Source organism: Pseudomonas sp. Pso3, from assembly GCF_055393275.1.
On the sequence record NZ_AP043687.1, the window covers coordinates 4870352 to 4916183 of the forward strand.

Here is a 45832-nt window from a genome sequence, read left to right on the forward strand (position 1 = left end):
TGTGGTCCAGGTGCAGCTCGGTGGGCAGCCTGGCGTGCAGCACCAGGCCCAGGCCGAACATGCCGGAAAAGACCACGCCCATCAGGGTGTCCTGCTTTACCCGGCTGTGGCGCTTGAGATAGCCGGTGGCCAGGGCGCAACCCAGCCCCGCGACGAAGGCGCCCGCCACCAGCGGCGCGCCCAGCGCCGAGGCCAGCACCAGGCCGGGAAAGACCGCGTGGGCGATGGCATCGCCCAGCAGCGCCCAGCCCTTGAGCACCAGGAAACAGGACAGCAGCGCCGTGGGCACCGCCACCAGCACGGCCATCAGCAATGCCTGGCGCAGGAAATCGACTTCCAGGGTCAGCAGCAGCCAGTCCATCAGCCCGCCTCTGCCGTCTGCCGCGCGCGGCGCCGGTTGGCCAGCAGGCCGTGCCGCGGCGCCAGGACGAAGGCCAGCAGAAAGATCAGGGTCTGCAAGACCACCACGCAGCCCCCGGTGGCGCCGTCGAGGAAATAGCTGAGATAGGTGCCCAACAGCCCGCTGCCAACGCCGATGGCCACGCTGATCAGCACCACCCGCGAGAAGCGATCGCTGAGCAGATAGGCCGTCGCCCCCGGCGTTACCACCAGGGCGATGACCAGGAAGGCGCCCACCGTCTGCATCGCCGCCACGGTGCTCAGCGCCAGCAGGGTAAAGAACAGCAGCCGGTACAGGGTGGGATTGAGACCGCAGGCGCGCGCCTGGCCCTCATCGAAAAACACCAGCAGCAGGTCGCGCCACTTGAGCAGCAGCACCAGCAGGGAAATGGCGGCGATAGTCAGCAACTGGCGACTTGCCTCGGGGGTGATGGCCAGGATGTTGCCGAAGACGATGGTCTGGATGTCCACCGCCACCGGCGCCAGCGAGACCAGGAACAGCCCGCCGCCAAAGAAGGCGCTGAAGATCAGGCCGATGATGACGTCTTCCTTGAGCCGGGTGTAGTGCCGCAGCCCGAGCATGGCGCCAGCCGCCGCGCCGCCGGCGAGAAAGGCGCCCAGGGCCAGCGGCAGCCCCAGCAGATAGGCGCCGGCCACGCCGGGCACCACGGCATGGGACAGGGCATCGCCGATCAGCGACCAGCCCTTGAGCATCAGGTAGGCGGAAAGAAAGGCGCACAGCCCACCCACCAGCGCCGCCGCGCCCAGGGCATTTCTCATGTAGCCGTAGGCCAGGGGTTCCAGCAGCCCTTCCATCAGGCACGCTCCCGCCACCGCGGCTCCGCTTGCAGCCCGTCGAACAGCCGCAGGGCGCCGCCAAAGGTGCGTTCCAGGTTCTCCCGGGTGAAGACCTCGGCCGTCGGCCCCTGGGCCAGCACGGTGCGATCGAGCAACACGGTGCGGTCGCAGAAGCGTTCGATGCTGGCCAGGTCGTGGGTCGACACCAGCATGGAGCGACCTTCGGCGCGCAGCGCCTGGAGCAATTCGATGATGGCCCGTTCGGAGGTGGCGTCCACCCCGGTGAAGGGTTCGTCCAGGAGGATCACCCGGCTGTCCTGGGCCAGGGCGCGGGCGAGAAAGACGCGCTTCTTCTGGCCACCGGAGAGTTCGCCGATCTGCCGCTTGCGCAACGCGGTCAGCCCCACCCGGGCCAGGGCGGCGTCCACTGCCTGGTGATCGGCGGCGCGGGCCAGGCGCAGGAAATTCATCCGCCCATAGCGGCCCATGAGCACCACGTCCTCCACCCGCACCGGAAAGTCCCAGTCCACGTCTTCGCTCTGGGGGACGTAGGCGACGAGGTTGCGCTTGAGCGCCCGGGCCACCGGCAGGTCATCGACCCTTACCTGGCCGGAACGGACCGGCACGAAGCCCATGATCGCCTTGAACAGCGTCGACTTGCCGCTGCCATTGACGCCCACCAGGGCGGTGATGGAGCCGCCGGGTACCACCAGACTGGCGTCGCGCAGGGCGGTATGGCCATTGCGATAGGTCACGCTGACCCCCTCGAGCGCGATCATGGCGCCAGCCCCTTCACCAGGGTTTCGGTGGTGACCCGCAGCAGATCGAGATAGGTGGGCACCGGTCCGTCGGCGGCGCTCAGGGAGTCGACATAGAGCACCCCGCCGTAGCGAGCGCCGCTCTCCCGTGCCACCTGCTCGGCCGGTGCGGCGGAAACCGTGCTTTCGCTGAACACCGCCGGAATCCGCTCGGCGCGCACCGTCTCGATCACCCGGCGGACCTGCTGCGGCGTGCCCTGGGCGTCGGCGTTGATCGGCCAGAGATAGAGCTCCCTGAGCCCCAGGTCGCGCGCCAGGTAGCTGAAGGCGCCCTCGCTGGACACCAGCCAGCGCCGCTGTTCGGGAATCGCCTGCAGCTGCTGGCGCAGGGGTTCGAGGGTGGCGGTGATGCGCGCCTTGTAGGCTTCGGCGTTGCGACGATAGGTCTCGGCCTGGGCCGGGTCGTGCTGCACCAGGGCATCGCGGATGTTGTCGACGTAGATCAGCGCTGCCTGGGGTGACATCCAGGCATGGGGATTGGGCTTGCCGGCATAGGGACCCTGGGCGATGGCGATGGGCGCGACGCCCTGGGAAACCACCGCACTGGGCACGTCCTTCATGCGGCTGAAGAAGCGCTCGAACCAGAGCTCCAGATTGAGGCCGTTCCACAGCACCAGCTGCGCATCGCGCGTCTTCAGCAGATCGCCCGGAGTGGGCTGGTAGTTGTGGATCTCGGCACCGGGCTTGGTGATGGATTCCACCCGCGCGGCGTCGCCCGCCACATTACGCGCCATGTCGGCGATCACCGTGAAGGTGGTGACCACCTTGAACGGCTCCGCCGCCTGAGCGACGTTGCCCAGCAGCAATCCCAGCAGACCCGCCAGGGTCCAGCGTCTCGTCTTCTCCAGCATCCGGCCCGCCTCTCGGTGGTTATAGCCTTGGCTAAATTAGATAGCACAACCTATCAGAGGTGCAGGAAGACTTTGTAACCTGGGATGAGAGGGATAAGGGACAGGGACGAACAGGGCAAGGCGCCTCGCTCAGGACAGGGCGGAGGCGCTGATGAGGGCTGCAGAGGCCGGCGAGACCGGCCTGATTGGCAGGGATCAGTGCGCGGCGTGGGCCGTCATGCCGCGCGAGCGCTCGGGCTGGGTCTCCAACGGACGCCGTTCGGCGTGACCGTCGAGCAGCTTGTCCAGCAGACCGCGCAGGGCGCGTTTCTTGAGTTCTTTCAGCATCGCGAATCCTCCCGGGATCGTTATAGCCTTGGCTATATTAAATAGCAGACCCTATCGAGAGGTGTTAGTGCTTTTTATCAATCGGATAAATAGAGGCGCCCTAAACCTCTCGGGCTAGAGCGACCGGACGAGCCGGGAGCGATGCCTAGTCACCCTCCTCCACCCGCGTCCTCAGACGGCGACGGGCTTCCTGCGGCGCCAGGCCGGTCCAGCGCCGGAAAGCCCGGCGGAAATTGCGCAGATCGCCAAAGCCGGTCTGAAAGGCCACCTCGGCCAGCGCCAGGTCGGCCCGGCCGAGCAGCGTCAGGGCGCGATCACGACGCGCTTCGTCGACCAGCGCCTGATAGTGGGTACCCGCCGCTTCGAGCCGGCGCCGCAGGGTCCGTTCGCTGAGATTGAGCGGCGCGGCCAGTTGCGCCAGGGTCGGCGGCGCATCCAGCCGCTTGCGGATCTCGCGCTGCAGGCCCTCGACCAGATCCGTTCGCAGCGGATCGTAGCCAGCCGCCGTGCCCAGCAATTCGGTCACCTCGGCGGCCACGGCGTCGTCGCGGGTGGCGAGCGGCAGGTCCAGCCAGTCGGGATCGAATTCGATGGCGGTCGCTGACGCGGCGAAACGCACCGGGCACTCGAACAAGGCCGCATAGCGCTCGCCATGCGGTGGAGCGGGATAGTCCAGGCTCAGCGCCCGCGGCGGCAACCGTGTCCCGGCGAGATGCCGGGCGACGCCTAGCACGCTGGCCAGCCCCTCTTCCATGTAGAAGGCGGTCACCGCCGGCTCGTGGAAGCGTGGCGTCAGCACCAGCCGCACCGCCGCCGCCCCCTGCTCCAGGCCATAGTCGAGCATGGCACCGGCCTGCCGCTGATAGTGCAACCCCAGCTCCAGGGCCGCGCCCAGGGTGGCGCAGGCCTGCATGCCGAGGCCGACCAGGCCGAGCGAGACGCTGGTCTGCCGGGCGCCGACCGCCAGGCCCAGGCCGTCGTCGCCCAGTTGCGCCAGGCAACGCCTGACCAGCAGATAGCCCTGCCGGTGCGACAGGCGAAAGCCCGGCCGCTGCACGTCGGCCGCCGTGAAGCCGAGGCCGCGGCAGAGTCGCTCCACGTCGACGTGGCGTTCGGCCGCCACCCGCAGCAGCAGCCGCGACACCTGGGGCGGCGCCGAGGCACGGGAAAAGCGCGGATCGACGGGGTCCGGCATGACGACGCTCCTCGGGCGAGAACCTGGCTGGACGTTAACCCAGTGGCGACCGGGCGAAAATCCCTCGGCAACGGCTGTCCGTTTCGGCCCCCTTCCCTGGCCGCCGCCACCCTGCCGTGGCCCATCGACCCGCCGCTAAGGTTGCCTCGACACCCACGCGTGGAGACCTGCATGAACGACGACCTCTCCTACCAGGACTGCGGCGAGCGCATCTGCATCGTCGGCGGCGGCCCCGGCGGCCTGTGCATGGCCCGCGCCCTCAAGCGCCGCGGCCTGGACTACGAGCAATTCGAGCGCCACAGCGACTTTGGCGGCGTCTGGGACCTGGATAACCCCGGCACGCCCATGTACGAATCCGCCCACTTCATCTCGTCGCGAGACCTCTCGGGCTTTCTCGACTATCCGATGCCCCGCGCCTTTCCCGACTATCCCGGCAATCGCCAGATCCTCGACTACCTGCGCGCCTTCGCCCGCACCTTCGGCCTCTACGCCCAGGCCCGCTTTAACACCGCCGTCGAACGGGTCGACAAGGATACGGATGGCCGCTGGATCGTCACCCTCGACAGCGGTGAACGCCGCCGTTATCGGGCGCTGATCTGCGCCACCGGCTGCAACTGGGACCCCAACCTGCCGGAGATCCCGGGGCACTTCAGCGGCGAGATCCGCCACGCGGTCAGCTACCGGCGTGCGGCGGAATTCCAGGGCAAGCGGGTGCTCATCGTCGGCGCCGGCAATTCCGGGGCCGACATCGCCTGCGACGCCGCCGCCAACGCCGAGCGCGCCTTCATCAGCCTGAGGCGCGGCTATCACTTCATCCCCAAGCACCTCTTCGGCGTGCCGGCGGACGTCTTCGGCGAACGCGGTCCGCGCCTGCCGCTGTGGCTGGAACGGCCGCTGTTCCAGGGTCTGCTGCGCCTGCTGCAAGGCGACCTGACCCGCTTCGGCCTGCCGAAGCCGGACCATCGCCTGTTCGAAAGCCATCCGCTGCTCAACAGCCAGCTGCTGCACCATCTGCAGCACGGCAACATCCAGGCACGGCCGGACGTCTCGCACTTCGAGGGCGACCAGGTGGTGTTTCGCGATGGCAGCCGGGAAGGTCTCGACCTGGTCCTCTATGCCACCGGCTATCGCTGGAGTTGCCGCTACGCCGCTGACTACTTCAGCTGGCAGCACGGCCGGCCGCAGCTCTACCTGTCCATCTTCAGTCGCGAGCACCGCAACCTGTTCGGCATCGGCTATCTGGAGACCAACTCCAGCGCCTACAAGCTGTTCGATCAGGAAGCCCACCTGATCGCCTGCCACCTGGCCGACCAGCTCCAGCGCCCGGACCAGGCCCGCGAATTCCAGGCGCTGATCCAGCAGGACGACCCGGATCTCTCCGGCGGCATCCGCTTCGTCGACTCGCCCCGCCACGCCGTCTACCTGGAGGTGCACGCCCTGCAGAACTACCTGCGCCAGCTGCGTCGCCGGCTGGGCTGGAGCGACCTGACCCCGGGTTATTTCGATCCCCTGCGCCAGGCGCCCGAGCCGCTTCCGGCCAGCCTGCCCACCCCGTCCTGAGCGAGCCTGCCGATGAGCGACGTCATCCTGATCACCGGTGCCGCCGGCGGCATCGGTCAATGCCTGGCGCGGCAACTCAGCCGCCGACCGGTCCAGCTGGTCCTGGTGGATCGCGACGCCAGAGGCCTGGCCGCCCTGCGCGCCGAGCTGGGCGAAACCACCCTGACCTACGCCGCCGATCTCTGCAACGAAGACCAGCTCGCCGCCCTGATCGACTTCGTCCAGCAGCGCTGCGGTCGCCTCGATGCCCTGGTCAACAACGCCGCCATCGTCCGCGTCGGCCCCCTCACCGAACGCTCTCCGGCCAGCATTCGCCAGGAGCTCGACATCAACCTGCTGGCGCCCCTGCTGCTCGCGCGGCTGGCCATTCCCCTGCTCCGGCGCTCGACCAATGCCCGGCTGGTCACCACCGTCTCCCTGGCAGGCATCTTTCCCACCCCGGAGAGCCCCATCTATTGCGCCAGCAAGTTCGGCCTGCGCGGCGCCATGCTCGCCCTGGCGCAGGATCTCGCGCCCCAGGGCATCCGCGTCTGCTGCGTCCTGCCGTCGGCCACCGACACCCCGATGCTGCGCCATGAGGCCATCGCCGGCGGCAATGCCCTGCAATTCATGGATCCGCCCCAGTCACCCGAGACGGTGGCGCGGCTGCTGGTGCGGGTGCTGGATCGACCGCGCCTGGAAAGCGCGCCGCGCGCCGGCGAACTCTGGCTGAGCCGGCTGGCAATGCTGGTGCCCAACCTGCTGCCGCGCCTATTGCCGTTCTTTCAGCGTCGTGGCGAACGCGGCCTGCGCCGCTATCTCAGCGACCTGGAGCAGCGCGGCCTGGCCGAACACCACGAAGGCACCTGGCGCCTGCGCCCGGACGACCGACCCGACTAGCCTTCTTTCGGAAACAAAAAAGGGGCCCGCAGGCCCCAAGGGAAATCGAAGTGATCTCAGCCTTCGATTTCGATCAACACCTCGCCCGGATTGACCCGGTCGCCCTTGGCCACCCGCACCGCGGTGACGGTGCCGGCGATGGGCGCCTGGATCTCGGTTTCCATCTTCATGGCTTCGGTGACCAGCACGCCCTGCCCGGCCCTGACCTGGTCACCCTCCTTGACCAGCACCTCGACGATGTTGCCCGGCATGGTGGTGCTGACGTCGCCCGGACGCTCCGCCTGGCGCCGCCGCTGACCGCCCTCGGCGACGAAGTCACCACTGGCCTCGAACACCACCTCTTCCGGCACCCCGTCGATGGACAGGTAGAAGTGCCGCTTGCCCTCGCTCTTGAGGCCGATGCCGGTGATGTCCACCTGGTAGGTCTCGCCGTGCACGTCGACGCTGAAGGCAGTCGGCACGCCCTGGCCGCCCACCGCGGCCACGCCATCGGCCGACGGCATGGGCAGCAGGGCTTCCGGCACCAGGGTCCCGGCGGCGCGTTCCTCGAGGAACTTGCGGCCAATGTCGGGGAACATGGCAAAGGTCATCACGTCTTCTTCGCTCTTGGCCAGGTCACCGATCTCGGCGCGCAGCCGGGTCAGCTCGGGACTGAGCAGATCGGCCGGCCGCACCTCGATGACCTCCTCCTGGCCGATGGCCTGCTTGCGCAGCTGCTCGCAGATGGCGCCCGGCGCCTTGCCATAGCGGCCCTGCAGATAAAGCTTCACCTCGTTGGTGATGGTCTTGTAGCGCTCGCCGGCCAGCACGTTGAAGAACGCCTGGGTGCCGACGATCTGCGAGGTCGGGGTCACCAGGGGCGGATAGCCCAGGTCCTTGCGTACCCGCGGGATCTCTTCCAGCACCTCGTTCATGCGATTGAGGGCGCCCTGCTCGCGCAACTGGTTGGCCAGGTTGGAGATCATGCCGCCCGGCACCTGGTTGACCTGTACCCGGGTGTCGACCCCGGTGAATTCGCTCTCGAACTGGTGGTACTTCTTGCGCACCGCATGGAAATACAGGCCGATCTCCTGCAGCAGCTCCAGGTCCAGGCCGGTGTCGTAGGGCGTGTCGCGCAGGGCCGCGACCATGGATTCGGTCCCCGGGTGGCTGGTGCCCCAGGCCATGCTGGAGATCGCCGTGTCGATGCGATCGGCGCCATTCTCCACCGCCTTGAGCTGGCACATGGCGGCCACCCCGGCGGTGTCGTGGGAGTGCACCACCACGTCCAGGGTCAGGGCCTCCTTCAGCGCCTTGACCAGCTCGCCGGTGGCATAGGGCGTCAGCAGGCCGGCCATGTCCTTGATGGCGATGGAGTCCACGCCCAGGTCGGCCATGCGCCGCGCCTGGTCGACGAAGGCCGCGACGGTGTGCACCGGGCTGGTGGTGTAGCAGAGGGTGCCCTGAGCATGCTTGCCGCTGGCCTTGACCGCGCGGATGGCGGTTTCCAGGTTACGCACATCGTTCATGGCATCGAAGATGCGGAAGACGTCGGTGCCATTGGCGGCGGCGCGCTCGACGAAGGCCTCCACCACGTCATCGCTGTAGTGCCGGTAGCCGAGCAGATTCTGGCCGCGCAGGAGCATCTGCAGCCGGGTATTGGGCAGCGCCTTGCGCAGCTGGCGCAGACGCTCCCAGGGGTCTTCCTTGAGGAAGCGCACGCAGGCGTCGAAGGTGGCGCCGCCCCAGACTTCCAGCGACCAGTAGCCGACCTGGTCGAGCTTGGCGCAGATCGGCAGCATGTCTTCGGTGCGCATGCGGGTCGCCAGCAGCGATTGGTGGGCGTCGCGCAGGATGGTGTCGGTGATCTGGATGCTTTTCATTGTTCTGTCGTCCTTACAGACCGGCGTGGGCGGCGATGGCGGCGGCGATGGCGATGGCCAGGTGCGTCGGGTTGCGCTTGATCGAGTACTGGGTCAGCTCCGGATGGCTTTCCACGAAGCTGGTGTTGAAGCGCCCGCTGCGGAATTCGGGATCGCGCAGGATGGCCCCGTAATAGGGCGCGGTGGTCTTCACCCCCTGCACGCGCATGTCGTCCAGGGCGCGCAGGCCACGATCCATGGCCTCTTCCCAGGTCAGCGCCCAGACGATCAGCTTGAGGCACATGGAGTCGTAGTACGGCGGGATCACGTAGCCGGTGTAGATGGCGGTGTCGGTGCGCACCCCCGGTCCGCCCGGCGCGTAGTAGCGGGTGATCTTGCCGAAGCTCGGCAGGAAGTTGTTCTTCGGGTCCTCGGCATTGATGCGGAACTGCAGGGCGAAGCCGCGGTGCTGGACGTCTTCCTGGGCAAAGGACAGCGGCAGGCCCGAGGCGATGCGGATCTGCTCGCGAACGATGTCGATGCCGGTGATTTCCTCGGTGATGGTGTGCTCCACCTGCACCCGGGTATTCATCTCCATGAAATACACCTCGCCCTCGGCGAGCAGGAATTCCACGGTGCCGGCGTTCTCGTAACCCACCGCCTTGGCCGCGCGCACCGCCAGATCGCCGATGTAGGCGCGCTGCTCGGGGGTCAACTGGGGGCTGGGCGCGATCTCGATCAGCTTCTGGTTGCGCCGCTGGATGGAGCAGTCGCGCTCGAACAGATGCACGGTGTTGCCGTGGCTGTCGGCGAGGATCTGCGCCTCGATGTGCTTGGGATTGACGATGCACTTCTCGAGAAACACCTCGGCCGAGCCGAAGGCCTTGGTCGCCTCGGAGATCACCCGCGGATAGGCCTGCTCCAGTTCCTCGCGGGAGTTGCAGCGGCGGATACCGCGACCGCCGCCGCCGGAGGTGGCCTTGAGCATCACCGGATACCCGAGGCGATCGCCTTCGCGCAGGGCCTCGGCGACGTCCGCCACGTTGCCCTCGGTGCCCGGGGTGCAGGGCACGCCGGCGGCGATCATGCTGCGCCGGGCCTCGGTCTTGTCACCCATGCGGCGGATGACCTCGGCGGACGGCCCGATGAAGCGGATCCCGCGCTGGGCGCAGATTTCCGCCAGCTCGGCGTTTTCGGAAAGGAAGCCATAGCCGGGATGCAGGGCGTCGCAACCGGTCTCCACGGCCAGGTTAACCAGTTTGCGCGGGTTGAGATAACCCTCCAGCGGATCGCTGCCGATGCCATGGGCTTCGTCGGCACGTTTCACGTGGAGCGCTTGGCGATCCGCATCGGAGTAAACCGCCACCGAGCGAATGCCCATCTCGGCACAGGCACGCACGATGCGCACGGCGATCTCGCCCCGATTGGCGATAAGTATCTTCTTGATCACACCTGGCTCCTTATCTGCTGCAGCCTGCAGCCGCTTGTTATTGCCGGTGACCTGAAGCTACGCCAGGGTCTCTCTTATGGAAAATAAATAATTGTTGGATACTCCATAAGTCATCCCTTATGGATCTCTGAGATGCCCATGCGCAAGCCCCTGATGCGGCTTACCTTTCGCCAATTGCAGGTATTCGAGGCCGTGTGCGAGGCCCGCTCCTACAGCCGCGCGGCCGACATCATGGCGCTGACCCAGCCGGCGGTGAGCCTGCAGGTCCGTCAGCTCGAAGAGGTGGTGGGCGCCCCGCTGTTCAACTACGTCAATCGCACCCTCTACCTCACCGAAGCCGGCGAGGCCCTGCGCCAGACCGGGCGCGATCTCTTCGCCCGGCTGGGCAGCCTGGACATGCAGCTGTCAGATCTGCGCGGCGCCCTGCACGGCCAGCTGCGACTGGGGGTGGAGAGCAGCGCCCAGTACCTGGCGCCGCACCTGTTCAGCCAGTTCCGCAGCAGCCATCCCCAGGTCGATCTGGCGCTGACCGTGGGCAACCATGCCCGGGTGCTGCGTCGGCTGACGGAGAATCGCGAGGACGTGGCGCTGATGTCCGGGGTGCCCAGTGGCTCGGACCTGGATTTCCTGCCCTTGCTGGACAACGCCATCGTCGCCGTGGCGCGCCCGGGCCATGCCCTGGCCGGTCGCCATGGCCTGAGCCTGCGCGATCTGACCGCCTATCCGTTGCTGGTGCGCGAGGTCGGCTCCGGCACGCGCCAGGCTTGCGAGGACTATCTCAAGCAGAAGCGCGCGCACTTCGCCGAACAGCTGGAGATCGGCGCCTTCGAGGCGCAGCGCGAGGCGGTCCGCGCCGGACTCGGCCTGGCGCTGCTGCCGCGCCAGGCCATTCGCAGTGATCTCGCCGCCGGCAGCCTGGTCGAGCTGGACGTCGCCGACTTGCCGCTGCGCCGCTCCTGGTGCGTGGTGCAGGTACGCGGCAAGCCGCTGTCGCCGGTGGCTCAGGCCTTCGTCGACTACCTGCGCAGCCAGCGCAGCCTGATCAATGCGTTAGGTATTGCCCTGGAGCCTGCTGTCGGCGCTGGGCCTGGCGCTCGTCAAGCAGCTGATTGAGAAACAGCAATTCATCGAGTTCCACGGCGAGTCGCTGTTCTTCGGCACGGGCTTCGATGGCGCGGCGGAATTTCATTCGCCGTTGATCCTGTAGCTTTCTGCGGGTCTTGCTGTCGAGACGAACGCTGGATTCCTGGATGAGAGCGGTCATGCCAATTCCTCCGGGCTGGGATCGGAATGGGCAGCTTCACCCTAACAGGTGACGATTTGGCGACAAAAAGACGACTATTGGGTGTCGTTGTGCTTGGTCGATTTCGATGACAACCGCAGGCTGCGCAAGCTGCGCTTCACGCCCTTGAGGTGCTCGACCAGGGCCGGACCGCGGGACATGGCCACGCCCATGGCCAGCACATCGATCACCACCAGGTGGGCGATCCGCGAGGTCAGGGGCACATAGATATCGGTGTCTTCGTGCACGTCGATGGCGATGTTGACCGTCGACAGATCGGCCAGCGGCGTCTGCCCCGGGCAGATGGTGATCAGGGCCGCGCCGTTGTCGCGCACCAGGTTGGCGGTGATCAGCAGGTCCTTGGAGCGGCCCGACTGGGAGATGCAGATGGCCGCATCGGAGGCCGTCAGGGTCGCTGCCGACATCGCCTGCATGTGCGGATCGGAATAGGCGGTGGCGCTGAGCTGCAGGCGAAAGAACTTGTGCTGGGCGTCGTTGGCCACCGAACCCGAGGCACCGAAGCCGTAGAACATCACCCGCTGGGCCTTGGCGATCGCCTCGATCGCCGTTTCCAGCGCACGCATGTCCAGGCGCTCGCGCACGTCCATGAGGGTATGAAGGGTGGTGTCGAAGATCTTCAGACTGAAGTCTTCCACCGCATCGTTCTCGTGGATGGCGAACTGGCCGAAACTGGCCCCCGCCGCCAGGCTCTGGGCCAGGCGCAGCTTGAGATCCTGGAAGCCGTCGCAGCCGATGGCGCGGCAGAAACGCACGATGGTGGGCTCGCTGACGCCGACGTTGTGGGCGAGGTCGGCCATGGAGCTGTGCATGACGGCAGCCGGATCCACCATGACCTGCTCGGCGACCTTGAGCTCCGACTTGCGCAGCAGGTGGCGGGATTGAGCAATGTGTTGCATGAGGTTCACAGGCGTATCTCGTCTAGCGGGCGGATGTAGTGCGTCGTACTTATACTACATAACGGTCGCCAAGGCTCTTGGTCATTACGATTCAGCACGGTCTTTTTCGCGCCCGTATCGGCACTTGGTAGTCATCCGCACGACCGACTACCTGAGCCCGAGCAGCTTTTGAACCGCTCTGCGCAAGGCCTTGCACAGATTCCCGAGCGGTGGCGCACAGTTGCCCTAGCCCGCCCTTGTAGTGCTTTTGCAACCCACTGATCAGAAAGGAATTTTCGGTTCTGGCATAGCCCTTGTTAGCTCCTGGTATCCGGGCCATGAAGGCCCATCACCAGGCAAGGAGAGCACCATGCCAACCCCCGCGTACCTGTCCCTCGAAGGCACCAAGCAAGGCCTGATCACCGCCGGCACCTTTACCGAAGACTCGGTCGGCAACATCTTCCAGGAAGGTCACGAAGACCAGATCCTGGTCCAGGCCTTCAACCATCAGGTGATCATTCCCCGCGATCCCCAGTCGGGTCAGCCCACCGGCCAGCGCGTGCACAAGCCGCTGATGATCACCAAGGTGTTCGACAAGGCCTCGCCGCTGATCTTCAACGCCCTCACCTCCGGCGAACGCCTCGGCAAGTGCCGCCTGGAGTGGTACCGCACCTCGGCCACCGGCACCCAGGAGCACTACTTCACCATCGAACTGGAGGACGCCATCATCGTCGACGTCCAGTCCCGCATGCCCAACTGCCAGGACCCGAGCATGGCGCACTTCACCCACCTGGAAGACGTCTACTTCACCTACCGCAAGATCGTCTGGACCCACGAGGTCTCCGGCACCTCCGGTTCCGACGACTGGCGCTCGCCGATCGCCGCCTGAGGCGCCGACTGCAAGCATTACTCTGCCCCCGCCAGCCCTGCTGGCCGGGGGTCCGCTGCCCTGCGCCACCCGCCTCGCCTCCCATCCGTCCGGTTTGGCGCTCCTTCTGCCGCATCGGTAGAATGCGGCGATGAACGACGACATTTCCCTGCTGCTCAATTCCCTCAACGATGCCCAGCGTCAGGCCGTGGCCGCGCCCCTGGGTCGCCAACTGGTCCTGGCCGGTGCCGGCTCGGGCAAGACCCGGGTGCTGGTGCACCGCATCGCCTGGCTGATCCAGGTCGAGCGCGCCTCGCCGCACTCCATCCTCTCGGTGACCTTCACCAATAAGGCCGCCGCCGAGATGCGCCACCGCATCGAGCAATTGCTCGGCATGAGTCCGCAGGGCATGTGGGTCGGCACCTTCCACGGCCTGGCCCACCGCCTGTTGCGGGCGCACTGGCAGGAAGCGGGGCTGTCGCAGAATTTCCAGATCCTCGACAGCGACGACCAGCAGCGCATCGTCAAGCGGGTGATCCGCGAGCTGGGCCTCGACGAGCAGCGCTGGCCGGCACGCCAGGCGCAGTGGTTCATCAACGGCCAGAAGGACGAAGGCCTGCGACCGCAGCACATCCAGGCCGCCGGCGATCTCTTCCTCAGCACCATGCGCAGCATCTACGAAGCCTACGAGGCGGCCTGCGCGCGCGCCGGGGTGATCGACTTCTCCGAGCTGCTGCTGCGCGCCCTGGATCTGTGGCGCAACAATCCCAGCCTGCTGGAACACTACCAGCGGCGCTTCCAGCATCTGCTGGTGGACGAATTCCAGGACACCAACGCCGTCCAGTACGCCTGGCTCAAGCACCTCGCGCAGAATGGCGCCAGCCTCATGGTGGTGGGCGACGATGACCAGTCCATCTATGGCTGGCGCGGCGCCAAGATCGAGAACATCCAGCAGTTCAACGAGGACTTCTCGGCCGAGATCATCCGCCTGGAGCAGAACTACCGCTCCACCGACACCATCCTCAAGGCCGCCAACGGCCTGATCGCCCACAACTTCGGCCGCCTCGGCAAGGAGCTGTGGACCGATACCGGTGAAGGCGAGGCCATCACCCTCTATGCCGGCTTCAACGAGCACGACGAGGCGCGCTACATCGTCGAGACCATCGAGAGCGAGTTCAAGAAGGGCACCCGGCGCAGCGAGATGGCCATCCTCTACCGCTCCAACGCCCAGTCGCGGGTGCTGGAAGAGGCGCTGCTGCGCGAGAAGATCCCCTATCGCATCTATGGCGGTCTGAGATTCTTCGAGCGCGCCGAGATCAAGAACGCCATGGCCTACCTGCGGCTGATCCAGCATCGCCACGACGATGCCGCCCTGGAGCGGGTGATCAACGTGCCGCCGCGGGGCATCGGCGAAAAGACAGTGGAGGCGCTGCGCAGCGCCGCCCGCGCGCAGAACACCTCGCTGTGGCAGGCGCTGCACGACCTGGTCGGCGCCCGCGCGGTGTCGGGTCGCGCCGCCTCGGCGCTCAATGCCTTCGTCGAGCTGGTCGACACCCTGGCGCTCAAGGCCGAGGACCTGTCCCTGCACAGCCTGGTGCAGCAGATCATCGAGCAGACCGGCCTGGTCACCTTCCACAAGGAAGAAAAGGGCGAGAAGGGTCAGGCGCGGGTGGAAAACCTGGAAGAACTGGTCAGCGCCGCGCGCTCCTTCGATTTTAGCGGTGACGAGGAGATGACGCCCCTGGCGGCCTTCCTCGACCACGCCGCCCTGGAATCCGGTGACACCCAGGCCGACAGCCACGAAGACAGTGTCCAGCTGATGACCCTGCACAGCGCCAAGGGCCTGGAATTCCCCCTGGTGTTCCTGGCCGGCATGGAAGAAGGCCTGTTCCCGCACAAGATGAGCCTGGAAGAACCCGGCCGCCTGGAAGAGGAACGCCGCCTGGCCTACGTGGGCATCACCCGCGCCATGCGCCGCCTGGTGATGAGCTATGCGGAGACCCGCCGGCTCTATGGCAGCGAGACCTACAACAAGGTCTCGCGCTTCGTCCGCGAGGTACCGGACGGCCTGATCCAGGAAGTGCGGCTGTCCAATGCGGTCAAGCAGCCCTTCGCCGGCAGCCGGACCAGTCCCTTCGCCCAGGCCCCGGTACCGGAGACCACCTTCAGTCTCGGCCAGCCGGTGCGCCATGCCCTGTTCGGCGACGGCGTCATCCTCAACTACGAGGGCTCCGGCGCCCATGCCCGGGTGCAGGTCAACTTCAAGTCCGAAGGCAGCAAGTGGCTGATGGTGAGCTACGCCAAGCTCGAACCGCTCTAGCCATGACCACCTCCTGGCTGTTCTGGGCGCTCCTGGCGGCGGCGTTCGCCGCCCTCACCGCCATCTTCGGCAAGCTGGGCGTGGAACACGTCAACGCGGACTTCGCCACCCTGCTGCGCACCCTGGTGGTCGTGGTGGTCCTGGCGGCCATCGTCCTGGCCACCGGGCAGGCGCAACCCCTGGCCAGCATCGCCGGTCGCAGCTATCTGTTCCTGTTGCTTTCGGGCGTGGCCACCGGCCTGTCATGGCTGTGCTACTACCGGGCGCTCAAGCTGGGCCCCGCCTCGCTGGTGGCGCCGGTGGACAAGTTGAGCGTGGTGCTGGTGGCGATCTTTGGCGTGGCGCTGCTGGGTGAGCGCCTGGACCTGCGCCAGTGGTGCGGCATCGCCGCCATCGGCGGGGGCGTGCTGCTGCTGGCCTGGAGGCCCTGAAAGGGCGCAGGAAAAGAGCCTGACCGCCGGTGGGAGATTGCCGGACGGCAGAAAGCGGCCAAGCCCATTTCCTGCATTGCGCATTCCCTTGCCATCGATCCGCTTATTCAAACGGCCGACTTAGAGCGATTCTGCCGCGTCGATCCCCGGCCGGCAATGGCTGGATTCCGCAAAAGCGGCCTAAGGGTGTCCGCCCTTGTCCTGTTCCAGGGTCTCGATGAAGGCGATCTGCAGCCGCGAATGGACGCGGATGAACCAGCGCCACAGCACCGCGATCACCACCACCGCGACCAGGCCGATCAGCAGCAGCAGCTCGCCACGCGGCAGGATGCTGCTGCTCAAGGCGGCCAGCAGCACCAGGATGCCGGCCAGCGACAGCAGCGGGATCAGCTCGCTGACCAGTCGCCGTACCGGCTGCGTATAACGGCCAGCCTGGTTCTGCCGCACGCTGAGTTCGGCCATCAGCATGGCCAGGGCCTTGAGCTTGCGATAGGCGGCGATCAGGCAGGGCAGTGACAGCAGCAGGGCCCCGCCCCAGATGCAGGCCTTCTGCAGATCGGGATCGGTGATCCAGGTGCTGAGCCAGCCGGCCAGGCCACCAGCGAAATAGGCGCCGCCAAGGAAGATGGCGATGACCAGCGACAGGTTGATGCCGACCTGCAGCAGGATGCGCCTCATCATGCCGGCCAGGACCGCCTTCTCGCCCTGGGGCTGGATGCTGCGCAGCCATTCGCCATAGATGCCCAGCACCCGCTGCATGGGCTGTGGCAACCAGCGGCCGATCCACAGCGCCAGCGGATCGGCGGCCTTGATCAGATAGGGTGTCAGCAGCGTGGTGATCGCCGACACGGCCACCGCCACCGGATAGAGGAAATGACTGGTGACGCCCAGGGTGATCCCGAGGGTGGCGATGATGAAGGAGAACTCGCCGATCTGCGCCAGGCCCATGCCGACCCGCAGCGAGGTCCGGCCATCGTTGCCGGCGATCAGGGTCCCCAGGCTGCAGGCGAGGATCTTGCCCAGCACCACGGCGACGCTGATCACGGTGATCGGCCAGGCGTATTCCACCAGCACCTTGGGATCGAGCAGCAGGCCGATGGCGACGAAGAAGATGGCGCTGAACATGTCGCGCAGCGGTTCCACCAGCTTCTCGATCTTAAGCAGCTGCCGCGACTCGGCCATGATGGCGCCGATCAGGAAGGCACCCAGCACCACGCTGTATTCCAGCTTGGCCACCAGCAGGCAGAAGCCGAAGCACAGCCCCAGCACCGTGATCAGCAGCATCTCGTTGCTGTCGAACTTGGCCACGTAGGCCAGCAGGCGTGGCACCAGCAGGATGCCGATCACCAGCGCCACGATCATGAACAGACTCAGCTTGCCCAGGGTCGAGGCCACCGCGCCCGGTTCCACCGAACCGCTCACCGCCAGGCCCGACAGCAGGGCGATGATGCCGATGCCGAGGATGTCCTCGACGATCAGCACGCCAAAGATCTGCTGGGCGAAGCGCTCGTGCTTCATCTTCAGCTCGTTGAGCGCCTTGACGATGATGGTGGTCGAGGAGATGGCCAGGATGGCGCCGAGGAACAGCGAATCCATATGCGACCAGCCGAACATCTGGCCCACCTGGTAACCCAGCCAGAGCATCAGGCTGATCTCGAGGAAGGCGGCGATGAAGGCCGTGGCACCCACCCGGAACAGCTTGCGCAGCGAGAATTCCAGGCCGAGGCTGAACATCAGGAAGATCACCCCCACCTCGGCGAGGGTCTTGATGCTTTCTTCGTCGTGGATCAGACCGAAGGGCGGGGTATGGGGTCCGATGATGAAGCCGGCGAGGATGTAGCCCAGGACCACGGGCTGCTTGAGGCGGTGGAAGAGGATGGTCACCACGCCGGCCACCAGCATGATGACGGCCATGTCCTGGATAAAAGCTAGAGCATGCATCGGCCGGGCCCTCCTATGACGGGCCGGGCACTCTCCCGACACCTGCGCTGACTGGAGTCCAAGACTAGCATCTGCAAACTCTTGTGACGGATTTTGCAAAAATCTGTAATAGATTGATGTGCTTGGAAATTTTCAACGGTCGCAAGCACTTGGCGGCCTGCTTCCAGGTAACGCCGACAGGGCAAAATACCGAAACAATTCACGCTGGCTGTACTTGACCGGGCAGCGCAAGATGTATCCAACACCAGACTCTTCACAGAGAGAACACCACATGCAACGCCTGATGAGCTTCTTCATGATCCTGTGCCTGGGCCTCACGCTCAGCCTGGATGCCAATGCCAAACGCATGGGCGCCGGCAAGTCCGCTGGCGCCGCGCCCATTCACCAGACCCGCCAGGCCGCGCCAACCCAGCAGCCGGGCATGGCTGCGCCTGCCGCCGGTGCTGGCGCCGCCGCCGCTGCCCGTCCGAGTGGCGCCTCGCGCTGGCTCGGCCCGCTGGCCGGTATCGCCGCCGGTGGTCTGCTCGCCTCCATGTTCATGGGTGACGGCTTCGAAGGCTTCCAGTTCTTCGACTTCCTGATCCTGGCGCTCATCGCCTTCGTGATCTTCCGCCTGATCGCCCGTCGCAAGCAGCAGGCCGGTCCGCAGCCCGCCGTCGCCGGTCATGCGCCGATGCAGCGCGAGATGCCCAACCAGCCCAACAATGGCGGTCTGTTCGGCGGCGCCGCCGCTGGCGCCGCGCCGGTGATCAACGCACCGAGCTGGTTCAATGCCGAGCGCTTCGTGGCCGCCGGTCGCGAGCACTTCATGAACCTGCAGCAGCACTGGGACGCCAACGAGATGGACAAGATCTCCGAGTTCGTCACCCCGCAGATGCTGCAGTGGCTGCGTGACGAGCGCGCCGCGCTGGGCGAGGGCTTCCAGTCCACCTACATCGAGAACCTGAACGCCACCCTCGACGGTGTCGAGGATCTGCAGGGCAAGACCATCGCCACCATCACCTTCAACGGTGTATCCAAGGAATCGCGCTTCGACCAGGGCCAGCCGTTCAGCGAAAGCTGGCGCATGGAGCGCATGGCCGGCGAGAACCAGCCCTGGCTGCTGGCCGGTATCCGCCAGAACGCCTGATAAGGGCGCGTCACCGAAAAGCCCGGCTCTAAGCCGGGCTTTTTCATGGGCGCCGCCTGCCGAACATCTCTCGAAACCGCTATCAAGTCCGTACGGAAGCTGCCGTTATCCCGGACTGAACTGCTAACCTTGCGCGCCTCTTTTCCCTTTATCCGGTGCGCATTTCGAGAGAGGCCTGCTATGGAAGACGTCATCGAACGCCTGCGTGAAGAAAACGAACCCGTTCCCGTACCCCTGGAGCTGCCCGACGAAGACCTGCTGGTCGAGATCGAGGAAGAGCTGCTCATCAGCCTGCCGCCGGAATTCCGCGAATTCCTGCTGACCGTCAGCGACGTGGTCTATGGCCGCATCGAGCCGGTGACCGTCACCGATCCCCAGTCCCATACCTACCTGCCGGAAGTGGCCGCCACCGCCTGGGACGAAGGCCTGCCGCGCGAGTACATTCCCCTCTGCGCCAGCGACGACGGCTACTACTGCGTCAGCCAGGAAGGCGAGGTACTGTTGTGGGAAGATGGCGACCTGACCGACGAATCCTGGGATTCGGTCTGGGTCTGGGCGCGCGACGTCTGGCTGGAAAGCTGACCGGCCCGCTACTGAACGACCCCGCTGCGCATGGGTCTGGATAAGGCCATCACTTACGGAGGATGCGTCATGAGCACTCCCGTCGTCCTGATCACCGGTGCCGCGGGCGGCCTCGGCCGGGCCCTGGCGCAACGCTTCGCCCAGAGTCGCTGGCGCGTCGCCGCCGCCGACCGCGATGCCGAGGGCCTGCATGGCCTCAACGGCATCGTCGGCCTGGATTCCAGCGTGACCGCCGATATCTCCAGCGCCGAGGGCTGCCGCTCCCTGGTCAGCAAGGTCATGGCCCGTACCGGGCGTCTGGATGCCCTGATCAACGCGGCGGGCATCTGGCGCGAAGGCGAGGTCGAGACCTTTACCGAGGACGACTACGACCTGGTGATGGCGGTCAATCTCAAGGCCACCTTCTTCATGTGCTCGGCGGCCATCCCCTTCCTCAAGGAAAATCGCGGCGTCATCATCAACGTCGCCAGCGGCGCCGGACGCCAGCCCATCGCCGGCGCGGCGGCCTATGGCGCGGCCAAGGCCGCGGTGCGCTTCTTCAGCCAGAATCTGGCGGTGGAACTGGCGCGCGATGGGGTGCGGGTCAATGCCGTCTCGCCAGGGGACATCGACACCCCCATGCTGGACTTCCAGGCCGCCCACTATGGCAGCGGCGATCCGGCCGGCTATCGCCGCAACCTGCTCAATCGCTATCCCCAGGGCGAAACCGCGCGCTTCATCCAGCCGGAAGAGGTGGCCGAATTCGTCTACTTCCTCTGCCAGCCCCAGGCGGCGGCCATTTCCGGCGCCGATCTGCCCATCGACTTCGGGCTGTCCGCCGGCCGTTGACGGCTGTGACAGACGGCGCCGGTGCGCCGTCTACAGGATTTCCCCCTCGAGGATTCGCCCATGGAAGCCGGCAACCACCAGTTGAGCATGACCATCCTGATGACCCCGGACCTGGCCAACTTTTCCGGCAATGTCCACGGCGGCGCCCTGCTCAAGCACCTCGACGAAGTGGCCTACGCCTGCGCCAGCCGCTATGCCGGACGCTATGTGGTGACCCTCTCGGTGGATCAGGTGATCTTTCGCGAACCGGTGCATGTCGGCGAACTGGTGACCTTTCTCGCCTCGGTGAACTACACCGGGACCACCTCCATGGAAATCGGCGTCAAGGTCATCACCGAGAACATCCAGCAGCGTTCGGTGCGCCACACCAACAGTTGCTTCTTCACCATGGTGGCGGTGGACGAGAACGGCAAATCCTGCCCCGTGCCCCAGCTGGAACCCGTGACCGCCGACGAGAAGCGACGCTGTGTGCAGGCCCAGCAGCGCCGGCAGATCCGTCGGGAACTTCAAGAGCGCTATCAGGCACTCAAGGAAACCTTTTGAGTTTTGCCGGCTAGGTCGCCGTCGTTCGACGGCAGCGGCTCCAGGATCTGGCAATCCAAATCCTTGGAGCCAGCATGTCCCATGACACCCCTCTGATATCCACCCTGGCGATCGGCCTGGTCCTGGCCTTTGCCTTCGGCATCCTCGCCACCCGTCTGCGCCTGCCGCCCATCGCCGGCTATCTGCTCGCCGGAGTCGCGGCCGGCCCCTTCACGCCCGGCTTCGTCGCCGATCCCGAACTGTCCAAGGAGCTGACCGAAATCGGCGTCATCCTGCTGATGTTCGGCGTGGGTCTGCACTTTTCCATCAAGGATCTGCTGGCGGTCAAACGCATTGCCATCCCCGGCGCCATCGTGCAGATCGCTGCCGCCACCCTGATGGGCATGGGGGTGAGCCACTTCCTGGGCTGGGGGCTGGGTAGCGGCCTGGTGTTCGGGTTGTCGCTGTCGGTGGCCAGTACCGTGGTGCTGCTGCGGGCCCTGGAAGAACGCCAGATGGTGGAAAGCCGACGTGGTCGCATCGCCGTGGGCTGGCTGATCGTGGAAGACCTGCTGATGGTGCTGGCCCTGGTGGTACTGCCGGCGCTGGCCGGGCCGCTGGGTGGCGACAGCGGCGAAGAGGCGGGCCAGAGCCTGGGACTGGAGCTGGGCCTCACCGCGCTCAAGGTCGGCGCCTTCATCGCGCTGATGCTGCTGGTGGGCCGACGAGTCATCCCCTGGCTGCTGGCCCGGGTGGTCCGTACCGGTTCGCGCGAACTCTTCACCCTGGCGACCTTGGCCATCGCCATCGGCATCGCCTATGGCTCGGCGTCGCTGTTCGGGGTGTCCTTCGCCCTGGGCGCCTTCTTTGCCGGCGTGGTACTCAACGAGTCGGAACTCAGCCACGACGCGGCGGAGAATTCGCTACCCCTGCGCGAAGCCTTCGCCGTGCTGTTCTTCTTTTCCGTGGGTTGCCTGTTCGATCCGGAGATCCTGCTGGAACAACCCCTGGCGGTGCTGGCCACGGTGGCGGTGATCGTCTTTGGCAAGTCCATCGCCGCGACCCTGATCGTCCTGGCCTATCGTCGCCCCTTGAGCGTGGCCCTGACCATCGCCGCCAGCCTGGCGCAGATCGGCGAATTCTCCTTTATCCTCGCCAGCCTCGGCCTGTCACTGAAACTGCTCGACCAGGCCGCTCACGACCTCATCCTGGCCGCCGCCATCATTTCCATCATCCTCAATCCGCTGCTGTTTCACGGCATCGACCTGCTACAGCCCTGGATGGAGCGTCGCGAAGGCCGCCGACTGATCAATGCCAAGGGCAAGCATGCGCCAGAACTGGACGACGAACCCGAGCCAGTGGCGCAACGGGGTCACCTGGTGCTGGTGGGCTATGGACGGGTGGGCCGCTATCTCTGCGATCGTCTGGATCGCGAGGATCCGCCGCTGATCGTAATCTCGGACGAACCAGAACATGTCACGGCGCTACGCCAGCAGGGATTCAAGGCGATCCTCGGCAACGCGACCCAAGACAAGGTGCTGGCACGGGCCAAGCTCGAGGAGGCGCGGGCCCTGCTGCTGGCGATTCCCAACGGCTTCGAGGCCGCCGAGATCGCGCGCCGGGCCCGCGAGCTGGCGCCGGAACTGCCTATCCTCGCCCGCGCCCATCACGAAGACGAGATCCGCCATCTGGAGCGTCATGGCGTGGACGAGGTGATCATGGGCGAACGCGAGATCGCCCATGGCATGTTCCGCTATCTGGGCCTGGAGCGGCCCGGGGAGTCCGAGGCGGAGCCCAGGGGCTCCGCCGCCTAGCGACCTAGCGGCGCTGGATCTTGAAGTTGAAGGTCTTGGTGGCCTTGCGCGGGACGATCTGGCCGCCGGAGACCCGGGGGGCGAAGCGCCATTCGCCCAGCACCTCGAGCACCGCGCGCTCCAGTTGCTTGTTGGAGGCTTCCAGCACCTGGATGTCGGCCAGTCGACCGTCGGCGGTCACGGTGAACATCACCCGCACCTCGCCACCCACACCACGACGACGCAGCATTTCCGGATACTCCGGCGGCGTCATCTTGATCGGTCGGATGTCGGCGTCGTCGATGCTGCCGGTGGGCAGGCCGGCGGTCTTCGGCGGACCGGACGGTGCGGCGGCCGGCGCCGGCTGACTGGGCGCAGCCGTGGCCGCAGGCGCGGGGGCCGGCGCCGGTGCGGCCTGAGCCACCGGCTCCGGCGCGGGCTCGACCTTTTTCGGCAGCGGCTTCTGCTGGCTGTGCTCGACCGGCTTGGGCTTAGGCTTGGGTTTGGGCTTTTCCACCACCGGCTTGGGCGGCTCCACCGGTTTCGGCGGTTCCACGGGCTTGGGCGGCTCCGGTGGCGGCGGTTCGGGTTGCGGCGGCGGTGGCGCGGGCGGTGCCGGATTCGGCGCGGGCGGCTCGGGTACCGGCTTGGGCAACTGGATGAAGCTGACCTGCATGGGTTCGTCGCCCTTGGCGATCTTCAGCTCCGGTGGCGCCTGGACCACCAGGAACAGCGCCGCGGCCATGCTGGCGTGCATGATCAGCGACAGCGCCGAGGCGGCCCCCCAGCCGCGACCCCGGGGTGGCTGCTCGCCCGGTTCCGCAGCGCCGACCGGGGTCAATACCGGGGTCAGGATCTCTTCGTTACGCTCGGGCATGCGGAACGACAGAATGGTGGCCGAGGGTTCGCTACGCTTGGCATTGACCCCTGCCACGGGCTCCACATCGCTTGCCTGGGCGGCCCTGACGGGTCCCTGGACGGATTCCAGCTCATCGCCATCGGTATGCGCAGCGACTACGAGAGGTTCAGGCTTGGCAAGAGACGTCGGAGCCATGGGAGCAATACGCAGAGGAAGTAAATTTAATAATCATTATCATTAGCTGAACAAATTTGGCAACCTCAAATGTCGCGAATGGTCCCGCCCAGCGCTTTTTCGAGGACCTCTAGGTCCGGCTTCTCCTCCAGGATCAACTCCAGCCGGTTGTCGCGTCGCCACAGGGTCGGCTCCCAGGCGCCCTGCCCGGCCAGACCGTTGTAGGCCTGCCAGCCCTCCGCCAGCTGCAGCACCGCCTTCAGCCTGAGCAGCCCGGGGAGACCGCCCAGCAGCGCCAGCAATGCCGGGCCGTCGAAGCTTTGGCTGGGATGCCAGCGCCAACCGACGGCGTGGTGGCCCTCCAGGGTATGGCTGAAGCGCAGCGGGCGTCCGGGCAGCAACAGCGCCTGCGGAGCGGACGCCGACTCGGGCTCGGGTAACTCGCCGTCGCTCGAGGTTTCACCGTCGGCCAGGGGCAGGTCGGCCAGGGCGATCCGCCCGCCTTCGGTCCAGTACAGCGGCCGATCGCCCAACTGCGCCGGCAAGCCTGCCCGCTCCAGGCCCGCGCTCTTGTTGAGCACGATCAGGCCGGCCTGGCCCAGCGCCTGCTGCTGGGCGTCCGGCAAGGGCTGGCCCTCCAGCAGTTGCCTGGCATCCACCACCCAGATCAGCGGTTGCAGACTCAGCACCCCCGTCCAGGGCGGCGCCTGGAGTTGCCGATAGAGGCTGGCGGGATGGCCCAGGCCGGAAGGCTCGATGAACAGCCGCTGCGGTCGTGCCCGTCTGAGCAGTCGGGCGAGGGCTACCTGCAGGGGCACGCCCTGGACGCAGCACAGGCAGCCACCCGGGACCTCGGCGATCGCCAGGCCATCGTCATCCCGGGTCATGAGCGCCGCGTCGAGTCCGACCTGGCCGAATTCGTTGACCAGGATCGCCCAGCGCTCGTGGGCGGGGCGCTGGGCGAACAGCTGGCGGATCAGGGTGGTCTTGCCGGCGCCCAGAGGGCCGGCGATCACATGGGTCTTGATATCGGCGAGGCGCATGGCGGGAGGGTCGAATGCTAGAGTGGCGATTTCATCAGGGAGATGGGCTGGAATGTGGCGATTGCTGATCCCGCTGCTGCTGTTGCCGTCACTGGCGCTCGCCGATGCCTGCGTAATCCGCAGTCGTCAGGGCAGTGTGGACGTGCAGGTCTGCCAGAGCAATATCGACATCCCCGCCCAGCTGTTTCGCGACGGCTTCTGCCAGCCGCAGCTCAAGGACCAGCAGACCGAGGTCCGCTTCGTCGACCGCTGTCCGGTCGGCGAGATCGGCATCTGCCAGGGCGCCCGCAGTCCGGGCGTGCCCTATCGACAGGATATACACTACTACGGCGAGCCCGGCGACGGCCGCTTCTTGGCCGTCGCCTGCCGGCAGCAGAATCAGGGCAGCTGGCGCGTGCCCTGAGGTTCCACGTGGAACCCTTTATTCCACGGTCACCGACTTGGCCAGGTTGCGTGGCTGGTCCACGTCGGTGCCCTTGAACACGGCGACGTGGTAGGACAGCAGCTGCAGCGGGATGGTGTAGAGGATCGGCGACAGCGCATCGTGGATGTGCGGCATGGGCACGATGCGGGTGCCTTCGCCTTGCTCGAAGCCGGCACGCTCGTCGGCGAAGACGATCAGCTGACCGCCACGGGCGCGCACCTCCTGCAGGTTGGACTTGAGCTTTTCCAGCAGCTCGTTGTTGGGCGCCACCGTCACCACCGGCATGTCGGCATCCACCAACGCCAGCGGACCGTGCTTGAGCTCACCGGCCGGATAGGCCTCGGCGTGGATGTAGGAGATCTCCTTGAGCTTGAGCGCACCCTCCATGGCCACCGGGTACTGCTCGCCACGCCCCAGGAACAGGGTGTGGTGCTTCTCGGCAAAGGATTCCGCCAGCTTTTCCACGGTCTTGTCCATGGCCAGGGCTTCGTCCAGCCGCGCCGGCAGCCGGCGCAATTCGGCCACCAGCTCGGCTTCGACGGCGGCAGCCAGACGCTGCTGGCAGCGACCCAGACTCAGGGTCAGCAGCAGCAGCGAAACCAGCTGGGTGGTAAAGGCCTTGGTCGAGGCCACGCCGATCTCCGGACCGGCCTGGGTCAGGAAGCTCAGCTGGGATTCGCGCACCAGGGAGCTGGTCGCCACGTTGCAGATGGCCAGGCTGCTCAGATAGCCGGATTGCTTGGCCATGCGCAGCGCGGCCAGGGTATCGGCGGTCTCGCCCGACTGGGAGATGGTGACGAACAGGGTGTCCGGGCTGACAGCGACGCGGCGATAGCGGAATTCGCTGGCCACCTCCACCTGACAGGGGATGCCGACGTATTCCTCGATCCAGTAGCGCGCCACCGAACCGGCATGGAAGCTGGTGCCGCAGGCGACGATCTGGACCTGGCGGACCTTGGCGAACAACTCGGACGCCGCCGGACCGAAGGCCTCGGGCAAGACCTGACCGTCACCCAGACGGCCTTCCAGGGTGCGCTGGACCACGCTGGGCTGCTCGTGGATCTCCTTGAGCATGAAGTGGCGATAGGCGCCCTTGTCGGCGGCCTCGCTGCCTTCGTGGTACTGCACCGTCTCGCGCTGGACCGGCGCGCCGCTCATGTCCCAGAGCGTGACCTGATCCAGGCGGATCTCGGTCACGTCGCCCTCTTCCAGGTAGACGAAGCGATCGGTCACCTGACGCAGCGCCAGCTGGTCGGAGGCCAGGTAGTTCTCGCCCAGACCCAGGCCGATGACCAGGGGGCTGCCGCTGCGGGTCGCCACTAGGCGATCCGGCTGCTGGCGCCAGACCGCCGCCAGGCCATAGGCGCCGTGCAGTTCCTTGACCGCCGCCTTCAGCGCCGTGGTCAGGTCGCCGCTGTCCTGCAGCTTGAGGTGCAGCAGATGGACGATGACCTCGGTGTCGGTCTGGGAGGTGAAGACATAGCCCTGGGCCTTGAGCTGGGCGCGCAGGGCCTCGTGGTTCTCGATGATGCCGTTGTGCACCACCGCCACGTCACCCTGGGAGAAATGCGGGTGGGCATTGGCTTCGGTGGGCGCACCATGGGTCGCCCAGCGGGTGTGGGCGATGCCCAGGCGACCGGCCAGGGGATCGGCCAACAGGGCCGCTTCCAGTTCGCTGACCTTGCCGATGCGGCGCAGGCGCTGCAACTCGCCCTGGGCATCCAGCAGGGCCAGGCCGGCGCTGTCGTAGCCACGGTATTCCAGGCGCTTGAGACCCTCGACCAGAATGGCGGTGATGTTACGCTCGGCAATGGCGCCGACGATTCCACACATGCTTACCTCCCCTTGCCTGTCTTATCCACAACGACCCGACGGGGCCGGCTGTGGATGACCTGATTGTCTAGTTATCCACCGGGGCGCAGATGACCTGCACCCCCTGGGTTTCGATCGCCCGGGCCGCCTCGGCGGGCAGTCGCTCATCGGTGATGAGCACGTCCACCCTTTCCCAAGGTAGTTCCAGATTGGGAATTCGCCTGCCCAGCTTGCTCGCCTCGGCCATGACCACCACCTCGCGCGCCACCTCCGCCATCACCCGCGACAGCGACAGATGTTCGTTGAAGGTGGTGGTGCCGCGCTCCGGATCGAGGCCGTCGGCGCCGATGAACAGCTGGTCGAAGTCATAGGATCTGAGTACCTGCTCGGCGACCTGCCCCTGGAAGGATTCCGAGTGCGGATCCCAGGTGCCGCCGGTCATCAGCAGCATGGGTTCCTGTTCCAGCTCACGCAGCGCCATGGCCACCTGCAGGGAATTGGTCATGACCACCAGCCCGGGACGGCGATCGAGTTGTGGGATCAGCGCTACCGTGGTGCTGCCGCAGTCGACGATGATCCGTGCATGTTCGCGCAGGCGCCGGGCCGCGGCCCGGGCGATGGCCTGCTTGAAGGGCGATGCCTGGGGCGGTGCCTCGGTCAGCAGCTCCTGGGGCATGGCCACCGCACCGCCATAGCGGCGCAGCAGTAGCCCATTGCGCTCGAGGGCGGCCAGGTCCTTGCGGATGGTGACCTCGGAGGTCTCCAACTGGCGGGCCAGTTCGTCCACGCTGACCTCGCCCTGCTCCTGGAGCTGGGCAAGGATGGCGTGGCGACGCTGGGCGGTGTTGCGACGGGTCATAAATTTCGATTCGAAAGATAATGGATCGAATCAAAACCTAATAGCAGGCCGGCGTCAAGCCTTGGGGGCCTTCTTCGGTCGCTGCCAGCCGGTCTTGTTGATCTGCCGCGCCCGCCCCAGTGCCAGGGTATCAGCCGGCACGTCCGCCGTGATGACCGAGCCTGCCGCGGTGGTCGCACCCGCACCGAGGCTGACCGGAGCCACCAGCGAGCTGTTGGAACCCACGAAGACATCCGCGCCGATTTCGGTTCGAAACTTGTTGGCGCCGTCATAGTTGCAGGTGATGGTGCCTGCACCTATGTTGCTGCCGGCACCGATGCTGGCATCGCCCAGATAGGTCAGGTGACCGGCCTTGGCGCCGTCCTGCAGATGAGCGTTCTTCAGTTCGACGAAGTTGCCCACATGGGCCTTGCTGCCCAGTTCGCTGCCCGGGCGCAGACGGGCGAAGGGACCGACGTCGGCGCCCTCCCCGACCACGGCGCCGTCCAGATGACTGTTGGCCTTGATGATGGCGCCGCGCTTGAGCACGCTGTCCTTGATCACGCAATTCGGACCGATGCTCACGCCGTCTTCCAGCACCACACGACCTTCGAGAATGACGTTGACGTCGATGGAGACGTCGCGACCCGCCTCGACCTGCCCACGCTGATCGAAGCGTAGGGGATCCAGCAGGGTCACGCCCTGCAGCATAAGGCGCTCGGCGGCGCGCTGCTGGAAGTGCCGCTCCAGCTGGGCCAGTTGCCGGCGATCGTTGGCGCCCTGCACTTCCATGGCGTCCGCCGGCTGGCTGGTGGCGATGGTCAGGCCGTCCGCCACCGCGAGGGCGATGACGTCGGTCAGGTAGTACTCGCCCTGGGCATTGCTGTTGGACAGGCGACCCAGCCAGTCCGCCAGCCGCCGACCGGGTACCGCGAGGATGCCGGTATTGCCTTCGCGAATGGCGCGCTGGGCCTCGCTGGCGTCCTTGTGCTCGACGATGGCGGTTACCCGCCCCTGCTCATCGCGCAGGATGCGGCCATAGCCGGTGGGATCGTCCAGCTCCACGGTCAGCAGCGCCAGGTGGCTGTCATCCACCTGCTGCAGAAGGCGCTGCAGGGTCTCGGTCTGGATCAGGGGCACGTCGCCATAGAGGATCAATACCCGCTCCGCCGTCAGCGCCGGCGCCGCCTGGGCCACGGCATGGCCGGTACCGAGTTGCTCGGCCTGGACCACGAAGCTGACGTCGTCGGCGGCCAGCTGGCTGCGGACCTGGTCGGCGCCATGGCCGATGACGACGTGGATGCCGGCCGGCTGCAATTCGCGGGCGCGGTCGAGTACATGCCCCAGCATGCTGCGACCGGCCACGGGATGCAGCACCTTGGGTAGAGCGGATCTCATGCGGGTGCCCTGGCCAGCAGCCAGGATGACGATTTCCAGGGACATCGGAACCTCGGAGACAGAGGGAAGAGACGAGCCGGCGACCGAAGGCGACAGGCGCCTTGCAAGTCCGACCACGCGAAATTTCTCGCCCACTTTTCGGGCGACAAAAGAAAAGGGTAGCCGAAGCTACCCTTGTCGTTACAGCCTGACCTTGCGCTTAGCGCTTGGCCTGCCGCTTGAGCTGCTGGATGGTGCGCAGCTGGGCGGCGGCTTCGGCGAGCTGAGTGGCGGCAGCGGTGTAATCGAACTCCGTGCCCTTGTCGCTCAGTGCTGCCTCGGCGCGCTGCTTGGCTTCCAGAGCGGCAGCTTCGTCGATGTCACCGGCGCGGCTGGCGGTATCGGCCAGCACTTCGACGACATTCGGCTGCACTTCCAGAAAACCGCCGGAGATGTAGAACACCTCCTCGGCGCCCCCGGCCTTGACCAGGCGGATGGGGCCCGGTTTCAGATCGGTGAGCAGCGGCGCATGGCCCGGGGCGATACCCAGATCACCCAGGTGGCCGTGGGCGATGATCATCTCCACCGCGCCGGAGAAGATTTCCCCTTCCGCGCTGACGATGTCGCATTGGACTGTCTTGGCCATAGCGTGCCTCTAAGAGCGCCCGTCGCCGGGCGCGGCAGTTACAGTTTCTTGGCTTTCTCGATGGCTTCGTCGATGCTGCCGACCATGTAGAACGCCTGCTCGGGCAGGTGATCGTAGTCGCCACGCAGGATCCCGGAGAAGCCAGCGATGGTGTCCTTGAGGGACACGTACTTGCCGGGCGAACCGGTGAAGACTTCGGCCACGAAGAACGGCTGGGACAGGAAGCGCTGGATCTTACGAGCGCGGGATACCAGCTGCTTGTCGGACTCGGACAGTTCGTCCATGCCCAGAATCGCGATGATGTCCTTCAGCTCCTTGTAGCGCTGCAGCACGTACTGGACGCCGCGAGCGGTGTCGTAGTGCTCCTGGCCGATCACGTTCGGGTCCAGCTGGCGCGAGGTGGAGTCCAGGGGATCGACCGCCGGGTAGATACCCAGGGAGGCGATGTCACGGGACAGAACCACGGTGGCGTCCAGGTGGGCGAAGGTGGTCGCCGGGGACGGGTCGGTCAAGTCATCCGCAGGGACGTAGACGGCCTGGACGGAGGTGATCGAACCCAGCTTGGTGGAGGTGATGCGCTCCTGCAGGACACCCATCTCCTCGGCCAGGGTCGGCTGGTAGCCCACCGCGGACGGCATACGACCCAGCAGCGCGGACACTTCGGTACCGGCCAGGGTGTAGCGGTAGATGTTGTCGACGAACAGCAGGACGTCACGGCCTTCGTCACGGAATTTCTCGGCCATGGTCAGACCGGTCAGGGCCACGCGCAGACGGTTGCCCGGCGGCTCGTTCATCTGGCCATAGACCAGGGCGACCTTGTCCAGAACGTTGGAGTCCTTCATCTCGTGGTAGAAGTCGTTCCCTTCACGGGTACGCTCGCCCACGCCGGCGAACACGGAATAACCGCTGTGCTCGATGGCGATGTTACGGATGAGCTCCATCATGTTGACGGTCTTGCCCACGCCGGCGCCGCCGAACAGGCCGACCTTGCCGCCCTTGGCGAAGGGGCAGACCAGGTCGATGACCTTGATGCCGGTTTCCAGCAGGTCGTTACCACCGGCCTGCTCTGCATAGGACGGGGCCTTGCGGTGGATTTCCCAGCGCTCTTCCTCGCCGATGGGGCCGGCTTCGTCGATGGGGTTGCCCAGGACGTCCATGATGCGGCCGAGGGTCTTGACGCCGACCGGGACCTTGATGGCCTCGCCGGTGTTGCCCACGTTCAGGCCGCGCTTGAGGCCTTCGGTGCTACCCATGGCGATGGTACGGACCACGCCGTCGCCCAGCTGCTGCTGGACTTCCAGGGTGGTTTCGGCACCCTGCACCTTGAGGGCGTCAAAGACGCGCGGTACCGCGTCGCGCGGGAATTCCACGTCGATCACGGCGCCGATGATTTGTACGATACGTCCGCTACTCATTTCGCGTTCCTCGAATGTTTAAGCTGTCCGTCAGACCGCGGCGGCGCCGCCGACGATTTCCGAAATTTCTTGGGTGATCGCAGCCTGGCGAGCCTTGTTGTAGACCAGCTGCAGCTCCTTGATGAGATCGCCGGCGTTGTCGGTGGCGTTCTTCATCGCGATCATCCGCGCGGCCTGTTCGCTGGCAGCGTTCTCGACCACGGCCTGGTACACCTGGGATTCCACGTAGCGAACCAGCAGACCGTCGAGCAGGGTCTTGGCGTCGGGCTCGTAGAGGTAGTCCCAATGCTTGCCTTGCAGCTCACCGCCCTCGGCCGGTACCAGGGGCACCAGCTGCTGGATGGTCGGCTTCTGGGTCATGGTGTTGACGAAGACGTTGGACACCACGTACAGACGGTCGATACGGCCGTTCAGGTAGGCATCCAGCATCACCTTGATGCTGCCGATCAGATCGCCGATCGCCGGGGCTTCGCCGAGGTGGCTGATGGCCGCGACCACGTTGCCGCCGAAGCTGCGGAAGAAGGAGGCACCCTTGGCCCCGATCACCGCCAGATCGATTTCCACACCTTTGCCGCGCTGGTCGCTCATGTCGCGGACCAGAGCCTTGAACAGGTTGGTGTTCAGACCACCGGCCAGACCCCGATCGGAGCTGACCACGATGTAACCGACGCGCTTGACCTCGCGTTCCACCATGAAGGCATGGCGGTACTCGGGGTTGGCGTTGGCCAGGTGGCCGATCACAGCGCGGATGCGCTCGGCATAAGGCTTGCTGGCAGCCATGCGGGCCTGAGCCTTACGCATCTTGCTGACCGCAACCTTTTCCATGGCGCTGGTGATCTTCTGTGTGCTTTTGATGCTCGCGATCTTGCCGCGAATCTCTTTTGCGCCTGCCATGTGACACCTATCGGGTTGGCAAACGGGGGCTGGCGCCCCCGTCGCGGCTTACCAGGTTTGCGTGGCCTTGAACTTCTCGATTCCCGCCTTGATGCCGGCGTCGATCTCGTCGTTGAAGTCGCCCTTCACGTTGATCTTGGCCATCAGGTCGGCGTGATCGCGGTTGAAGTAGGCGATCAGGGCCTGCTCGAAGCTACCGATCTTGTCCAGGGACACATCGCTCAGGAAACCACGCTCGGCGGCGTACAGGCTCAGGGACATCTCGGCGATGGACATGGGCGCGTACTGCTTCTGCTTCATCAACTCGGTGACGCGCTGACCATGCTCGAGCTGCTTGCGGGTGGCTTCGTCCAGGTCCGAGGCGAACTGGGCGAAGGCCGCCAGTTCACGGTACTGGGCCAGCGCGGTACGGATACCGCCGGACAGCTTCTTGATGATCTTGGTCTGGGCCGCACCACCCACACGGGATACCGAGACACCGGCGTTGACCGCCGGGCGGATGCCCGAGTTGAACAGGCCGGCTTCCAGGAAGATCTGGCCGTCGGTGATGGAGATCACGTTGGTCGGAACGAAGGCGGACACGTCGCCGGCCTGGGTCTCGATGATCGGCAGTGCGGTCAGCGAGCCGGTCTTGCCGGTCACGGCGCCGTTGGTGAACTTCTCGACATAGTCGGCGGAGACGCGGGAGGCGCGCTCGAGCAGACGGCTGTGGAGATAGAACACGTCGCCGGGATAGGCTTCACGGCCCGGCGGACGACGCAGCAGCAGGGAGATCTGTCGATAGGCCACGGCCTGCTTGGACAGATCGTCATAGACGATCAGGGCGTCTTCACCGCGGTCGCGGAAGTATTCGCCCATGGTGCAACCCGAGTAGGGTGCCAGGAACTGCAGGGCCGCCGATTCGGACGCACTGGCTGCCACCACGATGGTGTTGTGCAGAGCGCCGTTCTCTTCCAGCTTGCGCACCACGTTGGCGATGGTCGACTGCTTCTGACCAATGGCGACGTAGACGCAGCGGATGCCGCTGTTCTTCTGGTTGATGATGGCATCGATCGCCATGGCGGTCTTGCCGATCTGACGGTCACCGATGATCAGCTCGCGCTGACCGCGGCCTACCGGGATCATGGCATCGACGGCCTTATAGCCGGTCTGCACCGGCTGGTCGACCGACTGACGCCAGATCACGCCCGGTGCGACCTTCTCGACGGCGTCGGTGGCGCTGGCGTTCAGCGGACCCTTGCCATCGATGGGGTTGCCCAGGGCGTCGACGACGCGACCCAGCAGTTCCGGACCAACCGGGACTTCCAGGATGCGGCCGGTGCACTTGGCGCTCATGCCTTCGGCCAGACCCAGGTAGCTACCCAGGACCACGGCGCCGACGGAGTCCTGCTCCAGGTTCAGCGCCATGCCGTAGATGCCGCCGGGGAATTCGATCATTTCGCCGTACATGACGTCGGCCAGACCGAAGATCCGCACGATACCGTCGGACACGCTGACGATGGTGCCTTCGTTGCGGGCTTGCGAGGTCACGTCGAGTTTCTCGATGCGACCCTTGATGATTTCACTAATTTCGGAAGGATTGAGTTGCTGCATGCTACTGCCCCTTCAAACTCAAGGTTTCAACGCTTCGGCCAGTTGCGCGAGCTTGCCGCGAACGGAGCCATCGATTACCAAGTCGCCGGCGCGGATTACCACACCACCGATCAGGCTCGCATCCTCGGATGCATTTAGTCGCACTTGTCGACCTAGCCTTGCGCTGAGAGCCTTGGCGAGTTTGTCTTGCTGTTCGTCGCTCAAGGCGAAAGCACTAGTGACTTCCGCCTCAATGGATTTTTCCTGCTCGGCCTTGTACGCCTCGTAAATCTCGGCGATGGCCGGGAACAGGTCGATCCGGTCGTTTTCTGCCACGGTCCGAACGAAGTTCTGGGACTGTGCATCCAGCTGATCGCCACATACGTCGATGAGCAATCCGGCCTTGGCGTCCGCAGTCAACTGCGGCTGCTGAAGCAGCTGGCGCACGGTCCCATCTTGGGATACCGCGGCGAGCAGCCCTAGCGCGGCCGACCATTGGGTCAACTGCTGCTGGGACTGTGCGAACTCGAAAGCCGCCTTGGCATAGGGCCGGGCCAGCGTGTTCAGTTCTGCCATTGGTGGCCTCGCTTAGATTTCCGCTGCCAGTCGGTCGACCAACTGGGCATGAGCATTGGCATCAACGGTCGATCCGAGGATCTTCTCGGCGCCGGCCACGGCCAGCACGCCGACGCGAGCACGCAGAGCGTCCTTCGCGGTGTTGATTTCCTGCTCGATTTCCGCCTGAGCCTGCGCCTTGATCCGGTCGCCTTCGGCACGGGCCTTGGCCTGTGCGTCCTCGACGATCTGAGCGGCACGCTTGTTGGCTTGCTCGATGATCTCGGCTGCCTGGCCCTTGGCTTCGTTCACTTTCTGGTTGGCTTGCTGCTGTGCCACTTCCAGATCACGAGCCGCGCGGTTGGCAGCGTCAAGGCCATCGGCAATCTTCTTCTCACGCTCACGCAGCGCCGAGATGATCGGCGGCCACACGTACTTCATGCAGAAGAGCACGAAGATGAAGAAGGCAACGGACTGGCCTATCAGGGTTGCATTAATGTTCACGCCAACACCTCGCTCGTTCGTTGTCCATCAGTCCTGCCTACACCCGCGAGGGTGATCAGCCGGCGATCTGACCAACGAAGGGGTTAGCGAAGGTGAAGAACAGGGCGATACCAACACCGATCATGGTCACGGCGTCGAGCAGACCGGCGACGATGAACATCTTGACTTGCAGCATCGGAACCATTTCCGGCTGACGAGCGGCGCCTTCCAGGAACTTGCCACCCAGCAGACCGAAGCCAATGGCGGTACCCAGAGCGCCCAGGCCAATCAGCAGAGCAACGGCGATCGCGGTCAAACCAACTACAGTTTCCATCTTTCCTCCCGACTTTTTTAGTCGTCTTGGTTAAGGTTGAAGCGAAAAAGTTTTCCCAAGTTACCCGGCGGACAAGGCCCGCCGGGACTCACGGCAGAACCGCCTCCGGACGCCGTCAGCAGCGCCCGGGGGCCATTCCTTAGTGACTTTCTTCGTGCGCCATCGACAGGTAGACGATGGTCAGCATCATGAAGATGAAGGCCTGCAGGGTGATGATGAGGATGTGGAACACCGCCCACGCCCACTGCAGCACGATACCCAGACCGCCCAGTGCCAGACCGTTGGCGAACATGATGGCGATCAGGATGAAGATCAGCTCGCCCGCATACATGTTGCCGAACAGTCGCAGTGCCAGCGAGATCGGCTTGGCGATCAGGGTGACGAATTCGAGCAGGAAGTTGATCGGAATCAGGATGATCTGCAGCAGCGGATTCTTGCTGCTGAACGGGTGCAGGGTCAGCTCGCCGAAGAAGCCGCCTAGACCCTTCATCTTGATGCTGTAGAAGATGATCAGGCCGAACACCGACAGGGCCATGCCCAGGGTGGCGTTCGGGTCGGTGGTGGGCACCACGCGGAAGTAGGTGTGCTCGCCGAACAGCATGCCGGCCACGGACGGCAGCCAGTCCACCGGCACCAGGTCCATCAGGTTCATCAGGAAGATCCAGACGAAGATGGTCAGGGCCAGGGGCGCGATCAGGGCGTTCTTGCCATGGAAGGTGTCACGGACGCTGCCGTCGACGAATTCCACCAGCACTTCGACGAAGTTCTGCAGGCCGCCGGGCTGACCGCTGGTGGCCTTCTTGGCGATGCTGCGGAACAGCACCAGGAAGATCAGGCCGAGAGCGACCGACCAGCCGAGGGTGTCCACGTGGAAGGCCCAGAAGCCCATTTCCTTAGCTTCAGCGGGGGTGTGGGCGAAGCTCCAGCCGTTCACCGGATGCAGACCATAGGTCAGGTTCTGCAGGTGGTGCTGGATGTAGCCCGAAGCGGAGTCTGCTGCCATGTGTGCCTCGAATGCCTTAAGGTCTAGTCGGTTTTTTCAGTAGCAGGGGCGCGCCGGCATTGACCATCAGCGTCAACAGGTAGACGCCGAACAGTGCAGGAGCCGAAAGCGGTTTTACCCCGGCAAACGTCAGTGCAAAGAGCACTGCCGTGAGAATCAGTTTGCCCGCCTCGCCCGAGTAGAAAGAACGGACGATGTCTCGGGCGGCATGGGCGCCGCGATAGCGGAACGCCTTGAACGAAAAATACAGATTGGGCAGCCAGGCAATCAGCCCGCCCAACAATCCGGAATAACCGGCGACCTTACCGACGAAGCAAGACAAGACAACGGCGGCACACGACGCGACAGCCAGTTGGACGAGCAGCAGGCGAAAGGCAGGCTGGTGATGGAAGGGCAGGCGTTTGGGCGTGCGGCGGTCCATCGGCTCGAAGTCCTCTGGTGTCGGCATAATAGTTGTTTTCACTGGCATGCTTTGTGCCGACAAAAAGCGGGCAAAGTATAGGGGCGCGCCAGGGGTGGTTCAAGCCACCCCGGACAGATTGCCTTTCTTGCCGGAAGGCATTTGTGTCAGCGAATGTGCGCCAGTACGCCTTGAAGTTCGTCCAAAGAGGAATAGCGGATCACCAGTTGACCCTTGCCCTTCTCGCCATGGCGGATCTGCACGTTGGCGCCCAAACGCTCGGCCAGACGCTGCTCCAGCCGGCTGATGTCCGGATCCACCGCAGGCGCCTTCTCCACCGGCTCCGCACCGCTGAGCCACTGGCGCACCAGGGCCTCGGTCTGGCGGACGGTGAGACCCCGTGCGACAACGTGCCGCGCCCCTTCGGCCTGGCGGGCCTTGGGCAGGCCGAGCAAGGCGCGGGCATGGCCCATTTCCAGCTCGCCCCTGGCCAGCAGGTCCTTGGCCTCTTCGGCCAGAGCCAGCAGGCGCAGCAGGTTGGTCACGCCCGAGCGCGACTTGCCGACGGCTTCGGCCACCTGGGCCTGGGTCAGCTCGAATTCGTCCTGCAACCGCTGCAGGGCCATGGCCTCTTCCAGCGGATTGAGGTTCTGCCGCTGGATGTTCTCGATCAGCGCCAGGGCGATGGCCACCTGGTCGGGCACATCGCGCACCAGCGCGGGGATGCGGTCCAGGCCGGCCTGCTGGCTGGCGCGCCAGCGGCGTTCACCGGCGATGATCTCGTAACGGCCTTCGCCGATGGCACGCACCACGATGGGCTGCATCAGCCCCTGGACGCGAATGGAGTTGGCCAGCTCTTCCAGAGCGGTCGGATCCATGTGCCGGCGCGGCTGGTACTTGCCGCGCTGGATGATGTCCACCGGCAGCGATTGCAGTTCGCTGACCGGGGTGGCGGCGGCCTGCTCCTGCAGGACCTTGACGCTGGCACCGCCGAGCAGGGCGTCGAGACCGCGGCCCAGACCTCGTTTCTTCACAGCCATGGGGATTCCTTAGGCAGTCTTGGCGACGCGAGCCGCCTTGCGCTGACGTTTGACCAGCTCGCTGGCCAGCTCCAGATAGGCCGCGGCCCCCTTGGAGCTCTTGTCGTAGACCAGCGCGGGCATGCCGTAGCTGGGGGCTTCGGCCAGGCGGACGTTGCGCGGAATGATGGTTTCGTAGAGCTCGTCGCCGAAGTGCTGCTTGAGCTGGGCGGCGACGTCGTTGGCCAGGCCGATGCGCGGATCGAACATGGTGCGCAGCAGCCCTTCGATCTTCAGCTGCGGATTCAGCCGCTGGGCGATGTGCTGGATGCTGCCGATCAGATCGGTCAGGCCTTCCAGGGCGAAGTATTCGCACTGCATGGGAATGATCACGCCATCGGCGGCCACCAGGCCGTTGATGGTCAGCATGGACAGCGACGGCGGGCAGTCGATGAGCACGTAGTCGTAGTTGTCCCGCACCGGGGCCAGGGCATCGCGCAGGCGGCTCTCGCGCCCGCTCATCTCCAGCAGCTCGACTTCCGCGGCGGTGACGTCGCGGTTCGAGGGCAGCAGCTGGTAGCCGCCGTGCTCGGAAAAGTGCATGGCGTCGAGCAGGCCGCAGGCGCCGGTGAGGACGTCCAGCACCGAATGCTCCAGGGCATGCTTGTCCACCCCGCTGCCCATGGTGGCGTTACCCTGGGGATCGAGGTCGATCAGCAGCACCTTGCGCCGGTTGGTGGCGGCCAGAGAAGCGGCGAGATTGATGCACGTCGTGGTCTTGCCCACCCCGCCCTTCTGGTTGGCTATCGCGTAAACCTTGGCCATGTACCGCCTTACCCCTCTCCGTTCGTGCGGCGCAGTATCAGCAAGTGCCGCTGGCCTTGGCAACCGGGAACCGCGAGGACGTGCGCCGCCGCAACCCGGAAATCCGCTGGTAGCTTGGCCAGCTCGTCGTCGGGGTGCAGCCCCTTCATCGCCAGCCACTGTGTTTGGTTGTCGCCCAGGTGGCGCGTCCAGGTGGCGAAGTCGTCGATGGCGCTGAACGCCCGCGAGACGATGCCGGTGAAGGGTGCGGCGGGCTGGTAGGCCTCGACGCGGGCATGCACCACCTCGAGATTGGCCAGCCCCAGCTCGATCCTGGCCTGGGTCAGGAAGCGCGTCTTCTTGCCGTTGCTGTCGAGCAGGGTGAAGCGCGACTCCGGAAAGAGGATCGCCAGGGGAATGCCCGGCATGCCGCCGCCGCTGCCCACGTCCAGCCAGTGCCCGGCGCCCACGTAGGGGACGATGCTGAGGCTGTCCAGCAGGTGCCGCGAGACCATCTCGTTGGGATCGCGCACCGCGGTGAGATTGTAGGCCTTGTTCCACTTGACCAGCAGGTCCAGGTAGCCCAGCAGGCGCTCTTCCACGGCGGCGGGCAGCGCCACGCCGAGCGTCTCGGCGCCCTGGCGCAGTTCGTTGGCTTGAATCGCGCTGGCCATCAGGCGCTGTGCTCCAGGCTGCGACCGGCGCTGCGCTTCTTCAGGTGGATCAGCAGCAGCGAGACCGCCGCCGGGGTGACCCCGGGAATGCGCGAGGCCTGACCGAGGGTTTCGGGACGGGCCTGGGCCAGCTTGTGCTGAATCTCCTTGGACAGGCCGGAGATGCTGGCGTAGTCCAGCTCGGCGGGCAGCGCCACGGCGTCGCTGGCGCGCAGCCGCTGGATCTCGTCCTGCTGGCGATCGATGTAGCCGGCGTACTTGGTCTTGATCTCGATCTGCTCGGCGACCTGGGTCTCGGCCGGCGTTTCGCCCACCGCGGCCATCAGGCCGGCGTAGTCGATCTCCGGGCGGGCCAGCAGGTTCTGCAGGTTGTATTCGTGGTTGAGCGGGGTGCCGAAGCGTTCGGCCACCGCCGTGCCCTGGGGCGTGCCCGGACGGATCCAGGTCGCCTTGAGGCGCTGCTCTTCCAGGGCGATGCCCTCGCGCTTGGCTTCGAACAGCGCCCAGCGCTGATCGTCCACCAGGCCCAGCTCGCGACCCTTCTCGGTCAGGCGCAGGTCGGCGTTGTCTTCGCGCAGGATCAGCCGGTATTCGGCGCGCGAGGTAAACATCCGATAGGGCTCCTGGGTGCCCAGGGTGATGAGGTCGTCCACCAGCACGCCGAGGTAGGCCTCGTCGCGGCGCGGACACCAGGCCTCGCGGCCCTGGGCGCGCAGCGCGGCGTTGGCACCGGCGAGCAGCCCCTGGGCGCCGGCTTCTTCGTAGCCGGTGGTGCCATTGATCTGGCCGGCAAAGAACAGGCCAGCGATGACCTTGGTTTCCAGGCTGTACTTGAGATCCCGCGGATCGAAGAAGTCGTATTCGATGGCGTAGCCGGGTCGCAGGATGTGGGCGTTCTCCATGCCGCGCATGGAGCGCACCACCTCGAGCTGCACATCGAAGGGCAGCGAGGTGGAGATGCCGTTGGGATAGAGCTCGTGGGTGGTCAGACCCTCGGGCTCGAGAAAGACCTGATGGCTGTCCTTGTCGGCGAAGCGGTGGATCTTGTCTTCGATGGACGGACAGTAGCGCGGCCCTACCCCTTCGATCACGCCGGAGTACATGGGCGAACGATCCAGGTTGGCGCGGATGATGTCGTGGGTGCGGGCGTTGGTGTGGGTGATCCAGCAGCTGACCTGCGCCGGATGCTGCTCGCGATTGCCGAGAAAGGACATCACCGGCAAGGGGGTATCGCCGGGCTGCTCGGTCATCACCGAAAAGTCCACCGAGCGGCCGTCGATGCGCGGCGGCGTGCCGGTCTTCAGTCGCGATACCCGCAGCGGCAGTTCACGCAGGCGCTGGGCCAGGGCGATGGCCGGCGGGTCCCCGGCTCGTCCACCGCTGTGGTTCTGCAGACCGATGTGGATAAGACCACCAAGGAAGGTCCCGGCGGTCAGCACCACGTTGTCGGCATGGAATTTCAGGCCCATCTGGGTGATCACGCCGGCGACGCGATCGCCTTCGACGATGAGGTCGTCGCAGGCCTGCTGGAATATCCACAGGTTCGGCTGACTTTCCAACGTGTAGCGGATGGCCGCCTTGTACAGCACGCGATCAGCCTGGGCGCGAGTGGCGCGTACGGCAGGTCCCTTGCGGCTGTTGAGAATGCGGAACTGGATGCCGGCGAGATCCGTGGCCGCGGCCATGGCGCCGCCCAGGGCATCGATCTCCTTGACCAGATGGCTCTTGCCGATGCCGCCGATGGCGGGGTTGCAGCTCATCTGGCCGAGAGTTTCCACATTATGCGTGAGCAGCAGGGTGCGCACACCCATGCGAGCGGCCGCCAGGGCCGCTTCGGTACCGGCATGGCCGCCGCCGATCACGATGACGTCGAAACGGGAAGGAAAGTCCACCACGCACCTCGTGCCTGTTGGCAGGAATTCAAAGGAAAGCCGGCAAGTATAAGGCCTGGACGTCGCTTGCAGAAGGGGGCTCTGGCCAAAAAATGATCAGCCGGCCTGGCAGACACCCAATATAAACAATAGGGAAGAAAGTTTTAAAAGGACTGATATAGAGCTTATGTATATGCAGGCCCTTCGCTGTGGATAAGCCTATGCAGCCCCCGTCAGCGCTGGGCTGGGGAAAACCTGAACCCCGTGTACGTCTTGTGCTGTGGATGAATACAAGCTCTCAGCATCCTGTGGACCCTTTGCCCGCTTATCCACAACGCCAGTCATGGACAGTTCGTGCACCGATTTATGGGCAGACCTCAGGCAGGGTTATCAACAGGGCTCTGGAAAGGGGAGATGAGGACAGCCAAGGCCTGCGTTGCACAGGCCGGGAACGGCGGGCGGGAGGCTATTTGCCGATGCAGAAGCTGGAGAAGATGCGGCCAAGCAGGTCGTCGGAGCTGAAGGCGCCGGTGATCTCGCCAAGCACCTGCTGGGCCTGGCGCAGGTCTTCGGCCAGCAGCTCGCCGGAGCCGGCCAGGGTGAGTTGGCGATAGCCGTGATCCAGGGCGCTGGCGGCCCGCTGCAGGGCATCCAGATGGCGGCGGCGGGCGCTGAAGCCGCCTTCGGTGGTCTGTTCGAAGCCCATGCAGGCCTTGAGATGCTCGCGCAGGGCTTCGATACCGGCGCCATCGGTGGCGCTGAGACTGATCTCGACCGGCTCGGTCGCCAGCAGCCCGGTGGGCTCACCGGTGAGGTCGGCCTTGTTGCGGATCACCGTCAGCTTGTCCAGCGGCGGCCGGGTGCTCAGCAGTTCCGGCCAGAGCGCCTGGGGATCCCGGGCTTCCGGAGCGCTGGCGTCCACCACCAGCAGCACCCGGTCGGCGCCGGCAATGGCATCCAGGGCGCGCTGGACCCCGATCTGCTCGACCCGGTCGCTGGTGTCACGCAAGCCGGCGGTATCGACCACATGCAGCGGCATGCCATCAATGTGGATATGTTCGCGCAGGACATCCCGGGTGGTGCCGGCGATGTCGGTGACGATGGCGGCCTCACGCCCGGCCAGGGCGTTGAGCAGGCTGGACTTGCCGGCATTGGGGCGACCGGCGATCACCACGGTCATGCCGTCGCGCAGCAGGGCGCCGCGGTTGGCTTCGCGCTGGACCTCGTGCAGTTCGGCCTGGACGCCCTCCAGCAGGCCCTGGACCCGGCCATCGGCGAGGAAGTCGATCTCTTCCTCGGGAAAGTCGATGGCCGCCTCGACATAGATGCGCAGGCGGATCAGCTGTTCGACCAGGCTCTCCACCCGGCGCGAGAATTCGCCCTGCAGCGAACGCAGGGCATTGCGCGCCGCCTGTTCGGTGCTGGCCTCGATGAGGTCGGCGATGGCTTCGGCCTGGGCCAGGTCGAGCTTGTCGTTGAGAAAGGCGCGTTCGCTGAATTCACCCGGCCGGGCCAGGCGCGCACCCTCTTCCAGGGTGCGGCGCAGCAGCAGGTCGAGGATCACCGGGCCGCCATGGCCCTGGAGTTCCAGCACGTCTTCGCCGGTGAAGGAGTTGGGACCGGGAAAGAACAGCGCGATGCCGGCGTCCAGCACGCTGCCGTCGGCGGCGAGGAAGTTGCCGTAGTGGGCATGCCGGGGCGGCAGCTCGCGGCCGCAGATCGCCCGCGCCAGCGGGGCGGCCAGGGGACCGGAAACGCGGACGATGCCGACGCCGCCGCGCCCGGTGGCGGTGGCGATGGCAGCGATGCTGTCGGAAGGCAGGGACATGACGATCCTCCAGAAAGCACGACGCCCCAATCAAGGGGCGTCGTGTGGACAGGGTGAGCGGGGTCAGGCCTTCTTGCTGGCCGCCTCGATCTTCCGGGTAATGTACCACTGCTGCAGGATCGACAGGCAGTTGTTGACGATCCAGTACAGCACCAGACCGGCCGGGAACCACAGGAAGAAGAAGGTGAAGATGATCGGCATCATCTTCATGACCTTGGCCTGCATGGGATCCGGCGGTGCGGGGTTCAGCATCTGCTGCACCAGCATGGTACCGCCCATGATGATCGGCAGGATGAAGAAAGGATCCTTGGCCGACAGGTCGGTGATCCAGAACATCCAGGGCGACTGGCGCATCTCGACGCTTTCCAGCAGCACCCAGTACAGCGCCAGGAACACCGGCATCTGCACCACGATGGGCAGGCAGCCACCCAGGGGATTGATCTTCTCCTTGCGGTACAGCTCCATCATCGCCTGGGACATCTTCTGGCGATCGTCGCCATACTGTTCCTTCAGCGCCTGCAGTCGCGGGCCGACGGCACGCATGCGCGCCATGGAACGGTAGCTGGCGGCGGACAGCGGGAAGAACAGCATCTTGATGATGATGGTCAGGACGATGATCGACCAGCCCCAGTTACCCAGGATGCTGTGGATATGTTGCAGCAGCCAGAAGATCGGCTGGGCGATGAACCACAGGAAGCCGTAGTCGACCGTCAGTTCCAGGCCGTGGGACAGGGTCTTGAGGTGCTCCTGGATCTTCGGACCGGCATAGAGGGTCAGCGAGGTCTCGCCCTTGCCACCCGCCGGCACGCTGAACTGCGGACCGGTGAAGCCGACGATGTAGTTGCCCTGGGCATCCTTGCGGGTGGTGATCTGGTGCTGCTCATCCTTGTTCGGCACCCAGGCGGTGACGAAGTAGTGCTGCAGCCAACCCACCCAGCCGCCCTGCACGGATTCCTGCAGGCGGTTCTTGTCCATGTCGCTCATGGACACCTTGCGGTAGGGCTCGGCCGGGGTGCCGACCGCGGCGCCCAGGTAGGTGGACACGCCGGTGGCGGTGGTGGCCGAGGGATCGCCGCTCTTGTCACGCTTGAGCTGGGCGTAGAGCACGCCGTTCCAGGCGTTGGCGCTGTGGTTGTCGATCAGGTAGCTGACCTGGATCTGGTAGGCGTCCGGATTGATGCAGGTGATCTTCTTCTGCGCCTTCTCGGCGTCCGAACAATCGACCTTCAGGCCCCGGTGGAAGGTGAATCTCTTGGTGTAGTCCACGCCATTGGCCTGGTACTTGAGATCCACCACCAGTTGCGGCTGGCCATCGGCGAGCACGTAGCTGGACTGCGCCGAGGTGTACAGCGGACGACCGGCGCTGTTGGCGTCGGGTCCGTTGGCACCGGTCAGGCCGCTCTGGGCCAGATAGAGACGCTCGTTGCCGTTGTCGAACAGCATGAAGGGAACGTCGGGGTGGTCCTGGCGACGGGGGTACTGCACCAGTCCGAGCTGGACGATGTCACCACCGCGCGGATCGATGGCCAGATCCAGGACGTCGGTACGCACCTTGATGAGCGCGGTGCTCGGTTGGGCGGCCGAGTTGTCCACTGGCGCCGCGGCCTTGGCATCGGCCGGTACGTCGGTGGGCACGTTGGGGGTATCGCCCGGCAGGACGCTGGTCTGCGTCTTGGCCGTGGGCAGATCGGCCTGGCCGTAATCCTTGTTCCACTGGAAAACCAGGGTGTAGGACACGATCGCCAAGGCGGCAATGAGTAGCGGGCGCTTGATATCCATGTTTACTCGGCCATCGAAGAGGTCGGGGCTGGGTTCTTTGCGGGAGGAACGGGATCATATCCGCCTGAGTGCCAGGGATGGCACCGGCACAGTCGCCGTGTGGTCAGCCAGCCACCACGCAGCAGCCCGTGGCGCTCGATGGCTTCGAGGGCGTAACCGGAACAGGTCGGATAGAAACGACAGTGACTGGCCATCATGGGGCTGATGGCGTAACGGTAGAAGCGAATCAGCAGCAGGGCCGGTTTACGCATGAGCACCGTCGGGACTGTCGATTGGGTGGGCAACGGTCTTGCTCGCCTGGCGATTGAGACGTTTCCACAGTTGCAGCAGCTGATCGTGCAATTCGGGATTGTCGACTTCGCCAAGTCCCTTGCGGGCGACGAAGACCAGATCGAAGCTGCCCAGGCGGTCCTGATTCAGACGGAAGGAATCCCGGATGACCCGCTTGATGCGATTGCGCTCGACAGAAAGCTTGACGCTCTTCTTGCCGATGACCAGCCCGAGGCGGGAATGGTCGAGCCCATTGGCATGGGCGAGCAGCAGCAGGTGCTTGCCGGATGCCTTGTGGGTGGGAGAGTCAAAGACCGCTTGGAACTGTTGGGAGCTCAGTAAGCGCCTGTCCCGACCGAAACCCTGACTCACCACCTGACCGGGCAATCAGATCGCCAGACGCTTGCGGCCTTTGGCACGGCGACGGGACAGAACCTGACGGCCGTTCTTGGTTGCCATACGAGCACGGAAACCGTGGACACGGGCGCGCTTCAGGGTGCTGGGTTGGAAGGTGCGTTTCATGGACTTTTACCTAGGTGAAAGCGGCAAGGCATGAGTGCCCCGCGCAAAGAGACCGGCGATTCTAGAGAAAGCCTCGGTACAGGTCAATTTCCAACCAGCACCGGCTGACAGGAGACCAGGCAAATAAAATCAACAGGTCAGAAAGTTTTAAAAGACTGTTGAAGTGAATATGTATGGTGCAGCGGATTTCTGTGGATAGATCGTGCCAGGCCAGACGGGCTCTGACCGGAGCGGGGACGGAAAGTCTGTTTTCAACAGGTGCAGTTCGGGTGCTCTGCCTGCTGAGAGGCTGTGGATAAGCAAGGCGGTTACGCACAGCAGGATTATCCACAGCGAAAAGCCCCGGGATGTCCAGAGAGGTCAGACGGCGTTATCCACAGAGCTGACGGTCGTGCGTCCGCCCGTTGCCTTCGTGACGGCTATCTGTTGGGAAACTGCGCGGTCATGTGGATAACCTGGGTGGGGAGGGATACAATGGGCGTTTGCTCATGGCCCGTCCGGGCCGCTCCAGTTCTTGGGAGACGCT

46 protein-coding genes (1 of these 46 only partly in view) are annotated in these 45832 nt (G+C 65.4%); 12 read left to right on the plus strand and 34 right to left on the minus strand.

From position 1 onward, the window contains the following. The 6 genes from ACZ5R1_RS22890 to ACZ5R1_RS22915 all read right to left on the minus strand — a co-directional run. Positions 1 to 361 carry the 5' portion of a metal ABC transporter permease gene (locus tag ACZ5R1_RS22890; protein WP_377709119.1) on the minus strand. Its footprint begins 485 nt before the window's first position, so the window shows 361 of its 846 coding nt (coding positions 1-361); its start codon is at positions 359 to 361; its stop codon lies off the left edge, out of view. After that, complete coding sequence (locus tag ACZ5R1_RS22895) at positions 361 to 1215, minus strand: metal ABC transporter permease (RefSeq protein WP_145154304.1); 855 nt, start codon at positions 1213 to 1215, stop codon at positions 361 to 363. Before ACZ5R1_RS22895 ends, ACZ5R1_RS22890 begins: the two co-directional genes overlap by 1 nt. After that, positions 1215 to 1976 (minus strand): metal ABC transporter ATP-binding protein, encoded by a 762-nt coding sequence (locus ACZ5R1_RS22900; RefSeq protein WP_288472100.1) that lies wholly within the window; start codon positions 1974 to 1976, stop codon positions 1215 to 1217. Before ACZ5R1_RS22900 ends, ACZ5R1_RS22895 begins: the two co-directional genes overlap by 1 nt. Next, the gene (locus tag ACZ5R1_RS22905; protein ID WP_027598700.1) at positions 1973 to 2866 is read right to left on the minus strand and encodes a metal ABC transporter substrate-binding protein; all 894 of its coding nucleotides are present in this window, start codon (positions 2864 to 2866) and stop codon (positions 1973 to 1975) included. Before ACZ5R1_RS22905 ends, ACZ5R1_RS22900 begins: the two co-directional genes overlap by 4 nt. A gap of 195 nt (positions 2867 to 3061) precedes the next feature. Then, a complete protein-coding gene (locus ACZ5R1_RS22910) occupies positions 3062 to 3193 on the minus strand; it encodes a hypothetical protein (protein WP_255211807.1) in 132 nt (43 codons plus the stop codon). Positions 3194 to 3338: 145 nt separating this feature from the next. Then, positions 3339 to 4388 (minus strand): AraC family transcriptional regulator, encoded by a 1050-nt coding sequence (locus ACZ5R1_RS22915; RefSeq protein ID WP_288472103.1) that lies wholly within the window; start codon positions 4386 to 4388, stop codon positions 3339 to 3341. A gap of 171 nt (positions 4389 to 4559) precedes the next feature. Here ACZ5R1_RS22915 and ACZ5R1_RS22920 point away from each other — a divergent pair, with 171 nt between their 5' ends. Together ACZ5R1_RS22920 and ACZ5R1_RS22925 are read left to right on the plus strand one after the other, a co-directional pair. Continuing rightward, on the plus strand, positions 4560 to 5948 hold the full coding sequence (locus ACZ5R1_RS22920; RefSeq protein ID WP_288472106.1) for a flavin-containing monooxygenase: 1389 nt from the start codon (positions 4560 to 4562) through the stop codon (positions 5946 to 5948). Positions 5949 to 5960: 12 nt separating this feature from the next. Further along, complete coding sequence (locus ACZ5R1_RS22925; RefSeq protein ID WP_181084726.1) at positions 5961 to 6827, plus strand: SDR family NAD(P)-dependent oxidoreductase; 867 nt, start codon at positions 5961 to 5963, stop codon at positions 6825 to 6827. 56 nt (positions 6828 to 6883) lie between these two features. Here the strand turns inward: ACZ5R1_RS22925 and oadA are convergent, their stop codons facing one another. Beyond that, on the minus strand, positions 6884 to 8689 hold the full coding sequence (gene oadA, locus ACZ5R1_RS22930; protein ID WP_027598703.1) for a sodium-extruding oxaloacetate decarboxylase subunit alpha: 1806 nt from the start codon (positions 8687 to 8689) through the stop codon (positions 6884 to 6886). A gap of 13 nt (positions 8690 to 8702) precedes the next feature. Continuing rightward, positions 8703 to 10118: an acetyl-CoA carboxylase biotin carboxylase subunit gene (locus ACZ5R1_RS22935; RefSeq protein ID WP_027600492.1), complete on the minus strand. Its 1416-nt coding sequence runs from the start codon at positions 10116 to 10118 to the stop codon at positions 8703 to 8705. A 138-nt stretch (positions 10119 to 10256) separates the two neighbouring features. Here ACZ5R1_RS22935 and ACZ5R1_RS22940 point away from each other — a divergent pair, with 138 nt between their 5' ends. Next, positions 10257 to 11231, plus strand: a complete 975-nt coding sequence (locus tag ACZ5R1_RS22940; RefSeq protein WP_042135432.1) for a LysR family transcriptional regulator — start codon at positions 10257 to 10259, stop codon at positions 11229 to 11231. Here the strand turns inward: ACZ5R1_RS22940 and ACZ5R1_RS22945 are convergent. Together ACZ5R1_RS22945 and hexR are read right to left on the minus strand one after the other, a co-directional pair. Then, the gene (locus ACZ5R1_RS22945) at positions 11161 to 11382 is read right to left on the minus strand and encodes a PA3496 family putative envelope integrity protein (protein WP_074583361.1); all 222 of its coding nucleotides are present in this window, start codon (positions 11380 to 11382) and stop codon (positions 11161 to 11163) included. The genes ACZ5R1_RS22940 and ACZ5R1_RS22945 overlap by 71 nt on opposite strands. 74 nt (positions 11383 to 11456) lie before the next feature. Next, on the minus strand, positions 11457 to 12326 hold the full coding sequence (gene hexR, locus ACZ5R1_RS22950) for a transcriptional regulator HexR (protein ID WP_288472114.1): 870 nt from the start codon (positions 12324 to 12326) through the stop codon (positions 11457 to 11459). 340 nt (positions 12327 to 12666) lie between these two features. On the opposite strand from hexR, the gene ACZ5R1_RS22955 reads away from it, so the two are divergent. From ACZ5R1_RS22955 to ACZ5R1_RS22965, 3 genes are all read left to right on the plus strand, one after another. After that, the gene (locus ACZ5R1_RS22955; RefSeq protein WP_017639168.1) at positions 12667 to 13185 is read left to right on the plus strand and encodes an Hcp family type VI secretion system effector; all 519 of its coding nucleotides are present in this window, start codon (positions 12667 to 12669) and stop codon (positions 13183 to 13185) included. A 130-nt stretch (positions 13186 to 13315) separates the two neighbouring features. Then, entirely contained in the window at positions 13316 to 15484 is a 2169-nt protein-coding gene (gene uvrD, locus ACZ5R1_RS22960) for a DNA helicase II (RefSeq protein WP_042134948.1), read from the plus strand. Positions 15485 to 15486: 2 nt separating this feature from the next. Beyond that, a complete protein-coding gene (locus ACZ5R1_RS22965) occupies positions 15487 to 15915 on the plus strand; it encodes an EamA family transporter (protein WP_007160104.1) in 429 nt (142 codons plus the stop codon). A 180-nt stretch (positions 15916 to 16095) separates the two neighbouring features. Here ACZ5R1_RS22965 and ACZ5R1_RS22970 read toward each other — a convergent pair whose 3' ends face one another. Beyond that, positions 16096 to 17856, minus strand: a complete 1761-nt coding sequence (locus tag ACZ5R1_RS22970) for a cation:proton antiporter (RefSeq protein WP_027598708.1) — start codon at positions 17854 to 17856, stop codon at positions 16096 to 16098. A 271-nt stretch (positions 17857 to 18127) separates the two neighbouring features. On the opposite strand from ACZ5R1_RS22970, the gene ACZ5R1_RS22975 reads away from it, so the two are divergent. The 5 genes from ACZ5R1_RS22975 to ybaL all read left to right on the plus strand — a co-directional run bounded on the left by ACZ5R1_RS22975 (position 18128) and on the right by ybaL (position 22731). Further along, positions 18128 to 18985, plus strand: a complete 858-nt coding sequence (locus ACZ5R1_RS22975) for a Tim44 domain-containing protein (RefSeq protein ID WP_042134953.1) — start codon at positions 18128 to 18130, stop codon at positions 18983 to 18985. A 180-nt stretch (positions 18986 to 19165) separates the two neighbouring features. Beyond that, positions 19166 to 19567, plus strand: a complete 402-nt coding sequence (locus tag ACZ5R1_RS22980) for an SMI1/KNR4 family protein (RefSeq protein WP_007160107.1) — start codon at positions 19166 to 19168, stop codon at positions 19565 to 19567. 69 nt (positions 19568 to 19636) lie between these two features. Then, positions 19637 to 20395: an SDR family NAD(P)-dependent oxidoreductase gene (locus ACZ5R1_RS22985; protein WP_027598710.1), complete on the plus strand. Its 759-nt coding sequence runs from the start codon at positions 19637 to 19639 to the stop codon at positions 20393 to 20395. Positions 20396 to 20455: 60 nt separating this feature from the next. Next, positions 20456 to 20938 (plus strand): acyl-CoA thioesterase, encoded by a 483-nt coding sequence (locus ACZ5R1_RS22990; protein WP_007160109.1) that lies wholly within the window; start codon positions 20456 to 20458, stop codon positions 20936 to 20938. 74 nt (positions 20939 to 21012) lie between these two features. Beyond that, the gene (gene ybaL / locus ACZ5R1_RS22995; RefSeq protein WP_464712744.1) at positions 21013 to 22731 is read left to right on the plus strand and encodes a YbaL family putative K(+) efflux transporter; all 1719 of its coding nucleotides are present in this window, start codon (positions 21013 to 21015) and stop codon (positions 22729 to 22731) included. A gap of 4 nt (positions 22732 to 22735) precedes the next feature. Here the strand turns inward: ybaL and ACZ5R1_RS23000 are convergent, their stop codons facing one another. Together ACZ5R1_RS23000 and ACZ5R1_RS23005 are read right to left on the minus strand one after the other, a co-directional pair. Beyond that, positions 22736 to 23644: an energy transducer TonB gene (locus tag ACZ5R1_RS23000; RefSeq protein ID WP_256326386.1), complete on the minus strand. Its 909-nt coding sequence runs from the start codon at positions 23642 to 23644 to the stop codon at positions 22736 to 22738. A 185-nt stretch (positions 23645 to 23829) separates the two neighbouring features. Then, complete coding sequence (locus tag ACZ5R1_RS23005; protein WP_464712745.1) at positions 23830 to 24786, minus strand: CobW-like GTP-binding protein; 957 nt, start codon at positions 24784 to 24786, stop codon at positions 23830 to 23832. A gap of 52 nt (positions 24787 to 24838) precedes the next feature. Between ACZ5R1_RS23005 and ACZ5R1_RS23010 the strand changes: the two genes are divergently transcribed. Beyond that, positions 24839 to 25189 (plus strand): hypothetical protein, encoded by a 351-nt coding sequence (locus tag ACZ5R1_RS23010; protein WP_044341248.1) that lies wholly within the window; start codon positions 24839 to 24841, stop codon positions 25187 to 25189. 18 nt (positions 25190 to 25207) lie between these two features. On the opposite strand, the gene glmS is transcribed toward ACZ5R1_RS23010, so the two are convergent. From glmS to rpmH, 21 genes are all read right to left on the minus strand, one after another. Next, on the minus strand, positions 25208 to 27043 hold the full coding sequence (gene glmS / locus ACZ5R1_RS23015; protein WP_426944413.1) for a glutamine--fructose-6-phosphate transaminase (isomerizing): 1836 nt from the start codon (positions 27041 to 27043) through the stop codon (positions 25208 to 25210). A gap of 67 nt (positions 27044 to 27110) precedes the next feature. Further along, positions 27111 to 27881: a DeoR/GlpR family DNA-binding transcription regulator gene (locus tag ACZ5R1_RS23020; RefSeq protein WP_464712746.1), complete on the minus strand. Its 771-nt coding sequence runs from the start codon at positions 27879 to 27881 to the stop codon at positions 27111 to 27113. Positions 27882 to 27935: 54 nt separating this feature from the next. Continuing rightward, on the minus strand, positions 27936 to 29303 hold the full coding sequence (gene glmU / locus ACZ5R1_RS23025) for a bifunctional UDP-N-acetylglucosamine diphosphorylase/glucosamine-1-phosphate N-acetyltransferase GlmU (RefSeq protein ID WP_288405002.1): 1368 nt from the start codon (positions 29301 to 29303) through the stop codon (positions 27936 to 27938). A 154-nt stretch (positions 29304 to 29457) separates the two neighbouring features. Continuing rightward, positions 29458 to 29883 (minus strand): F0F1 ATP synthase subunit epsilon, encoded by a 426-nt coding sequence (locus ACZ5R1_RS23030; RefSeq protein ID WP_007160117.1) that lies wholly within the window; start codon positions 29881 to 29883, stop codon positions 29458 to 29460. Between the two features lie 38 nt (positions 29884 to 29921). Next, positions 29922 to 31298, minus strand: coding sequence for a F0F1 ATP synthase subunit beta (gene atpD, locus ACZ5R1_RS23035; RefSeq protein ID WP_007160118.1), 1377 nt, complete (start codon positions 31296 to 31298; stop codon positions 29922 to 29924). A 30-nt stretch (positions 31299 to 31328) separates the two neighbouring features. Beyond that, complete coding sequence (gene atpG, locus ACZ5R1_RS23040; protein ID WP_007160119.1) at positions 31329 to 32192, minus strand: F0F1 ATP synthase subunit gamma; 864 nt, start codon at positions 32190 to 32192, stop codon at positions 31329 to 31331. A gap of 48 nt (positions 32193 to 32240) precedes the next feature. Further along, positions 32241 to 33785, minus strand: a complete 1545-nt coding sequence (gene atpA / locus ACZ5R1_RS23045) for a F0F1 ATP synthase subunit alpha (protein WP_007160120.1) — start codon at positions 33783 to 33785, stop codon at positions 32241 to 32243. Positions 33786 to 33803: 18 nt separating this feature from the next. Beyond that, on the minus strand, positions 33804 to 34340 hold the full coding sequence (locus tag ACZ5R1_RS23050) for a F0F1 ATP synthase subunit delta (protein ID WP_027598717.1): 537 nt from the start codon (positions 34338 to 34340) through the stop codon (positions 33804 to 33806). Between the two features lie 12 nt (positions 34341 to 34352). Further along, positions 34353 to 34823 (minus strand): F0F1 ATP synthase subunit B, encoded by a 471-nt coding sequence (locus tag ACZ5R1_RS23055; RefSeq protein ID WP_007160122.1) that lies wholly within the window; start codon positions 34821 to 34823, stop codon positions 34353 to 34355. 55 nt (positions 34824 to 34878) lie between these two features. After that, a complete protein-coding gene (gene atpE / locus ACZ5R1_RS23060) occupies positions 34879 to 35136 on the minus strand; it encodes a F0F1 ATP synthase subunit C (RefSeq protein ID WP_003097235.1) in 258 nt (85 codons plus the stop codon). Between the two features lie 139 nt (positions 35137 to 35275). Next, positions 35276 to 36139: a F0F1 ATP synthase subunit A gene (gene atpB / locus ACZ5R1_RS23065; protein ID WP_042134968.1), complete on the minus strand. Its 864-nt coding sequence runs from the start codon at positions 36137 to 36139 to the stop codon at positions 35276 to 35278. A 16-nt stretch (positions 36140 to 36155) separates the two neighbouring features. Then, a complete protein-coding gene (locus tag ACZ5R1_RS23070) occupies positions 36156 to 36560 on the minus strand; it encodes a F0F1 ATP synthase subunit I (protein WP_037006585.1) in 405 nt (134 codons plus the stop codon). Between the two features lie 146 nt (positions 36561 to 36706). Continuing rightward, entirely contained in the window at positions 36707 to 37579 is an 873-nt protein-coding gene (locus ACZ5R1_RS23075; protein WP_042134970.1) for a ParB/RepB/Spo0J family partition protein, read from the minus strand. Positions 37580 to 37588: 9 nt separating this feature from the next. Next, a complete protein-coding gene (locus ACZ5R1_RS23080; protein ID WP_007160127.1) occupies positions 37589 to 38383 on the minus strand; it encodes a ParA family protein in 795 nt (264 codons plus the stop codon). An 8-nt stretch (positions 38384 to 38391) separates the two neighbouring features. Further along, a complete protein-coding gene (rsmG, locus tag ACZ5R1_RS23085; protein ID WP_042134972.1) occupies positions 38392 to 39036 on the minus strand; it encodes a 16S rRNA (guanine(527)-N(7))-methyltransferase RsmG in 645 nt (214 codons plus the stop codon). Continuing rightward, a complete protein-coding gene (gene mnmG, locus ACZ5R1_RS23090) occupies positions 39036 to 40928 on the minus strand; it encodes a tRNA uridine-5-carboxymethylaminomethyl(34) synthesis enzyme MnmG (protein WP_288404941.1) in 1893 nt (630 codons plus the stop codon). The genes rsmG and mnmG overlap by 1 nt, the downstream gene beginning before the upstream one ends. A 445-nt stretch (positions 40929 to 41373) precedes the next feature. Beyond that, entirely contained in the window at positions 41374 to 42735 is a 1362-nt protein-coding gene (mnmE, locus tag ACZ5R1_RS23095; protein WP_077171225.1) for a tRNA uridine-5-carboxymethylaminomethyl(34) synthesis GTPase MnmE, read from the minus strand. A 63-nt stretch (positions 42736 to 42798) separates the two neighbouring features. Further along, positions 42799 to 44514 (minus strand): membrane protein insertase YidC, encoded by a 1716-nt coding sequence (gene yidC, locus ACZ5R1_RS23100; protein ID WP_027598723.1) that lies wholly within the window; start codon positions 44512 to 44514, stop codon positions 42799 to 42801. Between the two features lie 2 nt (positions 44515 to 44516). Further along, complete coding sequence (gene yidD, locus ACZ5R1_RS23105) at positions 44517 to 44765, minus strand: membrane protein insertion efficiency factor YidD (RefSeq protein WP_007160132.1); 249 nt, start codon at positions 44763 to 44765, stop codon at positions 44517 to 44519. After that, positions 44758 to 45159: a ribonuclease P protein component gene (gene rnpA / locus ACZ5R1_RS23110; RefSeq protein ID WP_007160133.1), complete on the minus strand. Its 402-nt coding sequence runs from the start codon at positions 45157 to 45159 to the stop codon at positions 44758 to 44760. Before rnpA ends, yidD begins: the two co-directional genes overlap by 8 nt. Before the next feature lie 12 nt (positions 45160 to 45171). After that, complete coding sequence (gene rpmH / locus ACZ5R1_RS23115) at positions 45172 to 45306, minus strand: 50S ribosomal protein L34 (protein ID WP_007160134.1); 135 nt, start codon at positions 45304 to 45306, stop codon at positions 45172 to 45174. Positions 45307 to 45832: the final 526 nt, after the last annotated feature.

Excerpts from the sequence above, each read along its gene's own strand:
- ACZ5R1_RS22955 (WP_017639168.1), top strand. The coding sequence starts at position 12,667 with ATGCCAACCCCCGCGTACCTGTCCCTCGAAGGCACCAAGCAAGGCCTG.
- ACZ5R1_RS22895 (WP_145154304.1), bottom strand. The coding sequence starts at position 1,215 with ATGGAAGGGCTGCTGGAACCCCTGGCCTACGGCTACATGAGAAATGCC.
- ACZ5R1_RS23050 (WP_027598717.1), bottom strand. The coding sequence starts at position 34,340 with ATGGCAGAACTGAACACGCTGGCCCGGCCCTATGCCAAGGCGGCTTTC.
- yidD (WP_007160132.1), bottom strand. The coding sequence starts at position 44,765 with ATGCGTAAACCGGCCCTGCTGCTGATTCGCTTCTACCGTTACGCCATC.
- ACZ5R1_RS22900 (WP_288472100.1), bottom strand. The coding sequence starts at position 1,976 with ATGATCGCGCTCGAGGGGGTCAGCGTGACCTATCGCAATGGCCATACC.
- rsmG (WP_042134972.1), bottom strand. The coding sequence starts at position 39,036 with ATGGCCAGCGCGATTCAAGCCAACGAACTGCGCCAGGGCGCCGAGACG.
- atpD (WP_007160118.1), bottom strand. The coding sequence starts at position 31,298 with ATGAGTAGCGGACGTATCGTACAAATCATCGGCGCCGTGATCGACGTG.
- ACZ5R1_RS23030 (WP_007160117.1), bottom strand. The coding sequence starts at position 29,883 with ATGGCCAAGACAGTCCAATGCGACATCGTCAGCGCGGAAGGGGAAATC.
- atpE (WP_003097235.1), bottom strand. The coding sequence starts at position 35,136 with ATGGAAACTGTAGTTGGTTTGACCGCGATCGCCGTTGCTCTGCTGATT.
- ACZ5R1_RS22970 (WP_027598708.1), bottom strand. The coding sequence starts at position 17,856 with ATGCATGCTCTAGCTTTTATCCAGGACATGGCCGTCATCATGCTGGTG.
- mnmE (WP_077171225.1), bottom strand. The coding sequence starts at position 42,735 with ATGTCCCTGCCTTCCGACAGCATCGCTGCCATCGCCACCGCCACCGGG.
- glmU (WP_288405002.1), bottom strand. The coding sequence starts at position 29,303 with ATGTCCCTGGAAATCGTCATCCTGGCTGCTGGCCAGGGCACCCGCATG.
- ACZ5R1_RS22920 (WP_288472106.1), top strand. The coding sequence starts at position 4,560 with ATGAACGACGACCTCTCCTACCAGGACTGCGGCGAGCGCATCTGCATC.
- atpG (WP_007160119.1), bottom strand. The coding sequence starts at position 32,192 with ATGGCAGGCGCAAAAGAGATTCGCGGCAAGATCGCGAGCATCAAAAGC.
- ACZ5R1_RS22910 (WP_255211807.1), bottom strand. The coding sequence starts at position 3,193 with ATGCTGAAAGAACTCAAGAAACGCGCCCTGCGCGGTCTGCTGGACAAG.
- ACZ5R1_RS22940 (WP_042135432.1), top strand. The coding sequence starts at position 10,257 with ATGCGCAAGCCCCTGATGCGGCTTACCTTTCGCCAATTGCAGGTATTC.
- ACZ5R1_RS22975 (WP_042134953.1), top strand. The coding sequence starts at position 18,128 with ATGCAACGCCTGATGAGCTTCTTCATGATCCTGTGCCTGGGCCTCACG.
- ACZ5R1_RS23070 (WP_037006585.1), bottom strand. The coding sequence starts at position 36,560 with ATGGACCGCCGCACGCCCAAACGCCTGCCCTTCCATCACCAGCCTGCC.
- ACZ5R1_RS22965 (WP_007160104.1), top strand. The coding sequence starts at position 15,487 with ATGACCACCTCCTGGCTGTTCTGGGCGCTCCTGGCGGCGGCGTTCGCC.
- ACZ5R1_RS23080 (WP_007160127.1), bottom strand. The coding sequence starts at position 38,383 with ATGGCCAAGGTTTACGCGATAGCCAACCAGAAGGGCGGGGTGGGCAAG.
- ACZ5R1_RS22905 (WP_027598700.1), bottom strand. The coding sequence starts at position 2,866 with ATGCTGGAGAAGACGAGACGCTGGACCCTGGCGGGTCTGCTGGGATTG.
- ACZ5R1_RS23005 (WP_464712745.1), bottom strand. The coding sequence starts at position 24,786 with ATGCGCCTCGCCGATATCAAGACCCATGTGATCGCCGGCCCTCTGGGC.
- rpmH (WP_007160134.1), bottom strand. The coding sequence starts at position 45,306 with ATGAAACGCACCTTCCAACCCAGCACCCTGAAGCGCGCCCGTGTCCAC.
- glmS (WP_426944413.1), bottom strand. The coding sequence starts at position 27,043 with ATGTGTGGAATCGTCGGCGCCATTGCCGAGCGTAACATCACCGCCATT.
- ACZ5R1_RS23075 (WP_042134970.1), bottom strand. The coding sequence starts at position 37,579 with ATGGCTGTGAAGAAACGAGGTCTGGGCCGCGGTCTCGACGCCCTGCTC.
- ybaL (WP_464712744.1), top strand. The coding sequence starts at position 21,013 with ATGTCCCATGACACCCCTCTGATATCCACCCTGGCGATCGGCCTGGTC.
- ACZ5R1_RS22990 (WP_007160109.1), top strand. The coding sequence starts at position 20,456 with ATGGAAGCCGGCAACCACCAGTTGAGCATGACCATCCTGATGACCCCG.
- ACZ5R1_RS22945 (WP_074583361.1), bottom strand. The coding sequence starts at position 11,382 with ATGACCGCTCTCATCCAGGAATCCAGCGTTCGTCTCGACAGCAAGACC.
- ACZ5R1_RS23010 (WP_044341248.1), top strand. The coding sequence starts at position 24,839 with ATGTGGCGATTGCTGATCCCGCTGCTGCTGTTGCCGTCACTGGCGCTC.
- ACZ5R1_RS22915 (WP_288472103.1), bottom strand. The coding sequence starts at position 4,388 with ATGCCGGACCCCGTCGATCCGCGCTTTTCCCGTGCCTCGGCGCCGCCC.
- atpB (WP_042134968.1), bottom strand. The coding sequence starts at position 36,139 with ATGGCAGCAGACTCCGCTTCGGGCTACATCCAGCACCACCTGCAGAAC.
- ACZ5R1_RS22985 (WP_027598710.1), top strand. The coding sequence starts at position 19,637 with ATGAGCACTCCCGTCGTCCTGATCACCGGTGCCGCGGGCGGCCTCGGC.
- ACZ5R1_RS22925 (WP_181084726.1), top strand. The coding sequence starts at position 5,961 with ATGAGCGACGTCATCCTGATCACCGGTGCCGCCGGCGGCATCGGTCAA.
- yidC (WP_027598723.1), bottom strand. The coding sequence starts at position 44,514 with ATGGATATCAAGCGCCCGCTACTCATTGCCGCCTTGGCGATCGTGTCC.
- ACZ5R1_RS23020 (WP_464712746.1), bottom strand. The coding sequence starts at position 27,881 with ATGACCCGTCGCAACACCGCCCAGCGTCGCCACGCCATCCTTGCCCAG.
- ACZ5R1_RS22980 (WP_007160107.1), top strand. The coding sequence starts at position 19,166 with ATGGAAGACGTCATCGAACGCCTGCGTGAAGAAAACGAACCCGTTCCC.
- uvrD (WP_042134948.1), top strand. The coding sequence starts at position 13,316 with ATGAACGACGACATTTCCCTGCTGCTCAATTCCCTCAACGATGCCCAG.
- atpA (WP_007160120.1), bottom strand. The coding sequence starts at position 33,785 with ATGCAGCAACTCAATCCTTCCGAAATTAGTGAAATCATCAAGGGTCGC.
- oadA (WP_027598703.1), bottom strand. The coding sequence starts at position 8,689 with ATGAAAAGCATCCAGATCACCGACACCATCCTGCGCGACGCCCACCAA.